Origin of the sequence: Brucella gallinifaecis (assembly GCF_006476605.1) — a bacterium.
GTDB classification, from domain to species: domain Bacteria; phylum Pseudomonadota; class Alphaproteobacteria; order Rhizobiales; family Rhizobiaceae; genus Brucella; species Brucella gallinifaecis.
Window position 1 is genome coordinate 403699 of record NZ_ML636800.1, and the last position, 57671, is coordinate 461369.

Genomic DNA, 57671 nt, shown 5'->3' on the forward strand with positions numbered 1-57671 from the left:
GACAACCAGCAGCATTGCATTCACGACCAGAAGCAACATCAATGGACCGGATACAGCACCACCAATCAAGGCACCAAGCATATCCGGAACCCCCAAAAGGTTAAGCGTTCGACCGATTGCCGCGCCTGTGCCCGCAAGAATGAGAATCGGGGCAATCGTCAGCGCCGTTCCGGCAACAGTTTTCACGACCCCTCGTGGTGTCAGCTCACGAAACACAAACACTGAAACAAATGCACTATAGGCCACAGCAATGGCTGCCGCTTCAGTAGGCGTAAACACCCCGGTATAGATGCCCCCAAGAACGATAACGGGAGCCAGAAGCGCCCACACGCTCTCGCGCAATGCCTTGAGGTAAGAAACCTGTCCTGCGGAAGTTGTGATCATATCCTTGTTCTTGGTGCCGTACCAGAATGCATATCCCATCAATAGCGAGCCGATTACCAAGGCTGGTAATACCCCGCCGATAAACAAGGCACTGACTGATACATTGGCAGACATGCCATAGATAATCATCGGAATGCTGGGCGGAACAATAACGCCAAGCGTACCTGCTGACGTCACCAGAACGGTTGCAAAACGCAGATCATAACCCTGCTTTGTCAGCAGAGGTATGGCCATTGCGCCAATTGCGGCCACTGTTGCTGGAGAAGACCCGGAAATCGCGCCGAAGAGAAGGCATGCGAAAACTGTCGCAATAGCCAGGCCACCATTGAGACGCCCGATCGATGCATCTGCAAAACTGAACAATCTGCGTGCCAGACCACCTTGCGTCATCAGATCGCCAGCCATCATGAACAGGGGAACAGCCAGGAAAGGAAAAGAATCAATTGCAGTAACAATTGTACGAACCGTCTGCGCGGTATTAACCGGTGCGCCGAACCAGGCCGGAATAATGGCACCGAACCCCAGAGCGATTGCAACCGGTACAGTCAGAAGAAGAAGCGCGAAAAATGATATCAGAGCAATTGCGGGATACATCAGAGGGCTCCCTGTTCAGGTAGTTCAATTTTTTTAGAAATGAAATCGACATAAAGTGCCTGAAGAGTACGCAAGAACGTCATTCCAAAGCCAACAGGAATAGCCGCATAGACAATCCACATCGGAATCCCCAAGGCAGGTGATGTCTGGCCGATCGCAGCAAGGCGCTGGATCAGGGGAATACTCGATGAAATCATCACATAACTAAAAAAAAGCACGCATAAATGCGCGATTATCGCAAAGATTCTGTAGCTCCGCTCTCCTAAAATGAGGGGAAGAAAATCAACGCTGATATTCTTGCGTTCGCGTACCGCAAGGCTGACGCCGACAATAGCGGTCCAGACCAGAACATAGCGCGTCAATTCCTCTGACCAGGAAAACGGTGCTCGCAGGAAATAGCGCATGATAACCTGAGCAAAAAGAACGCCAGCCATAGTAAAAAGAGCGGCAGTCAGCAGAATGCGCTCAAAATATCGTTCCAGATAACACAAGATTTTCATGGTTCCTCCCTGAGTTTGTGTTGCTTAAAAGGCGAAGTGTGCGCAAGAAAACGCACTCTTCGCCGATACTGTTATTTCAACGACGCGATCCGCTCGCGGAAATGTGCCGAGCCTGTTTCAATATGCTCAATCAACGCCTCCAGCGCCCAGAACCGTTCAACGATATCGAAGGTAATCGTACGGCTTGATATGTTCTCGAATGTTCCCAAACGCTGATGATAAAGCTTTGCAAGCTTGGGATAGCCCATTGGTTCCGCCATCGCTGCAAGTGCAAGGAAAACAGCCAGCTCGCTGGCAAGCTGGGGATGCTTTTCACCATCAATAAGCAACCACTTGTATAGGTCAGGGTGAATATTCGTGAAAACGCCGGTAAAGCCACGGGAACCTGCCTTCATTGCGGCATGGGCAATGGCAGCATTTGCATTCACAATCGCCAGAGATGTGCCTTTGGTCAACTCAACACGGCGGGCAACTGTTTCAAGGTCACATGAAACATCCTTGAGAATGTTGAAACGGCCAGAATTTGCGCAGAATGTCAGTTCATCATCACTCAACAGCCTACGGAATGGCGCAGGGCATTCGTAAAGACCCAGTGGCATATTTTGCGGAAGCTGCTCGAGAAGCCATTTAAGATCATCGATAAAGGTGCTTCCGCCCTTCTGCTTCACATCCAGCCGGTTGGTAACCAGGACCAGACCATCTACACCGGTTTGAGCGATGGCGTTGAGTTCTGCCGCCTGCTCTTCCAATGTATCGCTGACATGGCCTGATGCGATAACCGGGATACGTCCGCCAGCAGCCTTGACCACGCATGTGGCTAGTGCGACACGTTCCTCAAGGCTTAAAAATTGCATTTCACTTGACTGGCAAACAGCAAACAGGGCATCGCTGCCATTGTCGATATACCAATCGACCAGACGTTCTACCGCTGCAAAATCAATCTTGCCGTCAGCGCCGAATGGCGTGATCATTACAGGGATAATCCCTTCGATACGCTTTATCATGAGTTTTAACCTTTCAGCACTTCAGGATTGACGACATATGGACGGATCGCATCAGGACGATCCGCGAAATACTCAAGAATATTGGAGACACAGCGCTCCGTAACCAATCTCTCCGCCATTTTGTCCATGCCGGACACATGCGGCGAGAGAAGAACATTGTCGAAACTGCGCAGGCGTGATCCTTCAGGCAGCGGCTCTGTTTCAAAAACATCAAGTCCAACACCGCCAATACGACCACTATCAAGTGCCTCAATGAGTGCAGCTTCGTCGATCAATGGTCCGCGGGACGTGTTGACGAGAATGACATTCGGCTTGACCAGCGCAAGGCGCTGCGCATTGACCATATGGCGTGTTTCAGGTGTTGAGGGTGCATGGATGGAGATGAGGTCTGCTTCCGTAAACAACACCTCAAGACTTTCTGCACGCTGTGCACCAAGGGCTGCGAGCTGTTCATCAGTCGCGAAGGGATCAAATACCAGCGTCTTCATCTGACTGGCAACACAACGGCGTGCCATTGCACCACCAATGCGTCCAAGACCGACAATACCAGCCGTGCGACCCCATAATCCGGGATGAAAGCCGTCAAAAAACCATTTACCGGATTTCACCATAGCATCACGCGGGCCGATACGGCACGCGAGTGCCAGCGCCATGGCATGCGCATATTCCGCAACGCTTTCATGGTTTGCACCAAATGCCATGGCGACCGGAACGCCGGCAGCACTTGCCGCCTTGACGTCAACCTTGTCGTATCCCACACCCCAGCGGGCAATGATACGAAGAGCAGGTGATGCTTCCAGTACACGCGCGGTGTAGGGTTCGCCGCCTGCAATTGTGGCAACCACCCCATCTTTAAGTTTTTCGATCAGTTCATCTTCACTGGGCAGACGAAACGTTTCGTTGACTTCCACCTTGAAACCCGCCTGTTCCAGAGGGGCGAAAAGTGGATCACCATTACGGAACTGCTCGGTATTGACGAGAATTTTTCCTTTGAAGGTCATGATATGGCTCGGGACTGTTTGGGATGAAAACTGGTTTTGAAAAGGTGATCTGTTTCCTGTGCGATCGGGATGCTCGACTGGCTTCCTGATCGTGAACAGCATATGGCTGCCGCGACACTGGCACGCTGCATTGCATCGGCAACATCCATGCCACGATCAAGCCCGGCAGTGAGAACGCCAATGAAGCAATCCCCTGCTGCTGTTGTATCAACTGTTGTCACGGGATAGGCAGCGACAATAAATTCAGCACCCTTGATGCAAGCTTCGCTACCTCTGGAGCCAAGTGTACGAATAACACCAACGCCAAGCGCTGCTGAAAGAGCTGAAGCATCAACGGCGCATTTCAGCTCGCCTGCAAGACTTTCCGCCTCGTCCTCATTGACGATCAGCAAACTCACCGCTTTCAACGCATTGATATCGACGGCCTTCGCAGGTGCAAGATTGAGAATGGTTTTCACGCCAAGTTTCTGGCATCTGAAAATCAACTTCTCGACTTCCCCGACCGAAGTTTCCAGTTGCAGTAAAACATATGATGCTTCCTGCAATTGTTTGTCGGTAAGCTGATCCTGACGCACCAGCATGTTCGCACCACCCGAAATAACAATACGGTTGCGCCCATTACTGTCCACGAATACCGCTGCGTTACCTGTCAGCGTATCGGTACGAATGACATTGTCAGTACAAACTCCGCAGGCATCAAGGTTTTCAAGCGCAGTTCGGGACAATGGATCATTGCCGACTGCACCGGCCATCAAAACATCGGCACCATCTCTTGCCGAAGCCAGCGCCTGATTGGCGCCCTTGCCACCAGCTTCGAGCGAAAAACTGTCTGCCGAAATCGTCTGCCCATCTTCAGGTGCAGCCTGCACGCGATAAATCATATCCGCGTTGAGTGATCCGAAGCTAATAATCATTTTGTTTTTCTTTTCGCTATCAGAACGGTTGCACTTTACATGCCACTGAGAAGACCACCATCGACATAGATGACCTGACCGTTCATGAAGCTGGAAGCACCTGAGGCGAGAAAGACTGCAACGCCTTTCAACTCGTCAAGTTCACCCCAACGACCTGCAGGTGTGCGCGAGCAAACCCAATCGTTAAACTGCTTGTTCTCAAACAGATCCGTATTCAGTTCAGTGCGGAAATAACCCGGTCCGATCCCGTTGACCTGAATACCATGCCCTGCAAGTTCACAGCACATGCCCTTGGTGAGCATACGTACAGCACCTTTGGCCGTGGTGTATGGAACAATGCTCGGGCGGCCGACTTCACTGGCAAGTGAGCAGATATTGATAATCTTGCCGGTTTTACGGACGACCATGCGTTTGGAGATTTCGCGACCTACAAAAAATACGGCGTTCAGATTGGTTTCCAGAACATCGCGCCATAATTCATCGGTAATCTCCGTAAAAGGAGAACGGCGCTGGATACCGGCATTGTTAACCGCAATATCGATCGGTCCGAATTCAGCTTCTATCCGCTCCACACCCTCAGCGACCGCCACGGAATCCGTAACATCAAAAGCCGCCACATCAACGGAGAAACCCTTTTTGGCAAGCGCAAGCCTTGCTTTCTCAAGGCTATCCGGATTACGCGAATTGATTACAACCCGCGCACCCGCATCGGCAAGCGCTTCAGCAATTGCAAGACCAATACCGCGGCTTGATCCAGTAACAAACGCAACCTTGCCAGTAAGATCAAACATTTCCTTGATCATTTCACACCTTCCAAAGATTTTTTCTAAAAAACAAGGCTGGTTCTCTGGATTATTTCTGTATCAATCTCAGTAACCGGAAATACTCTATCTACTTGTTTTTGAAGAGAACTTTTCCAATTTTCGAGACATATTCCAGCATCCCGCCCCACTTATGCCCGGCCACAAAGTAGACCGGGCATAAGCTAGACCCATTAGAGTACGTTTCGATCTGATCGGACCATGTTCTAATCGAGCGCAGTGATTATGATGGCGACAGGAAATGTCGTTGCATCATTTTCTCTCACCATATTAATTAGGTGCAGATTCCTTGATCGCAGCAAGAAGACTGTCCACCAGATTATCACCGACAGCCGCACGGATTTCAGTGACCATAGGTGAGGTCAGTTCTTTAAACTTGTCGACTTGCTCAGGCGCCAGTTCAATAATTTCGAGATGCTTTGCAAGCTCTGCACGTTGATCTGAGAGTGCAGCTTTCTGTGCTGCCCACTGATTTTGAACAGCATCATCAAGCACCCCATCAACCACCGCTTTCAAATCATCAGGAAGCGCGTCATACCAAGCCTTATCCATAAGAATAAGATTGGCGAGCAGAATATGATTTGTCTCGGTCATATAGTCCTGAACTTCATAGAACTTGCCCGAAAGAATGTTGAGATATGGATTTTCCTGCCCATCAACAACACCCTGCTGAAGCCCACCATAGAGCTCCGTATAGGCCATAGGCGTAGGCGCAGCCCCCAACAGGTTCCACATTTTGATATGATAGGGGTTTTCCTGAACGCGAATACGCAGCTTCGCCTTAGCAAGATCATCGGCACTGCGAACAGGAACTTTTGATGTGGTCAGCTGACGAAAACCGGCATTGAAAAAACCTGCAAGGCGGAAACCTGCCGGCTCCATATAATCGCGCAAACTTTCAGAGAAGTCACTTTTCAGAAGCACTTTTTTCTGCTGCTCGTCATCCTGAGGGAAAACATAAGGAATATCAAAAACAGCCAATTCTTTGACAAATGGCACCAGTGGAGAAGTACTCATAGTTGTGAGCTGAACATCACCAAGCGCAATACTCTCCGCAACCTCACGATCACCGCCGAGGGCGCCACCGCCATAGAGCTTGGCAGCAATCCGGTTGTCGCTACGCTTGTTTATTTCGGTCTCAATAAATTCGAAAGCCTGATAAATAGGACTGTTCGGATCAGAGACCTGCATGGAGAGAACCATATTGTAATCGGCGGCACTGGCAGCCGGAAAATGCAATAAACCGACCACGACACCAGCGAACGCCCTCGCTATCAACTTCTTCATAAGTACCTCCTCCAATGATCTATCACGGCAAGCCGTATCCGCCCGCTCAAACACAATGAAAGCCGACCGGCCACATTGTAAAACACCTTACTCAGCCTGTTATCAGGCATTACCTCGTGAAGAATGCGCAGGTGTTACGCTCCAGAATACACCGCAGCCATCTCTCCCTCTGGCAATAATGCCAATTAACCCGAACTAACATGTCAGTCAACTCTTAAGCAGATATTACAATATTTCAGGATGATTATCAGAAGGATGCCAGCTTGACGAGAACAGGATTTTTGATAGGAAAACAAAGTAGATAGCTTGCAAAGAAGTCCATCTCATTGTTAACATATATCTGACATGTCATAAATCGGAATGATCGAGAATCACACCCACTTCACGATTTCCGAATAAGGGGAAGTGCCTGCTCGTGACACATAGAGCCAATGCAGATCAGCATATATCCTTTCCGGCAGCTACCGATTTACGGGAGCAAATGCTGAAGGATGCAGCTTATGAGCGTGTTGAAGCGCTGCTGAACGAGGGGGCACTCAAGCCAGGGCAGCTTGTATCCCAACGCGAACTCGTTTCCATGACAGGAACCACACTTGGTTCGATCCGGGAGGCAATCTCCAGATTGCAGACTGAAGGTCTTCTGATAGCACTTCCTAAAAGAGGCTTAATGGTGCCCAGCATGGATGTGCAATTCGTGCGCAATGCCTATCAATTAAGGAAAGTGCTGGAACTGGGCGCAATCCGCTCGGCCATGACACATCTTGAAAAAGATGTTTTTGCCGGATGGATCCGAAAACATGAGGAGATGCGCGATTTCACTTCGGCGCAATCCCAACAGCACGCTAACGAACTTCAGGCTCTCGACTGGACAATCCATCATAGACTAATAAGCTCCATGCAAAACGAGCTTATTTTAAACACCTATCGGGTTAACGCGATCAAAATTCGCATGGCGGTACAGACCCGTCTGCGTGTCACGCCATTCAATGCAAAACGAGTGGCAGGTGAGCACCTTGCATTCCTGAAACCGATGTTTGAAGGAAATATCGATAAAGCCACGATAGCTCTCAATACCCATATTGAGAATTCCCTCACCCTGGCCCTCGGCGGCGAGATTACAGACAATCCAGAATAGACAAGGCTCGCCTACCTTGAGCTTATATTAAAACAGCCGCCCTTAGAGGCGGCTGTTACTACGAAAAGTCAGCAATATCAGTATGGCGAATAGCACTGCTGGCGTGGGCCATTATACGGCTGAAATGTGTTATCCGACGCACGATAAGACTTGTATCGGTTATAACACCACTGAACATGGTTGTTGTTCTGGCGATATACTGGTCGAGGCGCAGGCTGCGACGTAATTGCGCCACCGAGGATCGCCCCAGCGCCAAATGCGGCAAGCGGATACCACCAGCCATCATTATGACGGCGATAGCCCTGACGATAATGATTATAGCCACGATGTCCATTCCAATATCCCGGACGCGGACGATTGTGACCATTCCAGCCTGGGCGTGGACCTGGGCGATTGCCGTTCCAGCCTGGTCGTGGGCCTGGACGATGACCATTCCAGTTCCCATGCCGGCGTCCACGATCATCACGAACGTTCTGCACATTATCCATGCCGATAACTTGTGCGGCAGGCAGGACCGGAGCCGCAGAGACAGGCGCCATTGCACCAATCATAAAAGTCGCGCCAACCAGGCTAACCATTATTCTCTTAAAACTATTGCTCATCTTGTTCTCCAGTTCAACTGCATACACCATAGCCATTGCCACATGAACATGCGCTGAATGATTGTAATAAATCCAGTCTTTTTAGCCCGGCAATAACAACCAGCCGAATTATTCCATAAAGCACGTCAGAACTTTCAACCCGTTTTTGAAAAAACCTTTATGATACATAATCCTGCAACATACCGGGCTGATCTGGTGCAGGCAAAAACAGAGGCATTTTGACATCTGGCGGCAATGTGAAAAAAACGCCATACGCTGTTACCATGAATGATAACTCTGCGTCCTACAATTTTGTTCCCAATGATGAGCCAAATCGAACAACAAACCATATTTCAACCGTAGCACCGCTCTTTCTGCCACGATCAGAAGATCAGCAGCCGGTTGAATGGCTTATCGCCGAAGGAATAACAGACTATAAATTCGCACTTGCCTTCATGGAAGAGCGGGTACAGGCTATTCGTGAAGGTACAGCCAATGAGCTTGTATGGCTTGTCGAACATCCACCACTCTACACAGCAGGCACCAGCGCTCACGCTCAAGACTTACTGACGCCCGACCGGTTTCCGGTTTACAATACCGGACGCGGCGGTGAATACACCTATCACGGCCCCGGTCAACGGGTAGCTTATATCATGCTCGATCTGAAACGGCGTCGCGAAGACGTTCGTGCATTTGTCAGTGCGCTTGAACAATGGATCATTGAGACGCTCGCACAGTTTAATATCAAGGGTGAACGCCGTGCAGATCGCGTTGGTGTATGGGTTGCGCGCCCGGAAAAGCCTGTCCTAGCCAATGGCCAGATATGCGAAGACAAAATTGCAGCCATCGGTATTCGCCTGCGGCGCTGGGTCAGCTTTCATGGCATTGCCATTAATGTCGAACCGGAGCTTGAACATTTTGGCGGTATCGTACCATGTGGCATCGCAGAATATGGCGTAACCAGCCTTGTCGATCTTGGTCTGCCCATAACGATGGGCGACGTCGATGTTGCGCTCGGTAAAGCCTTTGAAAGCGTTTTTGGGCCACGCCAGATTATATAATCAAGTAGTTTTTATGCGCCGTTCGCGCATAAAAACATAAAATCCTGAGCCCACAATAATAAAAATACCGAACCATTTGGATGGCGTTGGAAAATCACCAAACACAATCAGTCCAACCAGAACTGCGTTAACAATTTCCAGATATTGAAATGGCGCCAGCATGGAGGCCGGTGCAAGCTTGAAAGCCTGCACAACGAGCAGATGACTGACCGTGCCAATTGTACCAAGCAAAAGCAGCAATAACCAGGGCTGAAGATTGTTTGGAAGCGCGAAGCCCAGATCTTCAATACCTGCAACGGTGCCAAAAATCATAAAGAGTCCCGCAATAAGCGATCCGCCAATACCCGCATAGAACTGCATGACGACAGGACCTTCCTTCGCACCATATTTACGGTTCAAAATCAGATAGATCGCAAAAGTAACCGCAGTCGCCAGAGGCAACAGCGATACAGCACCAAAAATCTCGAAACTTGGCTGAATAACGATCATGGTTCCAATCAAGCCAATGCCAACCGCGCTGAACCTTCGCCAGCCAACCTTCTCTTTGAGAAAAACTGCTGATAGCAATGTGAGGATCAATGGTTCAGCAAAGAACACGGCCATGGCATCGGCCAAAGGCATATATTTGACAGCCGTGAAAAAACACGTGCCTCCAAAGCCCATCAGCACGCCGCGCACAAGATTGCCCGTCAGATGGGTGGTGCGCAAAGCACTCATGCCACCCATGGCTACCAGAATGGCAAACATCAAGCCTGATTGAATAAAAAAGCGCATGAAAGTCACGGTGGCCGGAGGCATATTATCCATCATGGCAAGCCACTTGCCGATGGCGTCCATAAGCGGCAACAAAAGCACCGAAAGCACCATGATCGCCATGCCTTTTACATGCGCTTCTGTGCCACCTGCCGCCCTGCTTTGCATCTTGCCACTCACGATTTTATCACTCCTGTTGCGCTTACGCGAATGACGGGCGAGTTTCCATCCTAATTCGTCTGTGAAAGCGCAACAGTTTGACTTTCATCGGATTTCTGATGCAATTTGGTTTCGCTACGCGCAAAACCATTTGATAACTTCAATCAAAAGCAGAACGTAAGGCGAACTTGTTCGCATTACGGGCACTCCCGTGCCATTATCTATGTGATTCGCAGATATGGATTTGGTGCCGTTCACAGGGGGCGGCCCTTCAGGTTTGTCACAGAAAGCTTTTCGGACAAAGATGGACGATAACAACGATCTCTTTTCCAGAGTAGTCAGCAATGCCCGTGAACGGCAAATTGAGCGTCAGCCAGAACAGGCCCACGCACCACAACCTGTTGTGCAAGCGGTCACACCCTCATCTGCGCCAAAAACAATGCCAGAACCTGCGCCAGAACCTGCGCCAAAACCTGCGCCTGCCACAACAAAAATGCCGCCGGCTTCATCAGGCGGTGATGATTACAATGCCTCTTCTATCCGCGTACTCGAAGGTCTTGAGCCAGTGCGCCTGCGCCCGGGCATGTATATTGGCGGCACGGACGAAAAAGCGCTGCATCACCTTTTTGCAGAAGTCATCGATAACTCGATGGACGAAGCCGTTGCGGGCCATGCGAATTTTATAGAGGTCAGCCTTGATGCAGAAGGCTTTCTGAGTGTCAGCGACAATGGCCGTGGTATTCCGGTGGACGAGCACCCGCAGGTGCCCGGCAAATCAACACTTGAAGTGATCATGACCAAACTGCATGCCGGCGGCAAGTTCGACGGCAAAGCCTATGAGACATCCGGCGGTCTGCACGGTGTCGGTGTGTCCGTGGTCAATGCTCTTTCCGATGTTTTAGAGGTGGAAGTCGCCCGTAATCGCCGCTTGTATCGCCAGCGTTTTTCGCGCGGCATTCCGCAAGGCGGTCTCGAAGACGTGGGCGAAGTGCATAATCGTCGTGGTACGCGCGTTCGTTTTCACCCGGACCCGGATATTTTCGGAAAAGCAGCCCATTTCGACCCTCACCGTCTCTACCGGATGGCACGTTCAAAAGCCTATCTGTTCGGCGGTGTTGAAATTCGATGGAATTGCGATCCATCACTCCTTGATCCAAAGAAAGAAACACCTGAAAAGGCGGTTTTTCATTTCCCCGGCGGTTTGAAAGATTATCTCTCTGCTTCCCTTGGAAAAGAACATCAGGTTACGCGTGAGATTTTCTCAGGCCGCACCGAGAAACAAGGCGGACATGGCGCTGTTGAGTGGGCGGTGTCGTGGTATGGTGGCGACGGTTTCGTCAATTCCTATTGTAATACAATTCCGACCGGCGACGGCGGCACCCATGAAGCAGGCCTTCGTATTGCACTGACGCGCGGTCTCAAGGCCTATGCCGAACTGACAAATAACAAACGCGCTTCAATCATCACAACAGATGATGTGATGATTTCTGCCGCAGCCATGATGTCCGTCTTTATCCGCGAACCGGAATTTGTCGGCCAGACCAAAGACAAGCTTGCAACGGTTGAAGCGCAGCGCATTGTGGAAAATGTCATCCGTGATCCTTTTGATCACTGGCTTGCAGCCTCGCCACAGGAGGCGTCACGCCTGCTCGACTGGGTTATTGATCGTGCAGAAGAGCGTCTTCGCCGCCGTCAGGAAAAAGAGACAGTCCGTAAAAGCGCAACGCGCAAATTGCGACTTCCGGGCAAGCTTGCCGACTGTACACAGAATGCAGCAGCGGGTGCTGAACTGTTTATCGTGGAAGGTGATTCCGCTGGCGGCTCTGCCAAGCAAGCACGCAACCGTTCCAATCAGGCGATCCTGCCACTACGCGGCAAGATTCTCAATGTTGCCAGTGCTGGCCGCGAAAAGCTGACCGCGAACCAGCAGATTGCCGATCTCGTGCAGGCACTGGGTGCAGGCACACGCAAGAATTATCGCGAGGATGACCTGCGTTATGACCGCGTTATCGTCATGACAGATGCGGACGTTGACGGTGCGCATATTGCATCATTGCTTATTACATTCTTCTATCAGGAAATGCCTGACCTGATCCGCAACGGTCATCTTTATCTGGCTGTTCCGCCGCTTTACCGCCTTAGCCAGGGCGGAAAGGTCGCTTATGCCCGTGATGACGCGCACAAGGATGAGTTACTTCGCACCATGTTTACCGGACGCGGCAAGATTGAAATCGGGCGTTTCAAAGGCCTTGGCGAAATGCGTGCAGAACAGCTCAAAGAAACGACAATGGACCCGAAGAAACGCACACTTCTGCGTGTTCATGTCGATGAAGATTATATTGATGAGACGCGCAGCACTGTAGATGATCTGATGGGTACAAAGCCGGAAGCCCGCTTCCGCTTCATTCAGGATCGCGCAGCATTCGTGGAAGAGCTGGATATTTAGGCTTTTTTGTTTTCAGAACGATTATCAGACGTCAGCCATTGTAGCAGCTGACGTTTTTCAATGGGAATTCAGCCTTTTACATCAATGCCAAGTTTGGTTTGAATCTCATCGATCGACTCTTTTACAAAGAAAGTCAGATCCGTGCTGAGCGTAACAATACGCGTGCCCGTGCCATAGGCATTATATGACAAAACATGGTTGAAATTGACTGCAACCCGTTCACCGCTGACATCGGTAAGCATGATCCACATTTATACTTCTCCTCTTAAAGACGATTCTTCACAAGAGGATAAGCGCATGCCTCAAAATGGCAATGATACTTTATAAATCGGCACGCATCCTGACCTTATCAACGCAGCCGCCGAAACTCGCAGACCACTCTTTACTACGCTCATAAATACGAAAGCCCAGCTTCTCATAAAGTCTGATTGCCCGAAGATTATCGGCATGGGTGCCGATTTGCACATTCGTAAAACCATTCAGAAAAACCTGTGCCATCAATGCATCAAGCAATGCACAACCCAGTCCCTGTCCGTGATAATCAGGATCGACCCAGAGATCGGAAATATAATTGGATTGCGGAATATATGCACCCCAGCCGCAAATCTGCCCTCTTCGCTCTATCAGCAAAATGCCAGCGGCATTCTCTTGCAAATCACGAAGGAATTTAGCCTCGAGTGCCAAGCTGCTTTCATTCGTAAGTATGATTTCACGCGCTGCAGTTTGCCATGCACGAACGGCCAATTCAGCCATAAAAACAAATTCGCCGGGTATGGAGCTTTGTGCGTCCACCTGGACGCACAAAGGTCGCTCTGATTGTTTATATTCTGGCTTCGATCCTTCTGAAAATCGATCCCGATTTTCGGATCGGAGCCGGACCCGGCGAATAAGAACTTCAGATTTTACCACCACTTTTTCGGGGTAAAACGTCCGGCGGCCTGTTCGATTGCGCTGGCTGCCTGGAACAAAGTTTCTTCCTCAAACGGGCGGCCAATCAATTGCAAGCCAAGCGGCAGCCCCTGATCATTGAGGCCAGCGGGGACAGCAATACCCGGCAGACCTGCCATATTGAGTGTAATGGTGAAAATGTCATTGAGGTACATCTTGACCGGATCATTCGCGAGTTCCTTGTCGCCAATGCTGAACGCGGCCGAAGGCGTAACAGGCGTCAGGATTGCATCAACACCGCTTGCAAAGACATTTTCAAAGTCTTTCTTGATCAGTGTGCGAACCTTCTGTGCGCGAAGATAATAAGCATCGTAATAACCAGCCGACAGAACATAGGTTCCGGTCAGAATACGACGCTTCACTTCCTTGCCAAAGCCAGCAGCACGGCTTTGCTCATACATATCGGCAATGTCTTTACCCGGTACGCGCAAACCATAACGTACACCGTCATAACGGGCGAGATTGGACGAAGCTTCCGCAGGCGCTACGATGTAATAGGCAGCAAGCGCATATTTTGTGTGTGGCAGCGAAACATCGACAATTTCTGCACCCGCATCCTTAAGATACTGAATGCCCTTCTGCCAGAGTGCTTCGATTTCTTCCGGCATGCCATCAATACGATATTCATTCGGAATACCGATCTTGAGACCTTTTAGCGACTTGCCGATTGCAGCTTCATAATCCGGCACAGGCAAATCAACTGAAGTTGTATCTTTCAAATCAACAGATGCCATGGACTTGAGCAAAATTGCAGCGTCCCGCACGTCACGCGCAATCGGTCCGGCCTGATCCAGTGATGATGCATAAGCAACAACACCCCAGCGTGAGACCCGGCCATAGGTTGGCTTGATGCCGACAGTGCCGGTAAAGGCTGCTGGCTGACGGATCGAACCACCCGTATCAGAAGCTGTCGCGCCCGCGCAAAGATGTGCTGCAACCGCAGCTGAGGAACCACCTGAAGAGCCACCCGGCACCAGATCGACATCTGAGCCGTTTGCACGCCACGGGTTCTTCACCGGGCCGTAATAGGAACTTTCGTTGGACGAACCCATGGCGAATTCATCCATATTGAGCTTGCCCAGCATGACAGCGCCGTCCGCCCAGAGATTGGACGTAACCGTTGATTCATATTCTGGCTTGAAGCCGTCAAGAATATGCGAGCAAGCCTGGGTGTGAACACCCTTGGTCGCAAACAGGTCTTTTACGCCAAGCGGAATGCCTTCAAGCGCACCGGCTTTGCCTTCTGCAATACGGACATCAGAAGCTTTTGCCATTTCGCGTGCCTTTTCAGGCGTGACCGCGACATAGGCATTGAGCTTGTCATTGGCGGAATCAATGGCCTCAATATAGGCTTCTGTCAGTTCGGTCGCGCTAAAGGCTTTAGCTCTCAGCTTGTCTCGCGCTTCGGCAATTGTCAGTGCGGTCAGTTCGCTCATCATCAAATCCTGTCAGTAACGCCGTAGCCGGCGCTTTCGTGGTAAATATTAAAAGTCTTATTCAACGACCTTTGGAACCACGAAGAAATTGTCTTCGGTCACAGGCGCATTAGCAACAACGGCACTGGCAATATTGCCGTCCGTAACCGCATCTTCACGCAAACGCATTTTCATTGGCGAAACCGACGTCATCGGTTCAACACCGTCAATATCGACTTCGTTCAATTGCTCGACGAAACCAAGAATCGCATTGAGTTCTCCGGTCATGCGCTCGGCTTCGTCTTCTGTGACGGCAATACGCGCGAGATGCGCGACGCGCTTGACGGTTGAAATATCGACGGACATTCTGTTCTCCGCAAATGCTTGTTTAGGGCAGCATGAAACCACCCTGAAAAGGTTCTTTTACCGGCTATAACGGTGCAAATGTGGAAGCGCAACATTTCTTGCGCTTCCATCCTCAGTTAGGGGCGCAGTTAGAGGCCCAGTTAGAAGTTATGTACTATACCCGGTTCTGTCACGAGCACCTTTGTGTCCTTTTGATCTGCCATAGCTGCCAAAAATTTGTCAGCCGTCTGATCGATGATCGGGAAAGTACCGTAATGGCAAGGCAGGACAGTATCGAAATTGAAGTAGCGCTGACAGGCAAGGGCCGCAACCGCTCCCCCCATGGTGAAGCGATCACCGATTGGGACAATGCCAATCTCCGGGCGATGCAGCTCATTGACCAGCGCCATATCGGAGAAAATATCGGTATCGCCCATATGATAAAGCGTCGGTGCATTCTCAAAGTGGAAAACCAGACCATTCGGATTACCAAGTGAATGGGTCACCCCATCTTCCGACATAATGGCTGAGGAGTGCAGCGCATTGACAAAAGTTATGCTGAAGCCATCCAGAACGATTGTACCGCCAGTATTGCCCGGGCTGAATTTTTCAACGCCCTGCCGTCCAAGCCAGCCCGCCACTTCCGGGTTACAAATGACGGTTGCACCATGCTCTTTGGCAATCGCCACCGTATCGCCGATATGATCACCGTGACCATGGGTCAGCGCGATATGCGTGGTGCCTTTTGTGGCCTCCTTAAAATCGATGCCTTTAGCGCCCGGGTTTCCATTGATGAACGGATCGATCAAAATGACCGCTTGTTCTGCTTCAATACGAAAGGCTGAATGGCCCAACCAGGTGATTTTCATTGTGTTTCTCCGTATGGCTCGATATTCAACTCTAAAACAGATATTAGGGCGCAATTCCATCAAACAATATGAAGCCTGATAAAATACTGTTCAGCCCCCAAAGAGGACACATGGCCGTCGTTGAAATCGAAAGTGTTTTGGAAATTCTGCAACCCGGCCAGACCATTGCCGGGCTTGATCTTGGCACCAAAACCATTGGCCTTGCCGTTTCTGATCTCGGCCTGTCATTCTCCCATCCCCGCCCCGTCATCAAACGTACCAAATTTACAATCGATGCACAGGTGCTACTAAAAGCGCTGGAACTCGACAAGGTTGGCGTCATCATTATCGGCCTGCCTATGAATATGGACGGCACCGCAGGACCACGCGTTCAGGCAACGCGGGCTTTTGTGCGCACCATGCAGCCGCTGACCAATCTTCCCTTCGTGTTCTGGGATGAGCGATTGTCAACCGTTGCTGCCGAACGCGCACTAATCGGCATGGATGTTTCGCGCGGCAAACGAGCCGAACGCATCGATTCGGCCGCAGCTTCCTTCATTTTGCAAGGTGCGCTGGATCGTCTGCACCTGCTGCGCTCATCGCATTTCGATGACAATAATTACGATGCCGGATAAAGCTGATCGAGTATGCGGATGGCATTGTGACGTGCATCCAGCATGCCATATGTCGAACGCCACTGACCGCCAAGACGTGTTTCGATAAACGCATCCGCCACGTCATCTGCACCAAGATTACGCAATTCTGCAGCGGCAGCCGCATAAGCAAGCTGCTCCGTCAAGAGACGTGCAACGCCCTGATCGGTTTCTGTCAGTTGCAAGGCCGCCTGTAAAACATCGATAGTGCCCTGACCACGCACACCTAACTGTCCGCTGATCCAGTCGAGCACCTCATCAAACAGTGCCGGTGCACGAGAGAGTACACGCGCCACATCAAGCGCCATAACATTGCCCGAACCTTCCCAGATCGCATTGACCGGTGCTTCGCGATAAGCGCGTGCAAGATTGCCATCCTCGATATAGCCATTCCCGCCAAGGCATTCCATCGCTTCATAAAGCAATGCCGGTGCAATCTTGCAGACCCAATATTTGACAACCGGCGTCATGCAACGGGCGAAAGCCGCCTCTGCCCGATCTGTGGCAGCCATATCGAAAGCGCGTGCCAAACGCATGGAAAGTGCCGTTGCACCCGCCACATCAAGCGCCATGTCAGCCAGAACGCGGCTCATCAGCGGCTGTTCAATCAGCTTTTGCCCATTCACTTCACGATGACGCGCGTGATGCACAGCCTCTGCAAGACCTGAGCGCATCAGGCCAGCAGACGCAATCGCGCAATCAAGCCGCGTCAATGTCACCATATCCATTATGGTTTTAACGCCCTCACCCGGATTACCAACTAGATAACCGACAGCACCGTCAAATTCGACCTCTGCGGAGGCATTGGATTTATTGCCAAGCTTGTCCTTCAAACGCTGGAAAAAGAAGCCATTTCCAGCCGCGTCATTGGTCAGGCGTGGAAGCAGGAAACAGGAAAGCCCTTCCTCTGCCTGTGCTAGCACCAGAAAAGCATCCGACATAGGCGCCGACATAAACCATTTGTGGCCGCTGATCGTATAGGTGCCATCGTCGTTGCGTTCAGCACGGGTCGTATTGGCACGAACATCCGTACCTCCCTGCTTCTCCGTCATGCCCATTCCGAGCGTAATACCCTGCTTGCTGAAGGCTGCTTTCTGCGAAGAATCATATTTGCGCGACAATATCTGTGGCGACCATTCCTTATAAAGATCAGTGGACGCCATGATTGCCGCAAGCGAAGCATTCGTCATTGTCAATGGGCAGAGATGCCCCGCTTCCAGCTGGGCCGTGAGAAAAAAACGTGCGGCACGGGCCTGATGCCGATGCCCCGACTCAAGCGGATTGGCCTCCCAGACCGAGCAATGCAGTCCCTGTGCAATCGAACGGCGCATCAACGCATGATAAGCAGGGTGATATTCCACCAGATCAACACGGCGACCCTGACGATCATAGGTGCGCAGCTTTGGCAATTCTGTATTGGCAAGACGTGCCAGATCCTGCGCTTCTGCCGACAAGACAAAACGGCCGGTATTTTCCAGATCAGTATGCAGTTCTTTAGGAAAACGCGCTGCGGTCTGTATCAGAAGCGGGTCGCCCAGATATGCATTCATGCCCGTCATGAACGGGGTCTGGTTGGTGACTTCATGCGTTTTCACAGGCTTATCCGTTTGGTTTTGTTCAATTCAAAAATCAGCTAGGCCCTCTTGAGGCTCACAGATTTAATAGTCTATGCTGTTTTGCATTGTAATTTCCTAACATTTTCACACAGCCCACCGCTTTATACCCAAAGAATACAGGTTTTTCTTTGTGAATCGGCCAAAGCCATTATAAGGGCGGTTGCAGTCCAGTTCTTGCGGCTCTATACGGGTGACTTGCCATGACAAATCAAACGGCCTCTCCGATTTTCCCTCATCGCCACCTGCTTGGCATCAAGGGGCTATCGCCCCTGGACATTAATTGTCTTCTCGATCTTGCAGATCAGGAAGTGGCTGTTTCCCGACAGTCCGAGAAGAAAAAGTCCGTGCTGCGCGGTCGCACCCAGATCAACCTGTTCTTTGAAGCATCGACACGAACGCAATCATCATTTGAACTGGCCGGAAAACGGCTGGGCGCAGACGTGATGAACATGTCTGTCGGCAATTCATCGGTCAAGAAGGGCGAAACGCTCATCGACACCGCGATGACGCTCAATGCCATGCAGCCAGATATTCTGGTCATTCGCCACGCCTCTGCCGGTGCAGCGGCATTGCTCGCGCAAAAAGTTGGTTGTGCAGTCGTCAATGCTGGCGACGGTGCGCATGAACACCCGACTCAGGCGCTGCTCGACGCGCTGACCATTCGCCGTGCAAAGGGCGATATTGGAAACCTTATCGTTGCCATTTGCGGCGATGTGCTGCATTCGCGCGTTGCACGCTCCAATATTCTGCTTCTCAATGCGCTCGGTGCGCGCGTTCGTGTTGTTGCCCCTTCAACGCTGCTTCCTTCCGGCATCGCCGATATGAGCGTTGAAGTTTACAACACCATGGAAGAAGGCTTGAAAGACGCCGATGTGGTGATGATGCTTCGCCTTCAGCGGGAACGTATGGCTGGCTCTTTCGTGCCGTCCGTGCGTGAGTATTTCCGCTTTTATGGTCTCGACAGGGAAAAACTCAAATATGCGAAACCTGACGCGCTTGTCATGCATCCCGGTCCGATGAATCGCGGCGTTGAAATTGCCTCCGATGTGGCAGACGGTTCACAGAGCATGATTCAGCAACAGGTGGAAATGGGTGTCGCTGTGCGTATGGCGGTCATGGAAGCCCTGCTCGACCCGCGCCGTGCAGATGTCGCAGGAGAACGCGCCAAATGACCAATATGAGTGCAATCCTTTTTGAAAACGCCCGTATTGTTGATCCGTCTCGCGGACTGGATGAGATCGGCAGCCTGCTGATCAAGGATGACAAGATCGCCGCCAGTGGTGCTGATATCCGCAATCAGGGTGCGCCCGAAGGTGCTGAAATCATTAACCTCAATGGAATGACGATTCTGCCCGGTCTGGTTGATTCGCGCGTCTTTATTGGTGAACCGGGTGCCGAGCATCGCGAAACCATCGCATCGGCCAGTCAGGCCGCAGCCGCAGGTGGCGTGACTTCCATTATCATGATGCCGGATACTGATCCGGTTATCGATGATGTTGCACTGGTCGAATTCGTCAAACGCACGGCCCGTGACACGGCAATCATCAATGTTCACCCGGCAGCCGCCATTACCAAAGGCTTGCACGGCGAGGAAATGACCGAAATCGGCCTGCTTCGCGATGCAGGTGCAGTTGCCTTTACCGAAGGTCGCAATACACTTACCAATACACAATTAATGCGTCGCGCACTCACTTACGCACGTGACTTTGATGCTGTCATTGCCTGTGAAACCCGCGACCCTTATCTTGGTGCCAATGGCGTCATGAATGAAGGGCTGTTTGCAAGCTGGCTGGGTTTGTCAGGTAGCCCACGCGAAGCGGAAGTGATCCCGCTGGAGCGGGATTTGCGCCTCGCCGCGCTCACTCGCAGCAAATACCACGCAGCACAACTTTCCTGCGCCATGTCTGCCGAAGCGCTCAAGCGCTCAAAGGATATTGGTGCAAAAGTAACAGCAGGCGTATCCATTAACCACCTGTCGCTGAATGAAAATGATATAGGTGAGTTCCGCACTTTCTTCCGCTTGTCGCCGCCATTGCGCAGTGAAGAAGATCGTCTGGCGATGGTTGAAGCCGTAAAAAATGGCACCATCGACATCGTTGTTTCTGCCCATGACCCGCAAGACGTTGATACCAAACGCCTGCCTTTTGCCGATGCTGAAGCCGGCGCCATTGGTCTGGAAACATTGCTTGCTGCAGCACTTCGTCTCTACCACAATGACAGCATCCCCCTGCTGCGGCTGGTGGAAGTGCTTTCAACAGCACCCGCCCGTATTTTCGGTCTGGATGCGGGAACATTAAAACCCGGTGCAAAAGCAGATCTAACCATCGTCGATCTTGATGAGCCGTGGGTGGTGCGCGAACAAGACCTGCATTCACGCTCAAAAAACAGCTGTTTTGAAGGGGCCCGCTTTCAAGGCCGGGTTAACCGCACGATAGTCAGCGGCAAGACCGTTTATTCAGCTTAACATTTTTAGAAAAGCTGTCTTGATTTCAGACAGTTTTTCTTCTCAATTGACTTGATAAAGAACATATGGGGAGTTTCATGGCCGAAACAGGTCTGGTCAATGTCGTGACGCTTGGCACGCTGATATTCGGCTATATTCTCGGTTCCATCCCTTTTGGGCTCATCCTGACGCGGATTGCCGGACTGGGTGATGTACGCTCAATCGGGTCTGGTAACATTGGCGCAACCAATGTTTTGCGCACCGGCAACAAGAAACTTGCAGCTGCAACCCTCATTCTTGATGCGCTGAAAGGTACAGCGGCGGTCCTGGTGGCTTCAAAATTTGGTCAGGATGCGGCTATTGCTGCAGGATTTGGTGCCTTTATAGGACATCTGTTCCCGGTCTGGATCGGCTTTAAAGGCGGCAAGGGTGTTGCGACCTATCTTGGTATTCTGATCGGCATAGCATGGCCCAGCGCATTGATTTTTATCGCAGCATGGATCATCACAGCCCTTCTCACCCGCTATTCATCGCTCTCTGCACTAATTGCGAGCCTGATAGTTCCAATTGCGCTTTATATACGCGGTGATCTGGCTGTTGCTGCATTATTTGCAATTCTGACCATTCTTGTATTCATAAAACATCGCACCAATATTTCGCGGCTTCTCAGTGGCACAGAGAGCAAAATAGGTAAAAAAGGATGATTCAGGGCGCGAATTCAAAAAATGGAATTCGCCTTTCTGATCAGCAGCGGCTTAACTGGCTGCGTCTTATCCGCACTGAGAATATCGGACCCGTCACATTTCGCGATCTGATTTTATTTTGCGGCTCGGCAGCCAATGCAATAGAACGCCTTCCTGATCTGAATATTCGTGGCGGCGGCTCCCGCGCCGTCCGTGTGTCATCAAAAGAAGATGCCGAGCGCGAAATTGAAGCTGTTAAACGCATGGGCGCCCGGCTTATTGGTATGGGTGAGCCGGATTATCCACCACAGCTGAAAAACTGCGAGGCGCCACCGCCGCTTGTCATTATAAAGGGTGACATCAGAGTATTTCATAAGCCGCCCGTCGCAATTGTCGGCTCGCGCAATGCTTCCGTCACAGGAGTGCGCTTTACAGAGAGATTAGCCCGCGATCTCGGCGATGCAGGATTTACAATAATCTCAGGCCTTGCACGTGGTATTGATGCAGCCGCGCATAAAGCGAGCATGACAAGCGGAACGGTAGCCGTGCTTGCAGGTGGCCTTGACCGGCCCTACCCACCTGAAAACCTGCCGATCTATCGTGATATTCCTGAAAATGGCAGCGCATTAATTACAGAAATGGCTATGGGAGCAGAGCCACGCGCCCGTGATTTTCCACGCCGCAATCGCATTATAGCCGCACTCTCACTCGGATTAATCGTTGTCGAAGCAGCCACTCGCTCCGGTTCACTGATCAGCGCCCGCATGGCAGGTGATATGGGACGTACCGTATTCGCTGTGCCGGGATCACCACTTGATCCACGTGCCCGTGGTACCAATGCGCTGTTGAAGCAAGGAGCAACGCTCGTTACTTGCGCTGAAGACGTGATTGAAGCATTAACACCACTGATAAGCCGAGACACAATTCCAGCCCCTGAAGATCAGCCCGACCTCCTCAAACAATTTGACGAGCCATCAGAACCGCTACAAGCAATAACAAGCGATCAACAACGCGATATTCTCATTGACGCGCTTGGCGTCACCCCGGTTGATATAGATACATTGGTTCGACATACTGGTCTGGATACCAGCAGTGCGCAGCTCATTCTTCTCGAGCTTGATCTTGCCGGGCGACTTTTGCGTTATCCCGGCAATCTGGTGGCACTTGCACCTCAATAAAATGCACCGCGAATATTATTTTTTGACCTTTCGATGGCGGCGACCTTCTTTCGCTTCCTGTAGTGCCATATCCATCATATAAACAAGCAGGGGCTGATCCGTTCCTTTTGCTATCACAATCAGTTCTTCAAGCATTTGCTCAATATACATCAACAACTCCCGGCGTGTAGCCACCCGCTGAACCATATTGCCCCCAAGATCGTTTAAATATCTCCATATTAAAATCATCCCTGGCGCTTGTGCTTTTGGATATACCCCATTTAAATACTACCATTACGATTATAAAGATCAATAACTATCTCAGGTTGTAATTGATGATTTTTCGCTCATCGCTCTTGACCAAACGCAAACCGCTGTTCATGTGAATGGCAATAATTTGAACGCGATGAATTGGGCTTTCTCCTGAAAAGATCGCGAGTCTAGGCTGCTTTAATGAACGTTGTCGTTGTCGAATCGCCTGCAAAGGCAAAAACCATCAACAAATATCTGGGCTCGAACTATAAGGTTCTGGCCTCATTTGGTCACGTGCGAGATCTACCAGCCAAGGACGGCTCCGTTCGCCCGGATGAAGATTTTGCCATGTCCTGGGAAGTGGACAGCAACTCATCCAAGCGTCTGGCTGACATTGTCAAAGCTCTCAAAGACAGTGACGGTCTGTTTCTGGCGACTGACCCTGATCGCGAAGGGGAAGCCATTTCATGGCATGTTCTGGAAGTTCTCAACCAGAAAAAGGCGCTTAAAGGCAAAACCGTCAAGCGTGTTGCATTCAACGCCATCACCAAGAAAGCCGTTCTCGACGCGATTGCCAACCCGCGCGATATCGATGAGCCACTGGTTGATGCCTATCTCGCCCGACGTGCACTCGACTATCTCGTGGGCTTCACCCTGTCTCCTGTCCTGTGGCGCAAACTGCCCGGAGCACGTTCCGCCGGGCGTGTGCAATCGGTTGCACTGCGCCTTGTCTGTGATCGCGAATCCGAGATTGAACGCTTCATCCGTGAAGAATACTGGAACATTGCCGCTTCACTGAAGACCCCTCGCAATGATGCCTTTAGCGCACGCCTGACAGCTCTCGACGGCAAAAAACTCGGCAAGCTCGACATCAAGAATGAAGAGCAGGCGACAGCCATTCGCACGATGCTGGAAGGTGCAAGCTTCAAGGCTGTCTCAGTTGAAGCCAAGCCGACCAAACGCAATCCCGGCCCTCCATTCACCACGTCAACCCTTCAGCAGGCCGCATCCGGCCAGCTCGGTTTCTCGGCATCCCGCACCATGCAAGTCGCCCAGCGCCTTTATGAGGGTGTGGACATAGGTGGCGAAACTGCCGGTCTGATCACCTATATGCGTACCGACGGTGTGCAGATGGCTCCTGAAGCCATTACTGCCGCTCGCGATGCTATTGGCAAAAACTTCGGCCCGAATTACGTACCGGAAAAGCCGCGCTTTTATTCCAGCAAGGCCAAAAACGCACAGGAAGCGCATGAAGCGATCCGCCCGACGGATTTCATGCGCCATCCAAAGGAAGTGCGCCGCTATCTCGATGAAGATCAGGCACGCCTTTATGAACTGATCTGGAAACGGGCTATTGCCAGCCAGATGCAGGCCGCCGACATCGAGCGCACCACAGCTGACATTGAAGCCATCAATGGTGGAAAATCGGCCATGCTGCGTGCCAATGGTTCGGTCACAAAATTTGACGGCTTTCTCGCCGCCTATATGGATCATCGCGAAGAAGAAGATGAGGATGAAGACAGCGCAAAGCTGCCTGAAATCCGCTCTGGCGAAACAATCGCACGCGAAAAGATCGATGCCACACAGCATTCGACAGAACCACCGCCACGTTATTCTGAAGCTTCACTTATCAAGAAAATGGAAGAGCTGGGCATTGGCCGTCCGTCAACCTATGCCGCAACACTCGCAACTCTTCGAGACCGTGACTACATCACGATCGACAAGCGCAAGCTGACACCGGATCCGAAAGGCCGTCTGGTAACATCCTTCCTCGAAAGTTTCTTTAAGCGTTACGTAGAATACGATTTCACCGCTGATCTGGAAGAAAAGCTTGATCTGATTTCCGATGGCAAGTTGCTCTGGAAAGACGTTCTGCGCGATTTCTGGCGTGACTTTTCTGGTAATGTCGATGACATCAAGGAACTGCGCGTTACCAACGTGCTTGATGCACTCAATGAAGAACTCGCACCTTTGGCTTTCCCTGATCGGGGTGATGGCAGCGATCCTCGCGCATGCCCAACCTGTGGCACGGGTCAGCTTTCGTTAAAGCTCGGCAAATATGGGGCTTTCGTTGGTTGTTCAAACTACCCGGAATGCAAGTTCACGCGTCAGCTTGGCGGCGAAGGCAATGGTGAAGCAGCCGCTTCAGATGAGCCGAAGCAGCTTGGCACAGATCCTTTCACGGGCGAAGAAATCACTTTGAGGACAGGCCGTTTCGGCCCCTATGTGCAACGCGGCGAAGGCAAGGAAGCCAAACGCGCAAGCCTGCCAAAGGGCTGGACATTTGATGCAGTGGATCATGAAAAAGCGATGGCGCTTCTGTCGCTGCCCCGTAATGTCGGACAGCATCCTGAAACAGGAAAGATGATTTCCGCAAGCATTGGACGTTATGGCCCCTATGTCAGCCATGATGGAACTTTTGCAAATCTGGAAAATGCTGATGAAGTGTTCACAGTCGGGCTAAACCGTGCCGTTGCAGTTTTGGCAGATAAGCAGTCGAAGGGTGGTCGTGGCCGCGCAACACCTGCCGCCCTTGCAACACTTGGCGATCACCCCGATGGCGGATCAATTACAGTGCGTGACGGGCGTTACGGCCCATATGTCAATTGGGGCAAAATCAATGCCACTTTGCCAAAGGGCAAGGATCCGGCAAGCGTGACACTTGAAGAAGCCCTCGAGCTCATTGCCGCCAAAGCCGGAAGCACAAAGACAAAAAAGGCTCCTGCCCGCAAGTCTGCTGCAAAGGCCACGGATGGCGAGAAGAAAGCTGCACCCAAAAAAGCAGCTGCAAAGAAAAAAGCCCCTTCCAAAGCAAAGGCGAAGGCGGCAGAGGAGTAAGAATTGGCACGTCGTTTTCCCAAACCCGATACCGGACGGTCAGCCAGAACCGAACGACGTGCTGCTAAAGCAAAATCAGAAGCCGCTCTGTCTAATGATCCGGTTGCTTTTCTGCCGACGCGCGACGAGGTTCTCAAATTCATCCAAGAGAACCCGGACCGCGCCGGTAAACGCGAACTGGCCAAAGCTTTCAATATCAAAGGTGACGCACGCGTCTATCTCAAAGACCTGTTACGTGAATTAAGCGACGAAGGCTTGCTTGAAAAACGTGCCCGCCGTCTGTCGCGTCCAGGTGCGCTTCCGCCTATCGCAGTGCTCAATATTACTGGTCGTGACACGGATGGCGGTCTGCTTGCACGTCCAACCGAGTGGGATGAAGAAAATTTCGGTCACCCACCGGTTGTTGCAATCCGCCGTACCCGCCTCAACAAATCATCCGATGGACCGGCAGTCGGCGTTGGCGACCGGGTGCTGGCCAAAATTTTCCGCAACAAGGATAATGATGGCCCAGAATATTCGGCTCGTGTGATCAAGGTTGTTGATCACAGCAGCAATGCCGTGCTTGGCGTATTGCGCAAACTTGGGAATGATGAATGGAGGCTGGAGCCGGTCAATCGCAAGCAACCGGAAGTGCAGCTTGATCCGCAATCACTCGGAAATGCAAAAAGCGGTGATCTGGTTGAGGTCGAACTGACGTCTTCGCGACGCTACGGACTGCCAAGCGGCAAGGTCCGTCAGGTTGTAGGCTCTATCGACAGTGAAAAAGCGCTGTCCATGATTGCCATTCACGAGCATGAAATCCCGCATGTTTTCCCCGATGATGTCATCCGCGAAGCAGAATCAGCAAAAGCTGCAACACTGGATGGCCGTGAAGACTGGCGCACAATGCCGCTTCTGACGATTGATCCGGCCGATGCCAAGGATCACGATGACGCGGTTTATGCAGAGCCGGATACGGATCCGAAGAATGTTGGCGGACATATCGTTGTCGTTGCGATCGCCGATGTGAGCGCCTATGTGCGCACCAACTCCCCGCTTGATCGCGAAGCATTAAAGCGCGGCAATTCGGTTTATTTCCCGGACCGGGTTGTGCCAATGCTGCCAGAGCGCATTTCCAATGATCTGTGTTCGCTGCGTGAACTGGAAGATCGCCCTGCACTGGCTGTGCGCATGGTGTTCGATGCCAATGGACATAAGAAGGCGCATAAATTTCACCGTATTATGATGCGTTCGGCAGCCAAGCTTTCATACCAGCAGGCACAGGCGGCAATTGACGGGGCAACAGACGAAAAAACCGCTCCGATTCTGGATACGATTCTCAAACCGCTTTGGGCTGCATATGGCGCTCTCAAGCGTGGTCGGGATGCGCGCGAACCGCTTGAACTGGACCTGCCGGAAAAGAAAATCCTGCTTGGTCCCGATGGCAAGGTCGACAAAGTGATCGTACCGGAACGACTGGATGCGCATAAGCTCATTGAAGAATTTATGATTCAGGCCAATGTAGCGGCAGCCGAAGTGCTTGAAGCGCACCGCCAGCCGCTGATTTTCCGTATTCATGACACGCCTGCACTCGCCAAACAGGAAGCGCTGCGCGAATTTTTGCGTACACTCGATATAAGTCTTGCAAAAGGCGCGGAGCTCAGACCCGGACAGTTCAACCGGATACTGGAGTCTGTTAAGGGCACAGACCATCAGGAACTGGTCAATCAGGTCGTTCTGCGCACGCAAAGCCAAGCGATCTACAGTCCTGACAATATCGGCCATTTTGGTCTGCATTTGCGCAAATATGCCCATTTCACCTCGCCAATCCGCCGCTATGCCGATCTGATCGTTCATCGTGCCCTGATCAAGGCTCTCAACCTTGGTAAAGACGGGCTGAGCACGGACGAAGAAGCACAGCTTGAAGAAATCGCAGCGCTGATCTCTGCAACCGAGCGACGCGCCATGCTGGCCGAACGCGAAACGGTTGATCGTCTGATCGCACATTTCCTCGCTGCACATCTTGGCGATGAATATGAAGGCCGCATTACCGGCGTGACCAAGGCAGGTCTGTTCGTTTCCCTTGCGACATATGGCGCGGACGGGCTTGTGCCCATTTCAACTTTGGGTGATGAATACTATCTTTATGATGAAGCAAACCATGCACTCGCTGGCGAAAGAAGCGGAAAAGGCTTCCGGCTGGGCGACAATGTAACGGTTAAATTGGTGGAAGCGCTTCCTGTGGCAGGTGCGCTTCGCTTTGAGATGGTTTCAGAACCGCATTCCCTGCCGATGTCGACGCGTTCGCATCATAAGGCAAGCAAGGGCATGCGCGGGCGCAGAGGAAAGCCGGCAGGTGTTTCGCGCTCAACAAGAAAAGGTCGCAGATGAACACGCTAGAGGCCAATTCCACAAATAGTCAGCTCCAGGCTTTTGGAGACAATAGTCAGAAAACAGCACGGCCCACCCGCAATCTCGGACAAGCCATGTGGCGCGGGTTTAAATCCCGCTGTCCGCATTGTGGTGAAGGCAAGCTGTTTCGTGCTTTTGTGAAACCCGTTGATCATTGCTCCATCTGTGGCGAAGACTACACGGAGCAACGTGCCGATGACCTTCCGGCCTATCTGACAATCCTTATTGTCGGTCATATCGTGGTCGGTGCCTTTATGGGTGTCGAAGCAACAACAAATCTGCCACTTTGGGCACATATGGCCATTTGGGGACCGATGATTGTGCTGATGTCGCTGGCGCTGCTGCAACCGATCAAGGGCGCAACCATTGGCCTGCAATGGGCCTTGTTCATGCATGGTTTTGGCGCAAAAGGTGAAGGCGAATACGGCGACGTCACCTGACAGGGATTTCCCCCGTGACGTTTCCTGCCCATGCTCCTTCTCATATGACCGGAATGCCGCTTCGCCCACGCGATGCAGCGTCACTTCTTCTCATTGATCGTAGTGAACATGTTCCACGTATCCTGATGGGCCGCCGCCATCCTTCTCTGGCTTTTATGCCCGGGAAATATGTCTTCCCCGGAGGCCGGGCAGATTCCAATGATGGCAATATAAAAGCTGCAACAGAGTTAAGCGCCGAGGACACGATTAAGCTGGTAAACGGCATGGGATCGCGGGCCTCGCAACGACGGGCGCGGGCACTGGGATTATGCGCAATCCGCGAAACATTTGAGGAAACAGGGCTGAAATTTGCACGCGTCGCTGCAACCCGCAACTTGTCATCAAAGGGTATCAATTATTCTGCAAATAAGAATTGGATAGAGTTTCTGGATGGGGGAGCATTGCCGGCGCTCAGTGCATTGCGCTATTTTGCACGTGCCATCACCCCACCGGGAAATATCCGTCGCTTTGATACACGTTTCTTCATTGCTTTTCGTGACAGCATGCCAGAGCTGGCCAGTCAGAGGCTTGTTCCCAGTGGAGAACTTCAGGATCTGGATTGGGTTGCCATAGATGAAGTTGATAAACTTGATGTCGCCCGTATTACTCAGACTATTCTGAAAGAAGCACAAATGCTACTGACGGACCTCCGGCACGATTTGCCACCAAATATTCCGGTAGTGCAATATAGCAAGCGGCATGGCCGCTTTGTTCGCGAAGTGATCTGATCCCATGAATACAGAAATCCATCCCGCTGGCCTCGCATCGCAGCAGCCCGACAACGGTCCTGGCGAAAACAATTTACAGTGGCGTTCTCTTGCCGCAGCAATCGCTACGATCAGCGCTATGGGTGCGGCTATAGGGCTTGGTATTCCGCTCCTCAGCGTTCTGCTGGAAAGCCGTGGCTATTCAGCCAGTATGATTGGTGCCAATACAGCCGTGGCAGGCCTTGCTTCAATCGCTGCAGCACCGCTTGCAGCACCAATCGCCGCTCGCCTTGGTGTGGCCAAAGCTATTGTCCTGATGCTGCTGATTGGCAGTGTCGCATTTCTTGGTTTTCATTTTTTCCAGCCACTCTGGGCGTGGTTTGCATTGCGAATCGTTCTTCACTTTGCGCTGACTGCGCTTTTCGTTCTGTCCGAATACTGGATTAATGCGTCCGCCCCTCCAGAAAAACGCGGCCTCGTACTCGGTATCTACGCAACATCGCTATCACTTGGCTTTGCACTTGGACCATGGCTGTTTTCAAAAATCGGCAGTGCTGGCGGCCTGCCATTTTATGTTGGATTCGCAATCATCCTCATTGCAATCATTCCGGTATTGATTGCATGGCGCGACAGCCCGGATTTTGAGGAAGGGGAACATGTTCCCTTCCTGCCTTTCATTTTTGCAGTACCGACCGCAACAATGGCAGTTTTCGTTTTTGGTGCGGTTGAAACCGGCGGCTTCGCCCTGTTTCCGGTATTCGGCGCACGGGTCGGCTATGATGAAGGTGATGCAGCGCTTCTGCTGACCATGATCGGTCTTGGCAATGTTTTAATGCAAATACCGCTTGGAATCATCAGCGACAAAATTTCAGACCGCCGCAAGCTTCTGCTGTTCTGCGCTGTCACGGGTCTGGCCGGTATGATCGCCCTGCCATACCTCATGGAAAACTGGTATATGATGGCGGCTGTGCTGTTCCTTTGGGGTGGTGTTGTTGCAGGCCTTTACACAGTTGGCCTTGCCCATCTTGGTTCAAAACTGACCGGACGCGAACTGGCATCCGCCAATGCTGCTTTCATCTTCTGCTATGCCATTGGCATGTTGGCAGGCCCGCAGGCAGTCGGAGTTGGCATGGATATAGCAGGACCAAAAGGTTTCCCGCTCACACTGGGGGTATTTTTTGCAGCTTTTGCACTCTTTGCTGCGATTAGGCTTATTCAAAGGAAGAAGCAGGGTTGACTTTTCGCCCTTAATCCGTAGTGTCGCGCCGAATTTCCGCTTCTAGCCAATTGGTGAGACTCGCAGCGGTTTAATCATGAAAGAGCAGGTATTTCGATATGGCCAAGGCTACGACCATCAAGATCAAGCTTTTGTCGACCGCTGACACCGGCTTCTTCTACGTAACGAAGAAGAACAGCCGCACGATGACGGACAAGATGACAAAAACCAAATATGACCCGATTGCGCGCAAGCACGTCGAGTTCAAAGAAACGAAGATTAAGTAATTCGTTTCTGCTGCCAGATTGATTGGCAAAAATCCCAAAAGCCGTCTCTTATGAGACGGCTTTTTTTATGAATTCCAAATGTTCAGGCTGCTGACAAAACAATCCGATTGCGGCCTTTTTTCTTTGCCTCATAAAGAGCTGCATCTGTGCGAGCGAAAAGTGCTTCCATCGTATCGCCCCCCATCAGCCGCATCGAAGCAATGCCAATGCTGATTGTCATATCGACCTGATGCTTACCGGCAGAGAGCAGAAATGGCTGTTCTATTACGGCTTCGCGAATGCGTTCAGCCACGGCCGCAGCCGCTGCCAGATCAGTATCGGGCAGCACAACGGCAAACTCTTCGCCACCATAACGGCACATGACATCCATACCGCGAATCTTTTTGCGCAACCGTGCCGCAAACTCACGCAGCACATCATCACCACCATCATGACCATATTGATCATTGATGCGTTTGAAATGGTCGAAGTCAATCATAATAACCGATAGCGGCCTCTCGCGGCCTGTCGCACGCGACAGAAGCACAGGCATGTGAGTATCCAGGTAACGTCGATTATGCAGCCCTGTGAGGCTGTCTGTGACCGCCATGGTGATTGTACGATGCATACTGTGGCGCAACAGATCATTATAGCACTTACGCCTGATCTGGGTGCGTAGCCGTGCATAAAGCTCAAGCTTCTCCAGTGGCCGCATGACATAATCATTCACCCCCAGCTCAAGGGCACGCACAACAAGGGAACCTTCGTCTTCATTAACGATCAGTATGATCGGGACCAGCCTCGTTCGCTCAATCGTACGTATCTGTGAACACAAACGAAGCGGATCGTAATAAGTAAAATCTGCTGAAACAATGATGCTGTCATAATCATTTTCAATCGCCTTGATGAGAGCATCATTGGCATTATGCGCGACATCAACGAAATAATCTTCGCCCAGAATCATCCGTAGTCTTACGCCGGCAATTTCATTTTCGTCGACAATGAGAAGACGCGCTGCGTCTTCTCCGCCGCCAAAACGACCTGAAAGTTTGGTAGCCAACAATGCTTCAACTTCCGTATCAGCAACCGTACCGGTTCGTTGAAACAACTCATCAGAAACCATTTTAAGGCGAGCAAGGCTTTTGACACGGGAAAGCAATTGAAGATCATTCACCGGCCTGGTCATGAAGTCGTCAGCCCCGGCTTCAAGCCCGCTGATTTTATTTGCCGCCCCACTAAGAGCTGTCAGAAACACAATTGGAATATTGGTCGTACGGGGATCATCTTTAAGCCGGCGACAAACCTCGTAGCCTTCCAGGTCCGGTAAAACTACATCGAGAATAACAATATCAATCTGGCCACCAAGGCAGATTTCAATTGCCTCAGCTCCATTGGAAGCTGTAACAACCTCGTAATACTCACGCAAAAGCAAAGCTTCGAGCAGTTTTGCGTTTGATTCCACCCCATCCACGACAAGAATTCGTGCCGTCATAATGTCCTGCCCCCTAAAACCTTATAACGTGCATTGCTTTTCGCTAGAAATAATCAGGCATCACCGAGATAAGATTTTATTGTCTCAATTAATCGCGGAACAGAAATGGGCTTCGATATATAAGCTTCGCAACCGCCCTGCCGGATGCGCTCTTCATCCCCCTTCATCGCGAATGCTGTGACTGCGATAACCGGAATATGCTTGAGTTCTTCATCATCCTTAAGCCATTTTGTGACTTCCAGACCGGAGACTTCAGGCAATTGAATATCCATTAAAATCAGATCAGGGCGATGTTCACGGGCAAGATCAAGTGCCTCAAGGCCATTTCTCGTCCTGATGGTTTCATATCCACTGGCTTCGATCAGATCGCGAAACAACTTCATGTTCAGTTCGTTGTCCTCGACGATCATTACAGTTTTGGTCATCGAATATTCCCTGGCCTTGATTTTTTGCCGCATGGAAGGCTTGTTTTGCCCATTATGCCCCTATGGATATTCGGCAATTTAAGCGCATTTGATTGACGAATAGCAAATATTCCTCAAAATCTCGCATTATAGTCATTTTACCCGAATACTGGAGTATTTCCGGATTAAGTTGAATCACCAGAAATGCTCTATCTATTTGTATTGAAGCACTTCTTGTTCCGAAATTGGCTTCCCACTTTTCGGGATGCGGTCTAAATTCGCATAAAATTCGGCCTATACTGCAAGCCTGCATGAATCGAGTATTCAAGCATGCACAGAGCTTAAACTGGAGAAAAATACATGAAAATGGTCATGAATGCGGCAGAAGCAGAAACTCTCGCAGTGGAGGCACTCGTGTGGCTGGCGCAGGACAAAGATCTTTTACAACGTTTTCTCGCTTTAACAGGCATTGAAATATCTTCAATCCGTTCTGCTGCACAAGAACCAGGCTTTCTCACAGGCGTACTTCAGTTCTATTTGAGCCACGAACCAACCTTATTGCGCTTTTGTGAGGACACAGATCACAATCCCGCAATGATTGAAAAAGCGGCTTCACTTTTGCCGGGCGGGATGAATACGGAATTTTAAAGGCTGCATTTATGAAAAATGAGCATTTCCTGACTGCAACCAAATGTTCTGAATTATTCTACCGCATCATTTTCGTCAAAAAAACCGTCGGCATGACGAATGTCGACGGTTACTTCAATAAGGGCTAATAATCCAGCCAGAGCATTTCCAGATTAAATTAAATCAGTAGAAATGCTCTATCTATTTGCAGTTTCGCACATCTGGTTCCTAAATTGGCTTCCCACTTTTCGGGATGTGCTCTAGCTTCAAGCCGCGAGAATGACTTTCATAGCCTTTTCACGCGCAGCATTACCGAACACTTCATATGCATCAAGGATGTTATCAAGTGCGAACCGATGGGTTATCAGCTTGCTAGGGTCAAACTTGCCAGACTCCACTGTCTTCAAGAGCATTGGCGTCGTGTTGGTGTTAACCAGCCCCATCGATATATTGATGTTCTTGATCCAGAGATTTTCTATGCTCAGTTCAACCGGCTTACCATGCACGCCGACATTCGCAATCTTGCCGCCTGCCGAAACAATGTTCTGGCAAACATCAAAGGTTGCAGGTACGCCCACAGCTTCAATTGCCACATCGACACCACGTCCACCTGTCAGCGCCATGGTTTGTGCGACGGCATCTTCCGCGCCAACCTGAATAGTATCAGTCGCGCCGAACTGGCGTGCGAGTGCCAGACGCGCAGGATCCATGTCGATCATGACAATCCTGCCCGGCGAATAAAACTGCGCCGTCAAAAGCGCAGACATGCCCACTGGCCCTGCACCAACAATGGCTATAAAATCACCTGGTTTTACGCCACCAGCCTGCACGCCGATTTCCAATCCGGTAGGCAGAATGTCGGAGAGCATAACCAATGCTTCTTCATCAGCACCAGCCGGGACCGAATAAAGCGAATTGTCACCATGACGAATGCGAACAAATTCGGCCTGTGTGCCATCAATCGTATGACCAAGCTGCCAGCCGCCATCATCACAGTGGGAATAGAGCTGCCGTTTACAATTAGGGCAGGAACCACAGGACGTGATGCAAGAAATCAGGACGGAATCGCCCTTTTTGAAGTTGCGTATAGCACTGCCGACTTCTTCTACAACGCCTACACCTTCATGGCCCAGCGTACGCCCTTCAACAACAGTCGGTACATGGCCCTTGAGAATGTGCAGGTCACTGCCGCAGATAGTTGTCTTCGTGATTTTTACGATAACGTCGGTCGGCTCTTGAACAACCGGTTTGGGTTTTTCAACCCAGTCTTTTTTGCCGGGTCCATTATAGACAAGCGCTTTCATCAGATCCTCCCCTGAGGGTAGTCCCCTCAGCATGATGTTACAAAGATTACACAAACCGGCCTTCTATCTGGATGGTTGAGTGTGAAACGACACGTACAGCACCATAGATAATGAAACTGAACTATGCTGATCCGATTTTACTCAATTACGGAAGCTGATAGTTGAAAACAGAAGCATTAGCGACACAAGGTCCGTCTGCTGTAAATAGGTCGCCGAAATGGAACATCAAAGGATGCTGCAAGTCAGAATCACAGCCCTTTGGCCGAACGGTTTCTAAGCGTTTGGTAAGGGCTTTCACCAAAGCGCTTACGGTAGCTGGCAGCCATAGCCGTGTGATTCACATAGCCACGCGCAAGCCCGATTGAAGAAACCGTTTCGCCGGGAGGCGCTTCTTGCAACGCCTTTCGCAATCCATCAAGACGGCGTGCAGTCAGGTAATCATGCGGAGTAATACCACGGAAACGTTTAAACCCGTCAGAAAGACTGCGCGCAGAAATCCCAACCTCTGCCGCAATTTCAATAACCGTCAGCCCCTCCTCCGCCCGTTCCTCCATCAGCCGTTCAGCTTCGCGTACATATTTTGGAGCGGCACCCCGGGCACCCGTTTCGAGATTGAGACCAGAATACTCCGCCCAGCTACGCAACAACTCCAGACACAATGTTTCCTCAATGCGTTTTTCCATCAGCGGACTGGCAATACGGTCGTTGCGAGCATCAACAGATCGGGCTGCATAATCCACCAGTGACAACCAGGCAGAATGCCCCCGGCCAAACAGAAGGCGTTTCTTCCACAAATCATCTTCAGGAACAAAGCCGTACCATCGCTGGGCGGTCTCCTCCATCAAACGGTGAGGGATCGTCAGATTAAATTGCAAGTCATTGCCATCGGCGACGTTCCAATAATCTGTTCGACTGCAATCAACCACATAACTGTCACCGGGCTGCGTATCGATACTTTTACCATCAACAACTGGATGACGGACACTTCCGCGCATAGTATTTACAACAATTATATTGCCAGAGGATGGATCAAATTCATCGGCTTTTGTAGGCACACCGAAGCAAAAACGGCTGAGAATAATTCGGCCAATCGAAAGTGTACGCAATGTAGCGTTTGGATCCGCTCCATTGATGAGCGGGCGCGCTATAAGCGGCATATATACTCTGTTGCAAAACGCATTAACCTCGGCCCAATCCCGGGATGCGTTCAGCTTTCCGTTGAGGAGCGGCTGTCCTTGCGCATCAAACACCAAAGCATTTTCCAGCATGAAACTCTCCCCTCCCGATATTTTCAACGAAAGTGCAAAAAATGCAATCACCAATGTTATTTTCTTGGTTTTGCTGCGAATTATTATCGCAGTTTGGCTATTTTATTTAACCTGAATGTTCTGTTCAAATACGGAAGCGGAAAGAAAAAGCAAAAAAATATGATTCATTTTCAAGTCTTTCCGACAATGCAGGCCCGTCAGAGACCGCAGTCTGGGAACATCGAAATGACTTGATGATCTGCAAACTTACAAAACGTAAGAGTGCCGCAATGGGGGAGAAAATATCCGTAACTTTCGTCTGGCAGAAGCTGAATATTATATCCAGCCTCGACCTCTTCCCTTATCAAGCTTAATTCAAAGATGCGGTTTTCAGAATTTCATCCACTTCTGCAGCCGTTGGAGCAGCTGAACCCGCACCCACACGTGTCACAGCAATTGCCCCCGCAGCCGATGCGAAACGCACACAATCATGCAAAGACTGACCCTGTGAGTAAGCAACGGCAAACCCACCATTAAAACTGTCACCGGCAGCAACTGTATCAACCACTTTCACCTTGAACGGTTCAAAATGCTTAACCTCATCGGCAGTTACCAGCAGTGAACCGCGTCCGCCAAGCTTCACGATGACAATCTTCGGGCCACGTTCGAGCAGCTTACGTGCTGCGGCTTCTGCCGATGCAAGATCGGTCGGTTCAATGCCGGTGATCTCAGCCGCTTCTGTTTCGTTTGGCGAAATGATTTCGCTCAATGAAATCAGATCGGCCATAAGGCTTGCATTCCCTACAGGTGCCGGATCAAGCAGAACAGTGCCGCCAGCCGCTTTAACAGCTTTAGCAACAGCAAGATTGGCTTCGTGCGGAACTTCGCGCTGCAACAGCGTGATTTTGGCCTTTGCAATATCAAATGCATAAGTGTCGATATCGGAAGCAGACCAGCTTGCATTGGCACCGGCACACACAACAATTGTGTTCTGCCCGGCTTCTTCTACCTGAATGATCGCCATGCCGGTATCGGCACCCTCGATCACCTTAACGCTACCCGCATTCAAACCAAACCGCTGCATTTCCCTTACAGCCATTTCGCCAAATGGATCATTGCCGACGGCTCCGACAAAACGAACATCGCCACCAAGTTTCGATACGGCTACGGCCTGATTGGCACCTTTGCCACCAAGACCGATGCCATAGCCTTGGGCATTGATTGTCTGTCCGGGGCGCGGCAATGTCGCCATTCTCGCACTCACATCGACATTTACACTGCCAAAAATAAAAATCTTCAATGCAATTCTCCATAATTGCCTGAGCATTTATCATAGCGCCGCCGAAGGCGAAATCCCATTCATTGGCAAATGCTTGTATATAAATAGCAATTGCACTGATCCATATAAAAGAGTAGGTTTCAAAAATATAATTTTATTGCAAATAAATAATCAGAAACGTATTTAAAGGCAGCAAAAATTCGCCTTCAATTTTCATCAATTCATTTGGGCAAAGAGATGAAGAGGGTAAATATTGTTAAATACGATTAATCTATCCACTGACCTGATCGAAGATCGTCATAAAAATGACTATTGGCGTGGAGTAACTCGTCCTGCGTTTGAAACAATTATAGAACCCGGTAAAAGTTCAGAACCTCTTTTTGGGGAAATTTCCGCCAAACAGCTCGGCGACATAGTACTGGGAACTACAAAATTCAACGCACAAAAATATGTGCGCGATCAACGTTCCATTTCAAGTTTTGGTCTGGACAATTACATAATCCAGATTGTTACAAGTGGAACCTTGCGCGGTGACTTCAATGGGCTTAACTCTCAGGCCTGCATCGGTGACATTTCAATTACGGATATGGCCTACACGTTTCAAAGTGAAGTCTCTGCCGGATCCCGTATCTCCCTTGTTCTTCCTCGATCTCATATGCAAAGGAGCCGCCTGAACGGTAATATTCATGGGCGCATTCTCAAATCAGACGATCCTCTGACAGCTTTTCTTATAAATTGCACGCAAGGGTTTCTGAAGGTTTCTCCTCATCTGAACAATATGCAGATTGAAGGTATCCAGAATTCAATCATTGATATGTTTGCCTTGGGGTTAAATGGCAAAGAAATTAATCCGTCTGAATCATCGACGATGAATATTATTACCAAGCAAAGAATACTGGATTATATCGACAGCAATATTGAAAACCCGGCTTTATCTACAGAAAGTATTCAAAAACGCTTCAGGATATCACGCTCCCATTTATACCGCATCTTTGCAGAAGATGAAGGCGTTGCCACAGTTATCCGAACCAAACGTCTGGCACTTGCTTTCAAACGCCTTACGACTTTATCATCGAGCAAGCGTGTGCATCTGGCAGAATTGGCTTATCAAGCAGGTTTCAGTGACTACGGCTCATTTTCAAAACTTTTTCAGGAAAAATACGGTGAAAAACCAACTGACATACGAAATAAAGCCCAACAAAAAAAATATAATAATATCGCTTATGACGGGAAAATAATAACATATTTCAAGAACATTCAAAATTATTCCTATGGCGATAATATTTGAACCTATGAAACCGGGCACTATGGAAAAGTAAATCAGCCATAATTTTGCAAACATAATTAACCATTAAGGGTTATTATTTACTTGTTGTATTATAATGCACCGCAATTGATTTATCCTGTTAAACCTATGCCTGATGCGACTAAGGTGTTTTAAGATTGGAATTCTCTACATAATAACTTTGGAATATATAAAGAATGGCTCAATATGGGCATTGGCATCCCATTTAATGACAATTATGAGCTGATGCACATCATTTCCAGAGTTAAGATTTACTGATAATTAGAATGAAACACGAGGGCAGCATGATCTGCGGCGCCATTGATCTGGGCGGGACAAAAATTGAGAGCCGCTTATTTGATGCAAATATGAATACTGTGCTGACCCAGCGCGCTCCTACTGCGATCAGCAACTTTGCGGCCTTTATCGATGGGCTTTCAATTCAGATAAGATGGTTGCTGGAGACTGCCGGCAATCCAGATTTACCAGTCGGCATTAGTTTGCCCGGCTGGATTGACCCTGCGACCAACCATAGTTTTGCCTCCAATATTCCAATCACCGGGCGCGATGTGAATGCAGCACTTGTCAAACATTTCGGACGCCACTTTCCGCTGATGAACGACTGTATGGCCTTCGCCTATTCGGAAGCGCATGGCGGTGCTGCGCAAGGCAGCGATGTGATGATTGGCCTGATTATCGGCACCGGCATGGGTGCAGGCATCGTGATCAATGGCGAAATTCCGCCACGCTATAATGGTCTTGCGCTGGAAATCGGCCATACGGGTATGCCGGCACGCATTTTATGCGAACAGAACCTGCCATTGATCCCCTGCGGCTGCGGCAAGACGGGTTGCATGGAACGCTATGTTTCCGGCACTGGTCTTGCTGATATTTCAAAGATCAAACTCAATGAAACCATCTCCAATCAGGAGTTGGCATTTCGCGCATCCAATGGTGATGCAAGTGCAAAACAGGTTCTCGATGACTGGGCTGATCTGATGGCGGAATCGCTTCTGACCATGCAGCTCATTCTCGACCCGGATTGTTTCGTTCTTGGCGGGGGGCTTTCCAATATGAATGGCATTGCCGAACTTATCACAAATGCATTTGAAAAGCGCAAACTCGGCCCCACACGCATTCCCGCCATCAGGACTGCACAGTTCGGTGACAGCTCCGGCGCACGCGGCGCTGCACTCTATGCATTGAATAAATCAGGAGAAAACCAATGAGCCGTCTTGCCGCTCCCGATTATGTATTTCTGAACGGGCGACTTCAGACCGGCATAGTGGCTGAAATTAATAGCTCTGGCATCAATCGGCTGCGTCCGCGCAAATCGGACGAGACGCCGGATCTCACACCCTATGTTCTGATGCCAGCCTGTATAGATCTGCAAGTCAATGGTGCAGGTGGCGTCATGCTCAACTCGGACACCAGCGCGAATGGCATTGAGCACATAGTTTCAACATTGCGCAAGCTCGGCACTGGATGGGTGATGCCAACATTGATTACCTGTGAGCCAGAACGCATCATTAAGGCTGCAAATGCGGCAGTTGAATGCAAGGGCATGGATGGTTTTTTTGGCCTTCACATTGAAGGTCCGCATCTTAATCCTGCCCGTAAAGGCACACATCGCGCTGAATACATACGCCCGATGGATGAAACCACGCTTGAAGCCCTGACAATTCTGCGCAAGGCCAATGTGCCGGTAATGCTGACACTGGCGCCAGAAATGGTAACAGAGAACATTATCCGTAGAATCGCCGATATGGGTGTTATTGTTTCTGCCGGTCATACCAATGGCACAGCAAAACAAACTCAGGCAGGACTTCAAGCCGGCATCAGTTGCTTTACACATCTATACAATGCCATGCCGCCGATGACCTCGCGTGAGCCGGGCGTGGTGGGCACTGCAATTGGCAGCGATGCCTTCGCTGGCATCATTGTCGACGGCCATCATGTGACTTGGGAAATGGTCAGCATAGCATGGCGTGCAAGACCCAAACGCGATCGCATGTTCCTTGTTTCAGATGCAATGTCTACAATCGGTGGGCCGGATTATTTTGAACTTTATGGTGAGCGGATTGAGGTACGTGATGGTGCACTCGTTAACGCCGCAGGGTCACTTGCAGGTGCGCATATCAATATGGTCGGCTGCCTTGCCAATCTGGTTCAGCATGTCGGCGTGCCGCTCGAAGAAGCCATACGCGCAGCTTGTATCGTACCCGCCGATGTAATGGGAAAATCAGCCCCCAATCTTAATGCAAGAACGCCTCTGGCAGAGGTTCTCGCACTGGATCATAATCTGCGACCTATTGCATTGTGAGCCTTGCCTGTAATCAGCCTCAACGTGCTCTATCAGATTTTTTACGCTGTAATGCAGCAAGCACTGAGCGTTCGGAACTCAGCAGATAGGAATCAAGTTGTTGTTCCGCAGCCTTGATATCTCCTTGTTGAAGAGAACCCAGCAGCTCCGCATTCTGCACTATATAAGGCTCATGAAGATGAGCTGTATTGTCCAGCTGCGCAAAAACAAGCCGTAACTCGGCTAGAACCAGCTCAAAACATGAGCTTAGTCGCGGACTGTCGCAAAGCTCCACCATGGCGCGGTGAAACTCCATATTGATAGTACCAACCTGCCGCCAGTTGCCCGTTTCCTGCGCTGAAGCCGTCTGTGTCAGAAGTGCTTTCATTCGTGCCAATGCAGGATGCGTGGGAACAACCATCTGAACAGCCCCCTTCTGAATGACGCGCCGCACACGATAAATATCCACGACAGTTGCCTCATCCGGCGTAGCAACAAAAACGCCGCGATTAGGAATGTACGTCAGCAGACTTTGACTGGTCAGAAGACGAAAGGCCTCGCGCAGCGTGTTGCGCGATATGCCAAGCTGCATCGCAATCTGCTGCTCGGATAGTTTAGTGCCGGGCAATAAGGCACCGGTTATCAACATTTGCCGAATTTTGGCTGCTGTCTGGGTCGCCAGCATTTGGCCATCTGCAAGGGGCAAGATTTCGCTTATCATGAATATCCTTCTAAACCCTGCCAATTCAGGAAAGCTTTGCGGGCCAGACTCGCATCAGCCATTTCACATCATATTCTTGACGATATACGATTTCATATTGTTGAACAATCGATAATAGTTTATTCAACAATAATTCGTAATGCGTTTATTCCAACAGGGGTGAGACATGGCAACTATCGATCTCAACAGCGACCTTGGGGAAGGCTTCGGCCCATGGCCCATGGGAGACGACAAGGCAATGCTGGCAATCGTGACCAGCGCCAATATTGCCTGTGGCTTTCATGCAGGTGATCCAGCCGGAATTCTTAGCGTCCTGCATGAAGCAGCTCGACGCGGTGTATCCGTAGGTGCACATATCGGCTATCGCGATCTCGTCGGCTTTGGCCGCCGCAATATGGACCCTTCAAGTAATGAACTTGTCGCAGATACGATTTACCAGATCGGTGCATTACAGGGGCTTGCGCAGGCTGCCGGAACCAAAGTTGCTTATGTAAAACCCCATGGCGCACTTTATAACACCATTGCCCATGACGCCCGGCAGGCTGCCGATGTAATTACGGGCATCAAGGCAATAGACCCGTCCCTTGTGCTGATGGCACTGGCCGGATCCCCAATCGTCGAACAGGCCAGAAAAGCAGGGCTAAACGTCGTTTGTGAAGCCTTTGCAGACCGCGCTTATAACAGTGATGGCAGTCTTGTTAATCGCCGTCTTGAAGGTTCAGTTATCCATGATCCTGAAGAAATTGCAGAACGAATGCTGCGCATGGTCAATGAACAGCGCATAACCACAATTGATGGAACCGATATTGCGCTTGATGCGCAGTCAATCTGTGTTCACGGCGACAACCCGGCTGCCGTTGCAATCGCCGCCAAACTACGCGAACGACTGGAAGCAGGCGGCGTGGAACTCAAGCCCTTCGTCCCTTTCGTCAAAGCTGCATCATGAGTAAAGACTTGCGCTTTCTACCATCTGGCAGCGACAGCTTTCTGGTCGAGCTTGCCGACCTTCCCATAACCCTGACGCTGTTCGACGCCTTGCAAAGCGCAGAGCTTGAAGGCGTGCGTGAAATCATTCCCGGCGCACGCACAATCATGGTGCGCTTTGATCGCTGGCTGACGGATCACACCAAACTCGCAAACCAGATTGCTGCACTCGATCTTTCGGTCAGCAACACCCGCAGCGGCGAACAGTTTGAAATACCCGTTACCTATGATGGCGAAGATCTTGGTGATGTCGCAGCCTTCCTCAACTGTTCGGTGGAAGATGTCATTCGTCGTCACACACAAGCCACCTACACAGTTGCCTTCACCGGCTTCACTCCCGGCTTTGCCTATATGACCTGTGACGATCCCGGATTTGATGTGCCGCGTCGCAAAAGCCCGCGCGTCAAAATTCCGGCTGGATCAGTCGCGCTGGCAGGCAAATTCGGCGGAATTTATCCGTCTGACAGTCCTGGTGGCTGGCAACTGCTTGGCACCACGCCGCTAGCCATGTGGGACACGACGCGAGAACGCGCAGCTCTGCTTGCACCGGGTGATCGCGTATGTTTTCGCGACATGGCCAGTGGTGGAACAATTGCCGTATCGAAACCATCGGCCGCAGCCCCGATACATACACAAAAGGCCGAAGGCCTGCTTGTGACCCGCGCAGACCGTCCTGTATTGTTTCAGGATATGGGGCGTCCGGGCCTTGCCAGTCAGGGCGTGTCGGAATCCGGCGCTCTTGATCGCATCGCCATGCAGGAGGCAAATCACTGTGTTGGCAACCCCCACGACACCGCGGTTATAGAAATTTCCTTTGGCAGCTTTGCTTTCAAAACCGACCGCCCCGTTACCCTCGCCGTGACCGGCGCACCCTGCCCGCTGACCATTCATACGCCGGAAGGCCAAAGCGTCACAGCAAGTTTCGCACAGCCAATCGCATTGAATGCTGGTGATGAATTGTCGCTTGCTATCCCGTCAGAGGGCATGTTGAGCTATCTTGCGCTGCGTGGCGGCTTTGACGTCGAACCTGTTCTGGGATCTGCATCGCGCGACACGCTCGCCAAAATCGGCCCCTCACCCGTTGTTGAAGGCGATATTCTCGCGCCTGCCAACCGGCCTGCATTAGCGGTTTCATCCAAAGAAAACGCACAGCGCCGCCTGCCGCGTGCTGGAGAAACCGTCACGCTCGATATCGTGCTTGGGCCCCGCACCGACTGGTTTACCCGACAGGGGCTTGAAACCCTTACCTCACAGGATTGGGATGTAACCCCTCAATCAAGCCGTGTCGGTATGCGTCTTGCAGGCGCAAATGCAATCGAACGCGCCATCAATGATGAGCTGCCGTCAGAGGGCACAGCCCTTGGCGCCATTCAGGTGCCGCATACAGGACAACCCGTTCTGTTTCTTGCTGACCACCCGCTGACCGGCGGTTATCCGGTTATCGGTGTGGTAGCACATCATCATCTCGATCTTGCAGGCCAAATACCCATCGGTGCCCGCATCCGCTTCAACCCGATCACTGCCTTCGAACCTTTAGAAGTTATAGCCTGATGAAAAAGCTGCTTATTGCCAATCGTGGCGAAATCGCCATCCGCATCATCCGTGCAGCACGCGATTATGGTGTTGCATCTGTCGCAATCTATTCCGACGCTGATGCGAATTCACTGCACGCCGAATTTGCAGACGAAGCCTATGGCCTCGGTGCGGGTCGTCCGGCAGATACCTATCTTAACATTGCAAAGATACTCGATATTGCCAGGCGTGCGGGTGCAGATGCCGTCCACCCCGGCTATGGCTTTTTGTCAGAACGTGCCGAATTTGCCCAAGCCGTCATCGATGCCGGTCTGATCTGGGTCGGCCCATCGCCAGAAGTCATCACATCACTGGGCGACAAGGTTGAAGCACGCCGCATTGCCGAAAAAGTCGGTGCACCACTGGTCAAGGGTTCGGACGGTCCGCTGGCATCAGTTGCGGAAGCCGTTGCCTTTGCGCGTGAAGCTGGCCTGCCGCTTGCGATCAAAGCTGCATTTGGTGGTGGCGGCCGCGGCATGAAGGTGGCGCATCGTCTGGAAGAAGTCGGCGAATTGTTTGATTCCGCCGTTCGCGAGGCGGTAGAAGCCTTTGGCCGTGGCGAATGCTATGCCGAGCAGTTTCTTGAAAAGCCACGCCATATCGAGGCACAGGTTATCGCCGACACACACGGCAACACCGTTGTTCTCGGCACACGTGATTGCTCGCTGCAACGCCGCAACCAGAAGCTGGTTGAAGAAGCCCCCGCACCTTTTATCACGGAGGGGCAGCGCACCCGCATTCATGAATCTGCGCGCGCAATCTGCGCAGCTGCGGGCTATACCGGTGCAGGAACCGTCGAATTTCTGTTGTCGCAAAACGGCACGATCTCGTTTCTCGAGGTCAACACACGCCTTCAGGTCGAGCATCCCATCACCGAAGAAACAACCGGCATCGACATCGTCATCGAACAATTGCGCATTGCGGACGGCAAGCAACTCAGTATCACAGATACCCCGGCACCGCGTGGGCATGCTTTCGAGTTTCGCATCAACGCCGAAGACCCCGGCCGTGGCTTTCTGCCAACACCGGGCCTGATCACACGTTTCCGCGCTCCTTCGGGTCCGGGTGTGCGTCTTGATACCGGTGTGGAAAGTGGATCGGAAATTCCCGGCCTCTACGACTCCCTGATGGCAAAACTGATCGTGACTGGCGCCACACGTGAGGAAGCACTTATCCGCGCCCGCCGCGCATTGGCCGAATTCACAATCGAAGGCATAGCCTCCGTGCTTCCATTCCATCGCGCAGTGATGCAGGAAAAAGACTTTACCGGCGAGGATGGCTTCAAGGTTTTCACCAACTGGATCGAAACCGAATTCCGTGGTGTTGAACCATCAGCACGGATCGATCCGGTCGATGGTGGCGTCATCCGCAGCTTTATCGAGATTGACGGCAAACGCCATGAGCTTGGTTTACCGGCGGCCCTCCTCTCGGGACTCAACGCCCCACAGCAATCGGCTTCAATCACACAGCAGGCGGCAGAAGATGCTGTCACTGCACCCATTCCCGGCACCTTCCAGCAATGGCTGGTTGAAGATGGTGCAATGGTTAAAGAAGGCGAAGTCATTGCCATTATGGAAGCTATGAAGATGGAAACACGCGTGAGCGCTCACAAAGCTGGCAGGATCAGCCTGCATGCGGAGCCGGGCAAGAGCGTTGGGCTTGGCGCCGAGCTTGCAACCATCGAATAAAGAAAGGGCAGCAATGCCCCCTTTTAAATATCAAAAAGACCGGCGGATTATGATATCCGCCGGTCTTTTTATAATGATATAATCTAAAACAGATAACAGCTTAACTTTGCAGCATAAACTTCTGGATACGACTGTCAGCCGGAGCCTGTTTCAGTTCATCTGCTGTCATATTCACTGCAACATGGCCATTTTCCATCATCACGACACGATCGCTGACACGGCTGACAAAACGCATTTCATGGGTCACGATAATCATCGTCATGCCATCACGTGCGAGGCTTTCAATAACCTGCAATACTTCGCCCACCAGTTCTGGATCGAGCGCCGAAGTCGGCTCATCGAACAGCATGATTTCCGGGTCCATAGCCAGCGCACGTGCAATTGCCACGCGCTGCTTCTGTCCACCCGAAAGCTGATGCGGATATTTGTTGGCATGGGCCGCCATTCCAACGCGAGCCAGATGGCTCTGAGCTGCAGAACGCAAGGCTTCCTTATTGCTATTGCCGTGATAACGCGGGCCAAAAGTCACGTTCTGTAAAACAGTCATATGCGGAAACAGGTTGAATGACTGGAACACCATGCCAAGCCGCGTAACACGATCATGGAAATCGGAGACAACCCGATAGCCCTTCTCGTCAGCCGTAATCCACTCGCCACCATCGAGCAGGATACGACCCTTATCGATGTCCTGAAGCGCATTGATCGTGCGGATCAAGGTCGTCTTACCGGAGCCGGATGGTCCGATGATGCTGACAACCTCACCCTTGCTGACCTTCAGCGACACATCGGCAAGCGCGTGTTTGTCTCCAAAATCTTTGCAGACATGCTCAAGAGCCACCACCACTTCTTTGCCGATACGGCGTTGATTAGTGGTCTGAGCTGCTGATTGCATTGCGGCAGGCTCTGCAATTTCAGCACCCGTCATGCGCGTGATATCAAGGCGACCTTCAAGCCGGGACAGGAAAAAACTGAAAACAGAAACTACCAGAACATAGTAGAATGACACGGCTACCAGCGTTTCAATGACCAGAAAATTGCGCGTGTATAACCGCTGGCCAACCAGCAATATCTCTGCAAGTGAAATCACCGATAGAAGTGAAGTCAACTTGACAATGGTGATGAATTCATTGCCCAGCGACGGCAATGCAACACGAACGGCTTGCGGCAAAATGATATGGCGATATTTGCCCACTGGACGAATGCCAAGCGCATGTGCGGCCTCGTGTTGCCCCTGATCCACTGAAATAAGACCAGCACGATGAATTTCTGCCAAATAGGCCGTTTCTGAAATGACCAACGCAATCAGACCGGCCCAGAACGGCACCGACAGAACAGGCCCAAGCGCCGGTATGAACTGCGGCATGTTATAAACGAAAATCAGCAATACCAGCAAAGGCAGACTGCGGAACAGCCATATATAGGTTTTCGCGGACCAGCGCACGGCGCGTAGATTCGATTGCCGCGCAAGCGCCAGCAAAAAACCAAGCACTGTGCCGACAACCCAGGTTAGCACACCCAGCCATGCAACAAGTGCCGTAGCACGCCAGAAATCTGGATATAGCACCAGGCTGAAGAGGTAGTTCCAGTCAAAATTCATGGGCCGGATTTCCCAAAACTATAGCGTCCAATTGAACGCACGGCATTCTAATTCATTGTTTTAAAGCGCATTTTACCCGAAAATCGTTTTGTACTTTTCAGGATGTGCGCTACAGCGCCGCAAATTCCAGTCTCAAGTGATCAGGTAGGTGTGTGGTGTCCACCTACCTGTCACATTCATTCAGCAATAGCTGCCTTGAATTCGGCTTCCGTCGATTTCGCAACGCCATATTTGCTGAACAAGGTTTCATAATCGGCATCGCCATCAAGCTTGGTCAGTGCATCGCGCAAAAACTTCGCCAGTTCTTCATTGCCCTTTTTGACACCAAAACCAACAATCACAGGATAAAGCTGCTCGGTTGAAGTGACTTTCAGACGGCCACGAAGCTTTGCGCTCGCATCGGCCAGCACAGCCGAGTTTTCAAGCTGCGCATCAACGCCGCCGGACATGACAGCCTGTGTGGCTTCTGGCGAAGTCGGGAATTCGCGCGAGTCAATCGGGTTGGCGGCACAAACCGATTTGTTGAGCTTTTCAAGTTCAGGAATCCAGGCAGCTCCCTTGATTGAGCCAACGCGTTTACCGCACAACTCTTCCGGCTTGGTGAAATTTGCACCACTGCTTGTTGAAACAGCGATGGAAACACCGGTTTTCATATAGGGAATGTAGTCGATCTGCTTTGCACGCGCAGGCGTCACATAAAGTGTCGAGGCAATGACATTGAACTGATCACTGGATACGCCGAGAATAAGATTCTCAAAGCGGGTATCCTGAAAGGTGACTTCGCTGCCCGTCTTGTCAGCAATCAGTTTCACCAATTCCACGTCAAAGCCTGCCGGCTGATTGGCTTCATCGAAATAATTATAGGGCGGATAGGTCAGATCAACACCGATCTTAAGTGCCTCTGCATGTGCACCTGTGAGTGACGCCATCAGGACGAAGGTACTGGCCAGAAATTTTTTCATAGGATGTTCCTCTCATTCGTTTTCTTATCTTTGTTGAACAATTATGAGAATGCAATCCCTGCACCTGCACAAAATTTCACCATCAAGCCTTACTTACGATAAAAACTGAACAAAAATACCTCCCACAACCGGTAAGACGTGACCTAACCCATTCATTTTTCGCTCTTTTCTTTTTTGTTGAACATTTATGATAAATAATTCTAAATTTAGGTCGCAAGACATAAATCATGCTGCATCACCCAAATTAAGCCACTATACCACCTAAGCAGGATCAGAATATTTAAAAACCATGATGGCCGGAGGTTTACAGGCAAAATATCAGCGCCGAAAAATCTGCTACAGATTCCTTTATAGAAACAAAAGGAATGTGCATTTCCCCTTGACATAAAATGTTGTTCAACAAATTATACTGCCAAGGAGACAATTGTGGCCAACCAAGATCACCCCTCAGATCGGACACCGGTGCTGACCCAGACTGCGGCTGGACTGTTGCGCGATAAAATTTTGCGTGGCGAGCTTGCGCCGGGTACACCTTTGCGTGAAGTCGTATGGGCTGAATCGCTCAATGTATCGCGCAATACATTGCGTGAAGCATTGCGCGATCTTGTTGCCGAGGGGCTGATTGAACACCGCGCCCATCACGGTGCCACAGTGCGTGCACTGAATGCTGCCGAAATCAGTGAAATTTACGCTATCCGCATGACACTGGAATTACGTGGCATTACTTGCAGTGCCTACGCCTCTCAGGAAGCAATGTCAGAGCTCGTTGAAAAGGTCGAATCGGTGCAACGCGCCGCACTCATCAAGGACTGGCAACAATGCGGCACTGCTTCGCTGGAATTTCATCAACATATCGTCAATTTCATTGGAAGCCCGCGTTTGAACGAAGTATTCGCGACCGTGGCAGCCCAGGCGCGACTGGCTTTTTCGATGGCTCCGGATGCGCGCCGCTTTCAAGAACCCTGGGTAGCCCGTGATGTCGAAATTTGCGGCTTGCTCTGTGACGGTGACCGCGCCGCAGCCAGCAATGCTCTTGAACTTTATTTACAGGAATCTGAACGCGTGGTTTTGGAAGCTGCCCGCGCTCAGACCCTGCCTCGCCCAAACAGGACACTAGCTGCACAGGCCCATCAGGGTCAGACCCAGTAATTTGACGGGAATGGCGTGACACGCCTACATTAAGGAGAAAAACAGGGATGAAACCCGAACCTATTACCCTTGCGCCGGAAGATGCATCTGCCCGCAAGGCGATTAAACCTGTGATCTGTTATCCTGTCGATACATTGCCACGCCCGGATCTTGCAGCCTATCGTGCATTGCGCGATGAATTGGAATTTGTCGAACGCGTCGTTGTTCCTGCACGGGATGCAGCCTGCTGGCAGGTACCTGCCGGGCATTTCTGCCGCATTGTATGCAGTGAAGGCTCACAGGTTGGCGATCTCAATCTGTTTAACGCCAAGAACCTCAATGAGCGGCTCTATACCGGCAAAACACGCGCCCTCAACGGAACCCATGTTGGACTGGGCGATCAGCTTTTTTCGAACATGCCCTATCTGAGGCCAATTGCAACAATTACGCATGACACACTCGATTGGTATGGCTTCGATGAATTCGGTGGATCGGTACACGACGTTATCGGAACCCGCTGTGATCCATATACTCACAATCTGCTGAGCAATGGTGGCCAGTATCATCATTGCTGCCACTCCAATCTGACACGTGCTTTTGCAAAACAGACCGGAAAATCGCTGGAGGAAGCTGGAAATTTTGTTCATGACGTACTCAACGTGTTCATGTGCACAGGCTTTACACGTGATACTGGCCAATATTTCATGAAGGCAAGTCCGGTTCGCCCCGGCGACTATCTTGAATTCTTTGCCGAGATTGACCTCTTGGGCTGCATGTCGGCCTGCCCCGGTGGCGATTGCTCTTCTGAGCATTCATCCGATACCGCCAACTGCTATCCACTTGTCGTTGAAATATATAAGCCTGCAAGAACACCTGAAGGCTGGGCTATGCCCAAAATCAACTCTTATGATGGCACTCACGGTCTTTGATAAAACCCAATAGCGCACATAAAATTCCCCCAGAACTATCTGGGGGAGTTTTAAAGTCGTTACACATTTTGCCGAGATAGCCTCTGCTCGTATCCAATATAAAAATTCACCATTAACACTCAAATCAGGCTCCGGGCTATTACGAAACTCCCTTCCTGTAGACAAAGCTGAAGTCACGCTTTAAATCGATTACAGCCGTTTACTTTTTAGAAGAAGAGCAAGCCTATGCCGCAGAAAACCGATCTTCTCGTTCCCGTCCTGCAAGGCCAGCCAGTTATTCCCGTCTTGCTGATTAATAAGCTTGAGCATGCGGTTCCGCTGGCACGCGCCCTTGCCAAGGGTGGATTACCTGCAATCGAAATTACTTTGCGCACAGCAGTAGCGCTTGATGCTATCCGTGCCGTTGCACAGGAAGTACCAGAGGCCATCGTTGGCGCTGGCACTATTCTTAATGCAAAACAATATGAAGATGCAGCCAAAGCCGGCTCACGCTTTATCGTAAGCCCGGGTGCTACAAAATATATTCTTTCTGCGGCCAATGACAGCGAGGTGCCATTGCTGCCAGCGGCAATTACGCCCAGTGAAATGCTTGCTCTACGCGAAGAAGGCTACACACATCTCAAGTTTTTTCCCGCAGAACAGGCAGGTGGTGCAGCCTTTTTGAAGGCTCTTTCCTCTCCACTGGCTGATACTGTCTTTTGTCCGACAGGAGGCATCAGCCTCACCAATGCAAAATCCTATCTTTCACTGCCAAATGTGATCTGTGTTGGTGGCTCCTGGGTTACTCCAAAAGAGCTTCTCGAAGCAGGTGATTGGGATGGCATTACCAGACTTGCTGCTGAAGCAGCGCAGCTTAACCACTGAAACTGATTTAAAAAAATCAAATTAAAAGGGGCCTTTATGGCCCCTTTTAATTTTGTCCCGCAAAAAAACTCAGTTCGTTGCAGTAAATTTTGCGACTGTCAGAAACGTTACAGCATTACCGCTGAACTGATTTGCATGTTCACTCGGCAAATCTCCACGCTGAAAACCAGCCGTGTAGACCATAGCAGGAGCAGATCTCAATGCATCGTTACGCAGAACCGCATTGGTTGCCGGTGCCGTCTGCGCAACAGGTTCTGCCGATATAGCAACCGCAGAAGCCGGCATTACAGCAGGTTGAACCATCGGTGCCGGACGCGAAGGCACCGCAGCAACACGACGATCACTCTTGCCAGTCGAACGACCACCCGTCCGTGCTACTTGTCCAACAGAAGCAATACGCGAACGTGAAGCAGCAGGCTTAGCAACGGAGGCCGTCTTAACTGGAGCAACCCTCACAGGTTCCGGTTTTGCAACTGCGACCGGTTTTGTATCAAAATCATCTTCCGGTGGAGCAATCAACTCAGCAATCTCATCCTTCTTGGAAAGCATTGCCAATTGAGTATTCGCACGGGGCGCTTCCTGCGGCACCGGATAAGATGTTGCCGTATCCTGAGCAACAGCATGTCCCGCTGCAGAATCACCATTAACAAGCTGCGCAATAGCATCCTGCGGATCATGTTGAGGGCGTATCCCCGGAACGACAGCGGCGGCCAGTTGTGGCGCGGCTTCCTGCTGCGGACGCATTGACGGTACAGGAACAAAACCGGTTATCATCGTATTGGCACTTGCATCAGCAATTTGCTGGGCAACATCATCAACAGGGCTGGCCGCTGCGGCCAGAGCAATAGCATCCTGAGCGGCGCTAACAGGCCTGCTGGACGGAATCGGGACATTAAACGCAACCGCTGGTGCTTCTTCTACCGGCTGAGGCACTTCAACAATCGCTTCAGGACGCGGAGCCTGTATAGGAACAGGTGCGTTACGAACCGGCAGCGCAGCAATCACGGTTTCAGGCTGTGGTGTGCGTACCGGTGCTGCAGGCGCAGGAGCCTGACGAACAGCAACGGCCCGAGCCGGGCGGGCAGCCGCAGGCGCCACATCACCATTATCCTCTTCTTCGTCAGCACCGCCGCCAAACAATGCGCCAAACAAAGTCTTGCTTTTACGCGGAGCCGAATTGCTCGCCATCATAACATTGCCGCCACCGGCTTTGCGCTTTTCGATCATGGCAAGCGCCTGCTGATAACCCGGCAATGGCTTACCATCGGCTGGAAGATGTGCTGTTTTGCCATCGGGGAACAAGGCAAGCAATTCACGACGGCTCATACGGGGCCACGAGCGCACATTGCCAACATCCATATGCACGAAAGGCGAGCCGGAGCGCGGATAATAACCAACGCCACCAATCTGATAGCGCATGCCAATGCTACGCAATTTCGCGAGAGGAACGCCCGGGATAAAAAAGTCCATCGCTCGCCCAAGCGTATGCTGGCTCTTTTTAGCCACGCCTTTCGTTCTCGACCGGAGCATATTATTGGTCGCCGGCGATCGGTATGCGGAAACAACGGTGATATATTGGCTTGAACCCGTTGAGCGATAAACCTGCCAAACCAGATCGAACAGGCGAGGATCCATCTTGGTCGGCTCGTTACGGCGCCAGTCACGCAGGAAGACGTTCAGTCTCTTCAAGCCATCAGGAAGAAAACGACCGTTTTTCTTGAAAACAATCTCGGCTTTTTCACCCGTATGGACGTAATAAAGCTTCAATGAGCGGGTTTCTGCCGATGCCTGAGAAGGCGCCAATGTCACAACAACAGCACTGACAGCCAAAGCCGCCGCCGCAGACGCTCGGACATGTGTCAGGGAATCAAACAATCCAGTCCAGACTTTCGCCAGCCGTGCTTTGATGGTCGATATGCTGCTCATCGAATTATATCGCCTTACCGTGTTGTCCGCCCTAAGGGCCGTATCAGAGTTCCAGAAACGAATATGAGTGAGCCCTGATTGTCGGATTTAATGGTTAATGGACGCTTAGTGAACAACAAATGAGGAAACACCATGGCAAAAAAGACACAGCTACGCATCTATTTTCATTATGGTGAAAAAATTATTAACAATATTTCTTAATGCTCACATTCTGGCAACACTAGCAGGGCAATTACATTAACTTATATATTTCAATGAATTAATATAATTTATGTATTCAAAATCCTCGATCGAATACGCTCTTTGAAGGGCACAATTTCACTTTCGCTCTGTGAAGAAGCTGAAGCCACATCAATGCCATATTCCTTCAACTTTCGATAAAGCGTGGTCCGGCCAATCCCCAATCGACGTGCAACCTCACTGATTTGACCATCATAATAGGAAATTGCGAAACGGATCATCTCTTCTTCCGCTGCGGCAAGCGTGCGCACTTCACCCTCTGGGGTAACTCCATTGATCATTCCTGAACCGGAATTTTCACCCTTATGAACCATCACTGTATCAGACAGAGGTTCTTTATTGCCGAATATCGTCATGCCACGGAAATCACCGATTGAGAGCGTGTGATTTTCGCAAAGAAGAACAGCCTGATATATTGCATTCTTAAGTTCACGCACATTACCGGGCCATGCATGTGCCTTAAGACTTTCCATCGCATTTGGTGCGATTCCGACAAGGTGCCCCAGCCTTTCTTCACTGGCAAATTGCATCAAAAACTGGTGTGCCAGAATTGGAATATCTTCAATCCGGTCTCTCAGTGGCGGCATGGTGATATGAAATGAAGAAATCAGCTGATAAAGGCCGGGGTGAAACCGCCCCATATGAACAAGCTCAACGAGCGCTTGAGTGTTGGATGCGATGATCCGCGTCTTCGACACAAACGCGCCATTCGCATTTTCAGCGGTATCCTGCGCAGCCTGCATTGTTTCAAAAAGCCGAATTTGAGTCTGATAAGGCAAGGCACTAATTTGATCAAAGAATAATGTGCCACCATTCGCCTCAGCCAGCTTGCCGACAATATGGCTCGACGGCCCGTTAAAATTCAGCCCCTCATTGTCATCCAGGCCTGCTGACTGCCCGAATAAAATTTCATTCGCATTTTTATTTACAAATCCGCGGCAATCCACAGCAACGAAAGGACCTTGCCAGAGTGCCCCACTGCCAATAATCGCACGCGCCAGCGTTTCCTTGCCCGTTCCCTGCTCACCTTCAATGAGTAATGGCGTGTCCAGATGCATGACGCGCTTGGCGAGCGTAGCGACCTTTTCCATTTCCGGGCTTTTTATGACGAGGTCAGAAAGCAGAATATGCGACTGTTGCGATGTACGTAAGCGTTTTAATTCATGCGACAGCGAATCAAGCTTAAAAACATTCGCGATAGAAACCTGCATACGTTCAAACGCTACAGGCTTGGTCATAAAATCCAATGCGCCCAGCTTGATCGCCTGCATCGCCTTATTCATGTCGTCCTGCTGGACCAGCGCAATAACAGGAATATTGATGCCGGCCTCGCGCATTCTTAGCAGCACAGCACAACCATCCATATCCGGCATGGTCAGATCCAGCAGGATGAGCGCTATGTCTTTTCGGTTCGCGATGAACCCGAGAGCGCTGATACCACCATCTGCAAGAATCGTACGATAACCCATGCGCAGAACCGCCATTTCAAGGCTGCGACGCTGGATCGGATCATCATCCACTATAAGAATACGCGTACTCATTAACTGCTTCATCTATCAGGGGGGACTTGACCAGAACACCCCAATAACTTGTATGTATCATTTTTCAGGCGATTTATTTGACCTTAGCTTTCAGTGAAAGCAAGCGGAGCGCATGGAAAATATATCTAACATCCTCAAAATAGTGATGCTTCGAAAAGCGTAAACATCCCCCTCTTGGCGTCAACAAAAAGACATGCGAGAAGGATGGCGACAGGAGAAGACCAATGACCGATGCGACAAAACTTGGAAAACTGCCGGAATGGAATCTGGCCGATCTTTACCCTTCAGCCGAAAGTGCTGAACTAAAAGCCGATCTCGCAAAGGCGGCCAGAGATGCAGCCAGTTTTGAAACACGCTGGAAAGGCAAGCTCGCAGAAGAAGCGGCAAAAGCCGATGGTGGTCATTTCGCGCAAGCTATCAAGGAATATGAAGCGCTTAGCGAACTTATGGGCCGTATCGCGTCTTTTGCCGGCCTCTATTATTATGGCAACACAACCGATCCCGAGCGTATGAAGCTTTATGGCGATGTGCAGCAGAAATTGACCGATGCCAATACGCCACTTATTTTTTTCAGTCTCGAAATCAACCGGATTGACGATAGCGTCCTTGAAAAGGCAATGGCCTCCAATCCGGCAATCGGTCACTACCGCCCTTGGCTGGAAGATCTGCGCCTGGACAAGCCCTATGAGCTTGATGACAAGCTGGAACAGCTTTTTCATGAGAAGTCGATCACCGGCTACAGCGCATGGAACCGCCTGTTTGATGAAACAATGTCGAGCCTGCGGTTTGAGATTGATGGTAAAGAACTCGCAATCGAGCAGACACTCACCCTGTTACAGGATGCAAACAGCGCAGTGCGCAAAAAGGCGACTGAAGCCCTTGCCAAAACTTTTAGCGCAAATCTGCGAACTTTCACGCTGATCACCAACACGCTTGCCAAGGACAAGGAAATTTCTGATCGCTGGCGTGGTTTTCAGGACATTGCCGACAGCCGACACCTTGCCAATCGTGTTGAACGTGAAGTGGTCGATGCTCTTGCGAGCGCAGTGGAAAAAGCCTATCCGCGCATTTCACACCGTTATTATGCATTGAAAGCCAAATGGCTTGGCCTTGAAAAACTCGAAAACTGGGACCGCAATGCACCCTTGCCAGAAAAACCACAAGCGCTGATCTCATGGGATGAAGCGCGTGAAACCGTACTTTCGGCCTATGGCAGTTTTGCGCCTGAAATGGCCGAAATCGCCAAAAATTTCTTTGAGAGGAACTGGATCGATGCGCCGGTGCGTCCGGGCAAAGCACCGGGGGCTTTTGCCCACCCAACCGTGCCTTCAGCCCATCCTTATGTGCTGCTCAACTATATGGGCAAACCGCGCGACGTGATGACACTTGCGCACGAACTGGGCCATGGCGTGCATCAGGTGCTTGCAGGATCACAGGGCGCACTTATGGCTTCAACGCCGCTGACGCTTGCAGAAACCGCTTCGGTTTTTGGCGAAATGCTGACCTTCCGCTCACTGCTTGAACGTACAACCAACAAACGCGAACGCAAGGCCATGCTGGCGCAAAAGGCCGAAGACATGATCAATACTGTCGTGCGCCAGATCGCCTTCTATCAGTTCGAGCGCCGTGTTCATACCGAACGTCGTGAAGGTGAACTCACATCCGATCGCATCGGCGAAATCTGGATGGATGTGCAGCGCGAAAGCCTTGGCGATGCAGTCAATCTCAATCCGGGTTATGAGGTGTTCTGGACTTATATTCCGCATTTCATCCATTCACCATTCTATGTCTATGCCTATGCTTTCGGCGACTGTCTGGTAAACTCGCTCTATGCGGTCTACCAGAATTCGGAAAAAGGCTTCCAGCAAAAATATTTTGACATGCTCAAAGCCGGAGGCACCAAACATCACAAGGAACTGCTGGCGCCATTTGGTCTTGATGCAACCGATCCGGATTTCTGGAACAAGGGCCTGTCAGTGATCGAAGGCATTATCGACGAACTTGAAGCCATGGAAGACTGAGTAAATCCGTGCCTCAACCCGATTATGATAAGCCGCTTATCCTGTTTCGGGATGACAAGGCGGGACGCGAAGTTCTCTTTGCGTCCCCATCTGCGATTATCCGTGCCGATGAACCACATGCATTTGAGGCTGCATGGAACGCGATGCAGCGTGCACATGAAGATGGCAAGTGGCTCGCAGGCTATCTCTCTTATGAAGCAGGCTATCTACTCGAACCCAAACTGAAGGAGCTGCTGCCCGAAGATCGCAAAGCGCCATTGCTCTGCTTCGGTGTCTTTGATGCACCCTGCGATGAGGAGCTGCACAACCACAGCGATGGCAAGAACAGTTTTTTGCGTAATCCGGTCGCTCAATGGTCGTTTAAGGAATACCAAAAAAAATTTGATCGCCTCCACCAGCATCTGCGGGAAGGTGATTGTTATCAGGGCAATCTGACTTTTCCCATCCATGCCAAATGGGATGGTGATCCGCTTGTTCTGTTCAACGCGCTCGCCAGGCGGCAGCCGGTTCGCTACGCAACCTATTGTAATCTGGGTGGTCCGATCATCCTGTCCCGTTCGCCGGAACTTTTCTTTGAAATTGATGATGAGGGATATATCGAAACACACCCTATGAAGGGCACCATGCCGCGCGGTGCAACGCCTATTGAGGATGAAGCGAA

52 protein-coding genes (2 of these 52 only partly in view) are annotated in these 57671 nt (G+C 50.8%); 26 read left to right on the plus strand and 26 right to left on the minus strand.

The window, feature by feature from the left end:
- The 7 genes from FHY56_RS01775 to FHY56_RS01805 all read right to left on the minus strand — a co-directional run.
- Nucleotides 1-978, minus strand: the 5' portion of a protein-coding gene (locus tag FHY56_RS01775) for a TRAP transporter large permease (protein ID WP_140903449.1). Its footprint begins 303 nt before the window's first position; only the first 978 of its 1281 coding nucleotides appear in the window; its start codon is at nucleotides 976-978; its stop codon lies beyond the left edge, outside the window.
- A complete protein-coding gene (locus tag FHY56_RS01780) occupies nucleotides 978-1478 on the minus strand; it encodes a TRAP transporter small permease (protein WP_140903450.1) in 501 nt (166 codons plus the stop codon). Before FHY56_RS01780 ends, FHY56_RS01775 begins: the two co-directional genes overlap by 1 nt.
- 71 nt (nucleotides 1479-1549) lie before the next feature.
- Nucleotides 1550-2482, minus strand: coding sequence for a dihydrodipicolinate synthase family protein (locus FHY56_RS01785; RefSeq protein ID WP_140903451.1), 933 nt, complete (start codon nucleotides 2480-2482; stop codon nucleotides 1550-1552).
- A gap of 5 nt (nucleotides 2483-2487) precedes the next feature.
- Nucleotides 2488-3483: a phosphoglycerate dehydrogenase gene (locus FHY56_RS01790; RefSeq protein ID WP_140903452.1), complete on the minus strand. Its 996-nt coding sequence runs from the start codon at nucleotides 3481-3483 to the stop codon at nucleotides 2488-2490.
- The gene (locus FHY56_RS01795) at nucleotides 3480-4397 is read right to left on the minus strand and encodes a ribokinase (RefSeq protein WP_140903453.1); all 918 of its coding nucleotides are present in this window, start codon (nucleotides 4395-4397) and stop codon (nucleotides 3480-3482) included. The genes FHY56_RS01790 and FHY56_RS01795 overlap by 4 nt, the downstream gene beginning before the upstream one ends.
- 35 nt (nucleotides 4398-4432) lie before the next feature.
- Nucleotides 4433-5200 (minus strand): SDR family oxidoreductase, encoded by a 768-nt coding sequence (locus tag FHY56_RS01800; protein WP_140903454.1) that lies wholly within the window; start codon nucleotides 5198-5200, stop codon nucleotides 4433-4435.
- A gap of 288 nt (nucleotides 5201-5488) precedes the next feature.
- Nucleotides 5489-6505 carry a TRAP transporter substrate-binding protein gene (locus tag FHY56_RS01805; RefSeq protein ID WP_140903455.1) on the minus strand — a complete coding sequence of 339 codons (1017 nt, stop codon included), beginning with the start codon at nucleotides 6503-6505 and terminating at the stop codon, nucleotides 5489-5491.
- A 415-nt stretch (nucleotides 6506-6920) separates the two neighbouring features.
- Between FHY56_RS01805 and FHY56_RS01810 the strand changes: the two genes are divergently transcribed.
- Complete coding sequence (locus tag FHY56_RS01810; RefSeq protein WP_235889399.1) at nucleotides 6921-7640, plus strand: GntR family transcriptional regulator; 720 nt, start codon at nucleotides 6921-6923, stop codon at nucleotides 7638-7640.
- Nucleotides 7641-7717: 77 nt separating this feature from the next.
- Here FHY56_RS01810 and FHY56_RS01815 read toward each other — a convergent pair whose 3' ends face one another.
- Complete coding sequence (locus tag FHY56_RS01815) at nucleotides 7718-8242, minus strand: BA14K family protein (RefSeq protein ID WP_140903456.1); 525 nt, start codon at nucleotides 8240-8242, stop codon at nucleotides 7718-7720.
- A 329-nt stretch (nucleotides 8243-8571) separates the two neighbouring features.
- Between FHY56_RS01815 and lipB the strand changes: the two genes are divergently transcribed.
- The gene (gene lipB / locus FHY56_RS01820; protein ID WP_376890080.1) at nucleotides 8572-9282 is read left to right on the plus strand and encodes a lipoyl(octanoyl) transferase LipB; all 711 of its coding nucleotides are present in this window, start codon (nucleotides 8572-8574) and stop codon (nucleotides 9280-9282) included.
- Here lipB and FHY56_RS01825 read toward each other — a convergent pair whose 3' ends face one another.
- Entirely contained in the window at nucleotides 9283-10203 is a 921-nt protein-coding gene (locus tag FHY56_RS01825; RefSeq protein WP_140903551.1) for a DMT family transporter, read from the minus strand.
- Nucleotides 10204-10498: 295 nt separating this feature from the next.
- On the opposite strand from FHY56_RS01825, the gene parE reads away from it, so the two are divergent.
- Complete coding sequence (gene parE, locus FHY56_RS01830) at nucleotides 10499-12640, plus strand: DNA topoisomerase IV subunit B (RefSeq protein WP_140903458.1); 2142 nt, start codon at nucleotides 10499-10501, stop codon at nucleotides 12638-12640.
- A 68-nt stretch (nucleotides 12641-12708) separates the two neighbouring features.
- Here parE and FHY56_RS01835 read toward each other — a convergent pair whose 3' ends face one another.
- From FHY56_RS01835 to FHY56_RS01855, 5 genes are all read right to left on the minus strand, one after another.
- Nucleotides 12709-12891 (minus strand): hypothetical protein, encoded by a 183-nt coding sequence (locus FHY56_RS01835; protein WP_140903459.1) that lies wholly within the window; start codon nucleotides 12889-12891, stop codon nucleotides 12709-12711.
- Nucleotides 12892-12961: 70 nt separating this feature from the next.
- Nucleotides 12962-13393, minus strand: a complete 432-nt coding sequence (locus tag FHY56_RS01840) for a GNAT family N-acetyltransferase (RefSeq protein WP_140903460.1) — start codon at nucleotides 13391-13393, stop codon at nucleotides 12962-12964.
- 149 nt (nucleotides 13394-13542) lie between these two features.
- On the minus strand, nucleotides 13543-15024 hold the full coding sequence (gatA, locus tag FHY56_RS01845; protein WP_140903461.1) for an Asp-tRNA(Asn)/Glu-tRNA(Gln) amidotransferase subunit GatA: 1482 nt from the start codon (nucleotides 15022-15024) through the stop codon (nucleotides 13543-13545).
- Between the two features lie 57 nt (nucleotides 15025-15081).
- Nucleotides 15082-15369: an Asp-tRNA(Asn)/Glu-tRNA(Gln) amidotransferase subunit GatC gene (gene gatC / locus FHY56_RS01850; RefSeq protein ID WP_140903462.1), complete on the minus strand. Its 288-nt coding sequence runs from the start codon at nucleotides 15367-15369 to the stop codon at nucleotides 15082-15084.
- Nucleotides 15370-15509: 140 nt separating this feature from the next.
- Complete coding sequence (locus FHY56_RS01855; protein ID WP_140903463.1) at nucleotides 15510-16217, minus strand: metal-dependent hydrolase; 708 nt, start codon at nucleotides 16215-16217, stop codon at nucleotides 15510-15512.
- 110 nt (nucleotides 16218-16327) lie between these two features.
- Between FHY56_RS01855 and ruvX the strand changes: the two genes are divergently transcribed.
- Nucleotides 16328-16831, plus strand: a complete 504-nt coding sequence (gene ruvX, locus FHY56_RS01860) for a Holliday junction resolvase RuvX (protein WP_140903464.1) — start codon at nucleotides 16328-16330, stop codon at nucleotides 16829-16831.
- On the opposite strand, the gene FHY56_RS01865 is transcribed toward ruvX, so the two are convergent.
- The gene (locus tag FHY56_RS01865) at nucleotides 16816-18444 is read right to left on the minus strand and encodes an acyl-CoA dehydrogenase family protein (RefSeq protein WP_140903465.1); all 1629 of its coding nucleotides are present in this window, start codon (nucleotides 18442-18444) and stop codon (nucleotides 16816-16818) included. The genes ruvX and FHY56_RS01865 overlap by 16 nt on opposite strands.
- A 221-nt stretch (nucleotides 18445-18665) precedes the next feature.
- On the opposite strand from FHY56_RS01865, the gene FHY56_RS01870 reads away from it, so the two are divergent.
- From FHY56_RS01870 to dprA, 4 genes are all read left to right on the plus strand, one after another.
- Nucleotides 18666-19637 (plus strand): aspartate carbamoyltransferase catalytic subunit, encoded by a 972-nt coding sequence (locus FHY56_RS01870; protein WP_140903466.1) that lies wholly within the window; start codon nucleotides 18666-18668, stop codon nucleotides 19635-19637.
- A gap of 5 nt (nucleotides 19638-19642) precedes the next feature.
- Nucleotides 19643-20929 (plus strand): dihydroorotase, encoded by a 1287-nt coding sequence (locus FHY56_RS01875; protein WP_140903552.1) that lies wholly within the window; start codon nucleotides 19643-19645, stop codon nucleotides 20927-20929.
- 77 nt (nucleotides 20930-21006) lie between these two features.
- A complete protein-coding gene (plsY, locus tag FHY56_RS01880; protein ID WP_140903467.1) occupies nucleotides 21007-21612 on the plus strand; it encodes a glycerol-3-phosphate 1-O-acyltransferase PlsY in 606 nt (201 codons plus the stop codon).
- On the plus strand, nucleotides 21609-22769 hold the full coding sequence (dprA, locus tag FHY56_RS01885) for a DNA-processing protein DprA (RefSeq protein WP_140903468.1): 1161 nt from the start codon (nucleotides 21609-21611) through the stop codon (nucleotides 22767-22769). Before plsY ends, dprA begins: the two co-directional genes overlap by 4 nt.
- 15 nt (nucleotides 22770-22784) lie before the next feature.
- Here the strand turns inward: dprA and FHY56_RS18250 are convergent, their stop codons facing one another.
- The gene (locus FHY56_RS18250) at nucleotides 22785-22919 is read right to left on the minus strand and encodes a hypothetical protein (protein WP_268898889.1); all 135 of its coding nucleotides are present in this window, start codon (nucleotides 22917-22919) and stop codon (nucleotides 22785-22787) included.
- Nucleotides 22920-23201: 282 nt separating this feature from the next.
- Between FHY56_RS18250 and topA the strand changes: the two genes are divergently transcribed.
- The 6 genes from topA to rpmG all read left to right on the plus strand — a co-directional run bounded on the left by topA (nucleotide 23202) and on the right by rpmG (nucleotide 30918).
- Nucleotides 23202-25838 (plus strand): type I DNA topoisomerase, encoded by a 2637-nt coding sequence (gene topA / locus FHY56_RS01890; protein WP_140903469.1) that lies wholly within the window; start codon nucleotides 23202-23204, stop codon nucleotides 25836-25838.
- Nucleotides 25839-25841: 3 nt separating this feature from the next.
- The gene (gene rnr, locus FHY56_RS01895; RefSeq protein ID WP_140903470.1) at nucleotides 25842-28208 is read left to right on the plus strand and encodes a ribonuclease R; all 2367 of its coding nucleotides are present in this window, start codon (nucleotides 25842-25844) and stop codon (nucleotides 28206-28208) included.
- Nucleotides 28205-28669, plus strand: coding sequence for a DUF983 domain-containing protein (locus FHY56_RS01900; protein ID WP_140903471.1), 465 nt, complete (start codon nucleotides 28205-28207; stop codon nucleotides 28667-28669). The genes rnr and FHY56_RS01900 overlap by 4 nt, the downstream gene beginning before the upstream one ends.
- A gap of 44 nt (nucleotides 28670-28713) precedes the next feature.
- Nucleotides 28714-29436: an NUDIX hydrolase gene (locus tag FHY56_RS01905; protein ID WP_140903554.1), complete on the plus strand. Its 723-nt coding sequence runs from the start codon at nucleotides 28714-28716 to the stop codon at nucleotides 29434-29436.
- A 118-nt stretch (nucleotides 29437-29554) separates the two neighbouring features.
- Nucleotides 29555-30652: an MFS transporter gene (locus FHY56_RS01910; protein ID WP_140903553.1), complete on the plus strand. Its 1098-nt coding sequence runs from the start codon at nucleotides 29555-29557 to the stop codon at nucleotides 30650-30652.
- A 98-nt stretch (nucleotides 30653-30750) separates the two neighbouring features.
- The gene (rpmG, locus tag FHY56_RS01915; protein WP_140903472.1) at nucleotides 30751-30918 is read left to right on the plus strand and encodes a 50S ribosomal protein L33; all 168 of its coding nucleotides are present in this window, start codon (nucleotides 30751-30753) and stop codon (nucleotides 30916-30918) included.
- Nucleotides 30919-31000: 82 nt separating this feature from the next.
- Here rpmG and FHY56_RS01920 read toward each other — a convergent pair whose 3' ends face one another.
- Nucleotides 31001-32389 (minus strand): PleD family two-component system response regulator, encoded by a 1389-nt coding sequence (locus tag FHY56_RS01920; protein WP_140903473.1) that lies wholly within the window; start codon nucleotides 32387-32389, stop codon nucleotides 31001-31003.
- A 53-nt stretch (nucleotides 32390-32442) separates the two neighbouring features.
- Nucleotides 32443-32814, minus strand: coding sequence for a response regulator (locus FHY56_RS01925; protein WP_140903474.1), 372 nt, complete (start codon nucleotides 32812-32814; stop codon nucleotides 32443-32445).
- A 339-nt stretch (nucleotides 32815-33153) separates the two neighbouring features.
- On the opposite strand from FHY56_RS01925, the gene FHY56_RS01930 reads away from it, so the two are divergent.
- Nucleotides 33154-33441, plus strand: a complete 288-nt coding sequence (locus FHY56_RS01930; RefSeq protein WP_140903475.1) for a DUF3572 domain-containing protein — start codon at nucleotides 33154-33156, stop codon at nucleotides 33439-33441.
- A gap of 245 nt (nucleotides 33442-33686) precedes the next feature.
- Here FHY56_RS01930 and FHY56_RS01935 read toward each other — a convergent pair whose 3' ends face one another.
- From FHY56_RS01935 to rbsK, 3 genes are all read right to left on the minus strand, one after another.
- A complete protein-coding gene (locus FHY56_RS01935; RefSeq protein WP_140903476.1) occupies nucleotides 33687-34724 on the minus strand; it encodes a zinc-dependent alcohol dehydrogenase family protein in 1038 nt (345 codons plus the stop codon).
- 248 nt (nucleotides 34725-34972) lie between these two features.
- On the minus strand, nucleotides 34973-35992 hold the full coding sequence (locus tag FHY56_RS01940; RefSeq protein ID WP_140903477.1) for an AraC family transcriptional regulator: 1020 nt from the start codon (nucleotides 35990-35992) through the stop codon (nucleotides 34973-34975).
- 349 nt (nucleotides 35993-36341) lie between these two features.
- On the minus strand, nucleotides 36342-37298 hold the full coding sequence (rbsK, locus tag FHY56_RS01945) for a ribokinase (RefSeq protein ID WP_140903478.1): 957 nt from the start codon (nucleotides 37296-37298) through the stop codon (nucleotides 36342-36344).
- Between the two features lie 205 nt (nucleotides 37299-37503).
- Between rbsK and FHY56_RS01950 the strand changes: the two genes are divergently transcribed.
- The 3 genes from FHY56_RS01950 (at nucleotide 37504) to nagA (ending at nucleotide 40858) form a co-directional block, all read left to right on the plus strand.
- On the plus strand, nucleotides 37504-38538 hold the full coding sequence (locus tag FHY56_RS01950) for a helix-turn-helix domain-containing protein (RefSeq protein ID WP_140903479.1): 1035 nt from the start codon (nucleotides 37504-37506) through the stop codon (nucleotides 38536-38538).
- A gap of 284 nt (nucleotides 38539-38822) precedes the next feature.
- Entirely contained in the window at nucleotides 38823-39764 is a 942-nt protein-coding gene (locus tag FHY56_RS01955) for an ROK family protein (protein WP_140903480.1), read from the plus strand.
- Nucleotides 39761-40858, plus strand: a complete 1098-nt coding sequence (gene nagA / locus FHY56_RS01960) for an N-acetylglucosamine-6-phosphate deacetylase (RefSeq protein WP_140903481.1) — start codon at nucleotides 39761-39763, stop codon at nucleotides 40856-40858. The genes FHY56_RS01955 and nagA overlap by 4 nt, the downstream gene beginning before the upstream one ends.
- Before the next feature lie 19 nt (nucleotides 40859-40877).
- Here nagA and FHY56_RS01965 read toward each other — a convergent pair whose 3' ends face one another.
- Nucleotides 40878-41558: a GntR family transcriptional regulator gene (locus FHY56_RS01965; RefSeq protein ID WP_140903482.1), complete on the minus strand. Its 681-nt coding sequence runs from the start codon at nucleotides 41556-41558 to the stop codon at nucleotides 40878-40880.
- Nucleotides 41559-41724: 166 nt separating this feature from the next.
- On the opposite strand from FHY56_RS01965, the gene FHY56_RS01970 reads away from it, so the two are divergent.
- The 3 genes from FHY56_RS01970 to FHY56_RS01980 are packed head-to-tail and all read left to right on the plus strand — an operon-like array spanning nucleotide 41725 to nucleotide 45802.
- Entirely contained in the window at nucleotides 41725-42504 is a 780-nt protein-coding gene (locus FHY56_RS01970) for a LamB/YcsF family protein (RefSeq protein WP_140903483.1), read from the plus strand.
- The gene (locus FHY56_RS01975) at nucleotides 42501-44093 is read left to right on the plus strand and encodes a 5-oxoprolinase subunit B/C family protein (protein WP_140903484.1); all 1593 of its coding nucleotides are present in this window, start codon (nucleotides 42501-42503) and stop codon (nucleotides 44091-44093) included. The genes FHY56_RS01970 and FHY56_RS01975 overlap by 4 nt, the downstream gene beginning before the upstream one ends.
- Entirely contained in the window at nucleotides 44093-45802 is a 1710-nt protein-coding gene (locus FHY56_RS01980; RefSeq protein ID WP_140903485.1) for an acetyl/propionyl/methylcrotonyl-CoA carboxylase subunit alpha, read from the plus strand. The genes FHY56_RS01975 and FHY56_RS01980 overlap by 1 nt, the downstream gene beginning before the upstream one ends.
- A gap of 100 nt (nucleotides 45803-45902) precedes the next feature.
- Here FHY56_RS01980 and FHY56_RS01985 read toward each other — a convergent pair whose 3' ends face one another.
- Nucleotides 45903-47399 carry an amino acid ABC transporter permease/ATP-binding protein gene (locus FHY56_RS01985; protein WP_140903486.1) on the minus strand — a complete coding sequence of 499 codons (1497 nt, stop codon included), beginning with the start codon at nucleotides 47397-47399 and terminating at the stop codon, nucleotides 45903-45905.
- A gap of 176 nt (nucleotides 47400-47575) precedes the next feature.
- Complete coding sequence (locus tag FHY56_RS01990) at nucleotides 47576-48361, minus strand: ABC transporter substrate-binding protein (RefSeq protein ID WP_140903487.1); 786 nt, start codon at nucleotides 48359-48361, stop codon at nucleotides 47576-47578.
- Nucleotides 48362-48787: 426 nt separating this feature from the next.
- Between FHY56_RS01990 and FHY56_RS01995 the strand changes: the two genes are divergently transcribed.
- The 3 genes from FHY56_RS01995 to FHY56_RS02005 all read left to right on the plus strand — a co-directional run bounded on the left by FHY56_RS01995 (nucleotide 48788) and on the right by FHY56_RS02005 (nucleotide 51282).
- Nucleotides 48788-49510: a GntR family transcriptional regulator gene (locus FHY56_RS01995; protein ID WP_210240045.1), complete on the plus strand. Its 723-nt coding sequence runs from the start codon at nucleotides 48788-48790 to the stop codon at nucleotides 49508-49510.
- A 47-nt stretch (nucleotides 49511-49557) separates the two neighbouring features.
- Nucleotides 49558-50418 (plus strand): urea carboxylase-associated family protein, encoded by an 861-nt coding sequence (locus FHY56_RS02000; protein ID WP_140903488.1) that lies wholly within the window; start codon nucleotides 49558-49560, stop codon nucleotides 50416-50418.
- 225 nt (nucleotides 50419-50643) lie between these two features.
- Nucleotides 50644-51282, plus strand: a complete 639-nt coding sequence (locus tag FHY56_RS02005; RefSeq protein WP_140903489.1) for a 2-dehydro-3-deoxy-phosphogluconate aldolase — start codon at nucleotides 50644-50646, stop codon at nucleotides 51280-51282.
- A gap of 69 nt (nucleotides 51283-51351) precedes the next feature.
- Here the strand turns inward: FHY56_RS02005 and FHY56_RS02010 are convergent, their stop codons facing one another.
- The gene (locus FHY56_RS02010; RefSeq protein WP_140903490.1) at nucleotides 51352-53208 is read right to left on the minus strand and encodes a peptidoglycan L,D-endopeptidase MepK; all 1857 of its coding nucleotides are present in this window, start codon (nucleotides 53206-53208) and stop codon (nucleotides 51352-51354) included.
- 269 nt (nucleotides 53209-53477) lie between these two features.
- Complete coding sequence (locus FHY56_RS02015; protein WP_140903491.1) at nucleotides 53478-54989, minus strand: sigma-54-dependent transcriptional regulator; 1512 nt, start codon at nucleotides 54987-54989, stop codon at nucleotides 53478-53480.
- Nucleotides 54990-55213: 224 nt separating this feature from the next.
- Here FHY56_RS02015 and FHY56_RS02020 point away from each other — a divergent pair, with 224 nt between their 5' ends.
- Together FHY56_RS02020 and FHY56_RS02025 are read left to right on the plus strand one after the other, a co-directional pair.
- Nucleotides 55214-57010, plus strand: a complete 1797-nt coding sequence (locus FHY56_RS02020) for a M3 family oligoendopeptidase (protein ID WP_140903492.1) — start codon at nucleotides 55214-55216, stop codon at nucleotides 57008-57010.
- An 8-nt stretch (nucleotides 57011-57018) separates the two neighbouring features.
- Nucleotides 57019-57671, plus strand: partial view of an aminodeoxychorismate synthase component I gene (locus FHY56_RS02025; RefSeq protein ID WP_140903493.1) — the 5' portion only. It continues 523 nt past the right edge of the window; 653 of the gene's 1176 nt are visible here — the first part of the coding sequence; it begins with the start codon at nucleotides 57019-57021; the stop codon falls past the right edge of the window.

Excerpts from the sequence above, each read along its gene's own strand:
- FHY56_RS01875 (WP_140903552.1), top strand. The coding sequence starts at position 19,643 with ATGAGTGCAATCCTTTTTGAAAACGCCCGTATTGTTGATCCGTCTCGC.
- FHY56_RS01985 (WP_140903486.1), bottom strand. The coding sequence starts at position 47,399 with ATGAATTTTGACTGGAACTACCTCTTCAGCCTGGTGCTATATCCAGAT.
- FHY56_RS01855 (WP_140903463.1), bottom strand. The coding sequence starts at position 16,217 with ATGAAAATCACCTGGTTGGGCCATTCAGCCTTTCGTATTGAAGCAGAA.
- dprA (WP_140903468.1), top strand. The coding sequence starts at position 21,609 with ATGATTCAGGGCGCGAATTCAAAAAATGGAATTCGCCTTTCTGATCAG.
- FHY56_RS02010 (WP_140903490.1), bottom strand. The coding sequence starts at position 53,208 with ATGAGCAGCATATCGACCATCAAAGCACGGCTGGCGAAAGTCTGGACT.
- parE (WP_140903458.1), top strand. The coding sequence starts at position 10,499 with ATGGACGATAACAACGATCTCTTTTCCAGAGTAGTCAGCAATGCCCGT.
- FHY56_RS01930 (WP_140903475.1), top strand. The coding sequence starts at position 33,154 with ATGAAAATGGTCATGAATGCGGCAGAAGCAGAAACTCTCGCAGTGGAG.
- FHY56_RS01910 (WP_140903553.1), top strand. The coding sequence starts at position 29,555 with ATGGGTGCGGCTATAGGGCTTGGTATTCCGCTCCTCAGCGTTCTGCTG.
- FHY56_RS01870 (WP_140903466.1), top strand. The coding sequence starts at position 18,666 with ATGACAAATCAAACGGCCTCTCCGATTTTCCCTCATCGCCACCTGCTT.
- FHY56_RS01990 (WP_140903487.1), bottom strand. The coding sequence starts at position 48,361 with ATGAAAAAATTTCTGGCCAGTACCTTCGTCCTGATGGCGTCACTCACA.
- FHY56_RS01935 (WP_140903476.1), bottom strand. The coding sequence starts at position 34,724 with ATGAAAGCGCTTGTCTATAATGGACCCGGCAAAAAAGACTGGGTTGAA.
- FHY56_RS01970 (WP_140903483.1), top strand. The coding sequence starts at position 41,725 with ATGGCAACTATCGATCTCAACAGCGACCTTGGGGAAGGCTTCGGCCCA.
- FHY56_RS02015 (WP_140903491.1), bottom strand. The coding sequence starts at position 54,989 with ATGAGTACGCGTATTCTTATAGTGGATGATGATCCGATCCAGCGTCGC.
- FHY56_RS02000 (WP_140903488.1), top strand. The coding sequence starts at position 49,558 with ATGAAACCCGAACCTATTACCCTTGCGCCGGAAGATGCATCTGCCCGC.
- FHY56_RS01780 (WP_140903450.1), bottom strand. The coding sequence starts at position 1,478 with ATGAAAATCTTGTGTTATCTGGAACGATATTTTGAGCGCATTCTGCTG.
- rpmG (WP_140903472.1), top strand. The coding sequence starts at position 30,751 with ATGGCCAAGGCTACGACCATCAAGATCAAGCTTTTGTCGACCGCTGAC.
- FHY56_RS01925 (WP_140903474.1), bottom strand. The coding sequence starts at position 32,814 with ATGACCAAAACTGTAATGATCGTCGAGGACAACGAACTGAACATGAAG.
- FHY56_RS01790 (WP_140903452.1), bottom strand. The coding sequence starts at position 3,483 with ATGACCTTCAAAGGAAAAATTCTCGTCAATACCGAGCAGTTCCGTAAT.
- FHY56_RS01905 (WP_140903554.1), top strand. The coding sequence starts at position 28,714 with ATGACCGGAATGCCGCTTCGCCCACGCGATGCAGCGTCACTTCTTCTC.
- FHY56_RS01920 (WP_140903473.1), bottom strand. The coding sequence starts at position 32,389 with ATGACGGCACGAATTCTTGTCGTGGATGGGGTGGAATCAAACGCAAAA.
- ruvX (WP_140903464.1), top strand. The coding sequence starts at position 16,328 with ATGGCCGTCGTTGAAATCGAAAGTGTTTTGGAAATTCTGCAACCCGGC.
- topA (WP_140903469.1), top strand. The coding sequence starts at position 23,202 with ATGAACGTTGTCGTTGTCGAATCGCCTGCAAAGGCAAAAACCATCAAC.
- gatC (WP_140903462.1), bottom strand. The coding sequence starts at position 15,369 with ATGTCCGTCGATATTTCAACCGTCAAGCGCGTCGCGCATCTCGCGCGT.
- FHY56_RS01980 (WP_140903485.1), top strand. The coding sequence starts at position 44,093 with ATGAAAAAGCTGCTTATTGCCAATCGTGGCGAAATCGCCATCCGCATC.
- nagA (WP_140903481.1), top strand. The coding sequence starts at position 39,761 with ATGAGCCGTCTTGCCGCTCCCGATTATGTATTTCTGAACGGGCGACTT.
- FHY56_RS01900 (WP_140903471.1), top strand. The coding sequence starts at position 28,205 with ATGAACACGCTAGAGGCCAATTCCACAAATAGTCAGCTCCAGGCTTTT.
- FHY56_RS01840 (WP_140903460.1), bottom strand. The coding sequence starts at position 13,393 with ATGGCTGAATTGGCCGTTCGTGCATGGCAAACTGCAGCGCGTGAAATC.
- FHY56_RS01785 (WP_140903451.1), bottom strand. The coding sequence starts at position 2,482 with ATGATAAAGCGTATCGAAGGGATTATCCCTGTAATGATCACGCCATTC.
- FHY56_RS01955 (WP_140903480.1), top strand. The coding sequence starts at position 38,823 with ATGAAACACGAGGGCAGCATGATCTGCGGCGCCATTGATCTGGGCGGG.
- FHY56_RS01805 (WP_140903455.1), bottom strand. The coding sequence starts at position 6,505 with ATGAAGAAGTTGATAGCGAGGGCGTTCGCTGGTGTCGTGGTCGGTTTA.
- FHY56_RS01800 (WP_140903454.1), bottom strand. The coding sequence starts at position 5,200 with ATGATCAAGGAAATGTTTGATCTTACTGGCAAGGTTGCGTTTGTTACT.
- FHY56_RS01965 (WP_140903482.1), bottom strand. The coding sequence starts at position 41,558 with ATGATAAGCGAAATCTTGCCCCTTGCAGATGGCCAAATGCTGGCGACC.
- gatA (WP_140903461.1), bottom strand. The coding sequence starts at position 15,024 with ATGAGCGAACTGACCGCACTGACAATTGCCGAAGCGCGAGACAAGCTG.
- FHY56_RS02020 (WP_140903492.1), top strand. The coding sequence starts at position 55,214 with ATGACCGATGCGACAAAACTTGGAAAACTGCCGGAATGGAATCTGGCC.
- FHY56_RS01815 (WP_140903456.1), bottom strand. The coding sequence starts at position 8,242 with ATGAGCAATAGTTTTAAGAGAATAATGGTTAGCCTGGTTGGCGCGACT.
- plsY (WP_140903467.1), top strand. The coding sequence starts at position 21,007 with ATGGCCGAAACAGGTCTGGTCAATGTCGTGACGCTTGGCACGCTGATA.
- FHY56_RS01825 (WP_140903551.1), bottom strand. The coding sequence starts at position 10,203 with ATGCAAAGCAGGGCGGCAGGTGGCACAGAAGCGCATGTAAAAGGCATG.
- FHY56_RS01975 (WP_140903484.1), top strand. The coding sequence starts at position 42,501 with ATGAGTAAAGACTTGCGCTTTCTACCATCTGGCAGCGACAGCTTTCTG.
- rbsK (WP_140903478.1), bottom strand. The coding sequence starts at position 37,298 with ATGCTCAGGCAATTATGGAGAATTGCATTGAAGATTTTTATTTTTGGC.
- FHY56_RS02005 (WP_140903489.1), top strand. The coding sequence starts at position 50,644 with ATGCCGCAGAAAACCGATCTTCTCGTTCCCGTCCTGCAAGGCCAGCCA.
- FHY56_RS01940 (WP_140903477.1), bottom strand. The coding sequence starts at position 35,992 with ATGCTGGAAAATGCTTTGGTGTTTGATGCGCAAGGACAGCCGCTCCTC.
- FHY56_RS01835 (WP_140903459.1), bottom strand. The coding sequence starts at position 12,891 with ATGTGGATCATGCTTACCGATGTCAGCGGTGAACGGGTTGCAGTCAAT.
- FHY56_RS18250 (WP_268898889.1), bottom strand. The coding sequence starts at position 22,919 with ATGTATATTGAGCAAATGCTTGAAGAACTGATTGTGATAGCAAAAGGA.
- FHY56_RS01795 (WP_140903453.1), bottom strand. The coding sequence starts at position 4,397 with ATGATTATTAGCTTCGGATCACTCAACGCGGATATGATTTATCGCGTG.